The sequence below is a fragment of the Corynebacterium sp. H130 genome (assembly GCF_037572395.1).
GTDB lineage: Bacteria > Actinomycetota > Actinomycetes > Mycobacteriales > Mycobacteriaceae > Corynebacterium.
Genome location: NZ_JBBHLA010000003.1, coordinates 56085 through 113755 on the forward strand (window position 1 = coordinate 56085; position 57671 = coordinate 113755).

Consider the following 57671-nt stretch of genomic DNA (forward strand, 5'->3'; position numbering starts at 1 on the left):
CTGGTGCGCCCATCGTGTCAATAACCGGCTTGCCACCAACCTCACGAACCAGCCCATTGAGCAGCGTGCTCTTAGGCATAATGAGGTTCTTTCCGCCACGATGCATCAGCGTGAGCACCTTCGGCTCGCCGGTTGCCTGCTTCAGATTCGCCTTGCGCTGCTCTTCGATCTTCTTTCGTAGTTCAGCACCAGCCGCGTCGTCACCCGTCAGTTCTGCCACCTCATCGACGTGGGTGAGAATGTCATCGATCGTTCCCCAGTCATCAGTAGAAATAACGGCCATCGGCACCCCGTTGTTCTTCAGCATCGCGATGGCATCTTTCTCGGCGTCGTGACGCGCACTGGCGAGCACTAGATCTGGCTTCGACGCCAAAATCTGTTCTGGATCGATTGGTGCGCCCACCTTGAGCACCGTCGGAACAGCAGCAGCATCGCTTGCGACCTGACCGAGCTCAGGGTTTAGCTCCGTAGCAATCACCATCCGATCCTTGCCTGCGATTGGCAGAACCAACGAAGTCAGATCAGCGGTGAGCGCGGCGATCCGCTGCGGTTTCGCAGCGATTTTCACCTCGGAATCCCCAATCTTTACCGTGCGAGGAAACTGTCCTTCGGTGCTTGCAGATTGGCTCGATTCTGCCGGGGCGTTGTTAGTCGCGTCAGTCCCACAGGCCGTGAGCAGTGAAATGGCCAACAGGCCAGCAATTATCTTCTTCATCTATTTCTCCTGTTTGTTCATTGTCGGTTGTTAGGCGCAGTGAGCCACGCCATAGGGTCGCCTCTTCGCCGAGCTGTTCTGCCCAATCCAAGTGGCATGACATGCACATCACTGACCGTCTGAAGCTGGCAGAATGCCTGGCGCGCATCGGCGCGGGCTGGTTCCTTGCCCGTAGCTTTCAGGCCAACGTTGGCGGCTCCGTCGCTGAGAATGATCGTTCGAACCCGTTCGGGCGGAAAACGATGAGCGATCCGAGCAGCAAGCAATAAGCCAGAGGCCAAAGGGGTGCCACCGCCTGTCGGCAGTCCCTTGATGCAGTCGCGGGCACGACTCACGCTCTTGGTCGGTGGAAGCCCGACATAGGCTTGTCGGCCACGAGCAACAACGATTGCGACGCGATCTCGGTTGCGATAGCCCTGGTTGAGAATTCCCAAGGCGATGGCTTTTGCCGTTCGAATTGCACCTACGCCCATGGATCCGGAGGCGTCAACGACGATGATCGCTAACCCACCACCGCGGGAAACTCGATCGACTGTGCGCAGGTCATCCCTGGTCAACACAATCTTTTCGTGTTGAGAAGTCCGACGAATCGGCTGCCACGGAGCCGCAGCCGCGAGCGTTGGGATGAGGGCTAGGGGAGTCGCAGGTTTCCAGTTGAACACCCGGCGCATCCGCCCGCGTGTGAACGAGGATTCCGAGGCACCACCGCGCCCCGGCCACCGATTCTTCGAGGCGCGCCGAGAACGGGGGATAGGAGGAGGTGTCGCCTCCGATTCGTCCGGCTCCTGTGTCGGTTGATCAGGGGATTCCGGATCTTTGTCCTCGTCAGATTCCTCAGGTTCATTGTCAGAAGGCTGAGGCTCGTCCCGCGGAGGTGGGGGAGGCGGGTCGCTGAGCTCGGTACGCGGGGCAACCACCAGCTCAAACACTGCCTGGAGGATTACGTCCTCATCGGCACCAAGTTCTGCCAAGCTTTGTGCAAAGCGACATGCAGGGATGTCCAAGCGTGCACCAGCGAGCCCGCTCGCGGTCAGCATGTCGACGATGGCCGTCAAAGGTGCTTCCCCCGAGCAGGCTTCGGCCCTAGTTGGAACTGCAGCCGGAGACATCAAATCCCTGATCAAGGCCGGCGAGGAGTCGGCAGCAAGTTCCAGCACAAGCGGAGATTTGTCTTGGAGAGCCAAAGGCAATTGACCGAAGCTGTTTGCGCGGACCAGAACTCGCCGCGCTGTAATAGCTGCGGCCATTTCGGGGGCAAAAGCCTCAGCATTGGCCAAAATGGCTGTTTCCGAAGCTTCACTTAGTCGAGCAAGCTCCATGCTCGGAGACAAGCGAGTGTGCGGCCCGGCCTGAGCGAGGAGGCTGGGCCACAGGGCGTCGACAAGCGCAGGGTCGCCGGTGACCGCAAAGCCGACGTCCGGACAGCGCGCCCAAGCCTGGAGGTAGAGGTGGTTAACCAAGGACGCTCCCTAGGCGTTCTTCTACGTCAGCGGGCGTTTCGAAAGCTTCGGTGGCCATGCGGTGACGGAGCGCAAGGCGTGCAACTGCAAGGACATCTGCTTCGATGACGTCAGTGGATCCTCGCAATGCGGCATGGGCGGTTGCGGCGCGAGTGAGCACCAACTCACCCCGGTGGCCGACGGTTCCCGCAGTAGCGCACAGCGTAATGATGTGTTCCAGCAGTTCATCTGAAATCTGCAAAGTCGGCAGCAGGGTACGAGCATGGTCAATCTGCTGTTTGAGTTGCGCCTGGGCTTTCGACGCGGCCGCCGAGAACGAGGCAGGATCAGCATCAAAGGCAAGGCGCCTGCGGACGATGTCTAGGCGCACCGCAGGGTCGGTCATAGTGTGGACCCAGGTGGCCAGACCAAAGCGATCCTGCAGTTGTGGCCGAAGATCACCTTCCTCGGGGTTTCCCGAGCCAACCAGTACGAATCGGGCTGGGTGCGTGTGGGAAATTCCGTCGCGTTCGACGATGTTCACGCCACTAGCTGCAACGTCGAGCAACACATCCACGAGGTGATCATCAAGCAGGTTGATCTCATCGATGTAGAGGAATCCGCCGTGGGCGTCGGCAAGCAGCCCGGGCCGCAGGCGCGTTTCACCGGTGGCGAGGGCGTGATCGATGTCCATCGACCCGATCAAACGATCCTCCGTGACGCCGAGAGGGCAATCTACGACCGGATCCGAGAGCAATTCCCCGAGCGCACGCACGGTCGTCGTCTTGCCAGTGCCACGGTCGCCCAGCGCCAAGACACCGCCAATGAGCGGATCCACTGCGCACAGCAGGAGCGACAGCTTGAGTTCGTCCTGTCCAACAATCGAGGTAAACGGGTACATCTAGATTCCTTCCAAAACGTTGTCCAGGTGTTCAGCGAGCTCTTCCAACTGCTCCACGTGAGAATCGGACGCATCCCACAGACCACGGTCGTGAGCCTCAAGCAGGCGAGTGGTCATCGAATTCACCGCGGCCGGGTTTTCCTGCTCCATTTGCTGGCGCGTTTGTTCGTCAAAAAGCAGGAGCTCCGCAGCCTGATCGAACACCCAACCATCGACCACACCGGTGGTGGCCTGCATGCCAAAGGTGTTCTCCAGGCGAGTGCGCACCTGCGCCACACCGCAATACCCATGCTCCAACTGGGCCTGCACCCACTTCGGATTGAGTATCCGCGTCCGAGACTCCAGCCGCATCGCATCCTGAAGTGTCTCCACTCCGGGGTTCGCGTGCCAGGCATGCGAGACGTACGCCGCCGGTGCAGCGCCACGGAGCTTTTCGACGGCCTTGGTCACGCCTCCCAGGAACTCGAAATAGTGGTCCACCCCAGCCAGGGACGTTTCTGCGGAGTCTACGTTCTGGAAGGTGACGTCGACCTTTTCCAGTGTTCGTCGAAGCACCGCATGCGCTTTTGTTCCGTTGCTGGTGCCCCAGGCGTGTCCCATCCGGTGCAGGTACATGTCCGCCAATTCTTGTTCATCATCCCAGCTCGCGGCCTGAATGAGCTTGTTAACACCGGTGCCGTAGTTGCCCGGCGCGGCGGAAAAGATACGTACGGCGGCCTCCACGATTGGGATATCCAATTCCTCGGCTGATTCGGAGGCGTGCCGCTTGATCGGGTTGTAAGCTAGCGGTTCCTCCAGGGAGGCAATCTCCCGGATGGCCTCATCGAGCAGCGCAATGGGGTTCGGCATGACATCACGACACACCCCAGACAGGGTGCACACCACGTCCACTCGCGGGCGACCCAGCTCCTCTAGGGACAGGATTTCATAGGAATCGACACGGCCCCGCGGGCCGGTTACTGGTTTTGCGCCAATGAGAGCAAAAGCCTGTGCGATGCCCTCACCTTGGGTTTTGATGTTGTCGATACCCCACAGCACCATGGCGATCGACTCCGGGAATTCCCCAGTCTCTTCCTGATGCTTCGCGATGACCTGCTCCGCCGTCGCGCGACCTCGTTCCCACGCAGTAGGGGTTGGAACCGTGGCTGGATCCACGCCGTGGACATTGCGTCCGGTCGGCAGCGCGTCGGGTCGACGAGCTGGATCGCCACCAGGAACCGGGTGGGTATACCCGGTGAGCGCATGTTCCAGCGCCGCAATTTCCTCATTGACCTGCAGGTTTTGGTCCAGTTCCGCTAGCACTTCGGGGCTGTGGCCGTAGGTTTCGGCAAGTTCCAACGACCGCGCGGTTTGGTCAGCAGCCATCGGCCGGCCCAGAACGTGCAGGCCCATGGCAATCGGGGAGCGCCGAATTCGCTCGAGCTCTCGGCGCAATTCCTCTGGGGAAAGGTCCGGCTCGAAACCACATTTCTCGGCAAGCTCTGGCACATCTGCGGAGTTGGAGTTCAGGGCTTCTGACAGGGTTTCGAGATTGCCGTAGAGATCCGCGTCCGCAAGCGGTGGCGTGAGATAGGAAACCAAGCCCGCGGCAGCTCGGCGCTTGGCAATCGTTCCTTCACCGGGATTGGCCATCACATACAGGTAGCTGTGAGGAACCGAGCCCGTGAGGAGGAGTGGCCAGTCCGCAAGCGCGAGGCCGGTTTGGCGACCAGGCATGAATTCGAGAGCGCCGTGCGTGCCGAAATGGATCATGGCGTGATGGCCAAAAACATGCTCTAACCAGAGGTAATAGGCAGCAAAAGAATGCGATGGGGTGGCATCGTCGCGGTAGAGCAACTCGGCGGGATCCGAGACGTCACCGAACTGTGGCTGGATACCGACAATCACGTTGCCGAATTGGGCACCTCGAATGATCAGGTCGCGACCATCCGTGTCCACCTCTCCGGGAGTCTTCTTCCACGGGCGCTCAATGCGCTCGGTATGAGCGCCAAGAAGGCGCTTGTACTCAGGCGCAGACAGTCTGCCGAGTTCACTGCTTGCCGAACGCTGTCCGCCACCACCTGCGCCGACGATGGCGTCGATAAGCTCATCCTTGGAGCCCGGGACGGTGACGGTGTAGCCGCGCCGTGCGAGGTCGCGAAGGAACTGAAGCAGGGATTCAAAGACATCGAGGTGTGCGGCCGTTCCTACGGTTCCGTCCCCATCGTGGCCAAAAATCGTGAGGGAGATTTTGCGGTCCTTCACATCCGTGCGCCGTAGTTCCACGATCCGGCGGATGCGCTGTGCGAGCCGGTCGACATTCTCCGCGACGGGTTCTAGCAGTTCAGTGCTGGCATTTCGTCCGGTGAACACCCACGGCACCGTTGCACCCTCAAGCTCCGGGATCGCGATGTTCATGCTGACTGCCGTCGGCCACAACCCCGTCGTCGCTGGATCCTGCCACTCCGCCAACGTGCCTCGCTGCAACGGAACCGGGGTGAGCAGTTGCGTATCGTTCTTTGCGGCCAGCTGGGTGCCTTGCTCCAACTGCGGCGCCCCATGATTTCCGGTCAACGTGAACCCATTCAGGTTCAGCCACACGTCCACCGTTTCTGTGCACTCCGTAGGTGCCCCGAGCCACACGAGGGGACGGATATTCTGGCGCGTCAACGCTGCGGCAACCGCCTCAATGTACTGGTGGTCGCCGGCAGCAACGTGCAGCCCCGACGCCACCACGCCGACCGTGCCGATAGCTTCTGACGGTTCGGGCACATCGTAGCGACCTCGTGGAACGTCATCAGGGCACTCGTCGGGGTCTTCACCAGCGCACAACAGTGCTGCGTGCACGAGTCGTGCTGGTGTGCAGGTGCGAAGTGCGTCAGCAATGCGCTTTTCGACGCCTTCGGTGTACGCACACTTCTTCGTCAGAACTTGCGCATTGGGTGGGACCACGAAGAGTGGCGTTTCTCCGGCTTCTCGAATGACGGCCATCGCCTTGTCGGGGCGATGGCAGCCCTGGACCCAGACGGCATCGCAGTTGGTAAGTGGCTGGTCAAGCGGGATGTGCTTGATACCAATGCCGTGTCCTTCAAGCTCCTTCATCGCCTTTTGAATGGTGAGATTCGCCGGCCCGTGGAATCCCCAGGCAACTATGGTGAATGTCATGCTGATCCTTTCACGGGCTTAGGGGTGATGAGCCTGGAGTTGCTTGCCGGGTGATGCTCGATAGCTAGTGGCAGTTGGTAGGTTGGCTCCAGATATTCCTTGGTCAGAACGGATTCTGTGGAGCCCTCGGCTACTATTTGTCCGCGGTGCAGCAGCACGGCGCGATCGCACCAGCGGGATACCAAGTTGAGGTCATGCAGTACGACGACGATCGCTTTGCCTTCCTGGCTTAGGTCTTTCAGCAATTCCAGGACCGCGACTTGGTGTTTCAGATCGAGTGCGGAGACTGGCTCGTCGAGAAGCATCACCGGAGTGTCCTGTGCCACCGCACGCGCGATGTGGACGAGTTGACGCTGACCGCCGGAAAGCTCGTTAACTGCCTGGTCTGCAAGGTGCTGAGCACCCACTTTCTCCAGCGCTTCCTGCGCGATCGCGCGGTCGTGCGGGCGTTCTGCTTCCCAGCGTCCGCGATGCGGATACCGCCCTTGCTTCACGACGTCTACAGCACTGAAACCAATGCTCATTGCGGTATCTTGTGGCACGAAAGAAATAAGCTTGGCACGCTCTTTAGGTTTCAGGGTATCCAGATTGCGTTGCTCATGGACGACTGTGCCGGTGGCGGGGACGAGACCGGCTACAGCGCTCAGTAGCGTGGATTTTCCGGCACCATTGGGCCCCACGAGTGCAGTAACGCTCCCAAGTGGCGCATCGAAACTGACGTTGTCGAGCACTGGTTTGTCATAAGAAACGCTGAGGTTAGCGACTTTCATAGCCCCAAACCCTTCCTCGTTTTCCTCGTGCGAAGCAGCAGGTAGAGGAACACTGGCGAGCCGATAAAGGCCACTACCGTTCCCGTTTGCAGGGCGATCGGCTGAAACAGCAGGCGGGCCACGATGTCGGCCCCGATAACAAAGGTGGCGCCCAGCAATCCTGCAAGTGGCAGGAGGTAGCGGTGGTCGGGGCCCAGGGTGATGCGGATGAGGTGGGGGACCACCAAACCGACGAAGGAGATCGCACCACTGACGGCGACGGCGGTGGCGGTCATGACGGCAGCCAATGCGAGGCTAGCGATGCGCAGGCGTTTGATGTTGAGGCCACTTGTTTGTGCGGTGGCACCGCCCAAGAGCAGGAGATTGAGGTCTCGGGAGAGCAGCCAGGTGACAATGAGCCCAGCTACGATGGGCACCGTTGCCACGTTGACATGCGACCAGGTTCGGGCCACCAGATCGCCGTTGAGCCAAAAGATGACGCTACGCAGGTCGGAGTCCTGGGGCGAATTGGCAATGGTCGCGGAGATGATCGCCCCGATAAATGAGGTGATCGCCATGCCTACCAGGACCAACGTCGCAGGGTCTGCTGAATTTCTCGTGCTTGCGATGAGGTACACCACGAGGACGGTAGCCAGCGCTCCGATGAATGCGCCCGCGGGGAGCGTCCAAAGGCCGAGGAAACTGACACCACTGACGATTGTGAGCACTGCACCGAGCGCTGCGCCCGACGAAACACCGATGATCCCGGGATCGGCCAGGGGATTGTGGAAGATGGTCTGCATGAGAGCGCCCGATGTAGCTAAAGCTGCGCCCACCAGTCCCGCGATGAGAATTCGGGGCATCCGAATGTTTGTGACCACTGGGTTGCCTGCCAACTCGGACACCGGAATCGTGATCGGCCCCAAACTCAGTGCGAGGAGCCCGACACCAACGAGCAGCGCAACCGCCATGGGCAACGCGAAAAAGCGGGTTTTCACTAACACCACCTATTGAAAATGTATATCTTTTCAGATTGGTAGCAGTATAACCGATGACCTTTTGGGGTCGCGGTGCTTGATCCGCCCCTGGGTGTGACATCTTCCAAGCCTTTATGGTGGTGCGCGACCTGCGGATTGTTAGATTAGAGGGGGCCTAATCTAACAATGAATTGGAGTATTGGGGAAACTTTGGTGGATTAGCGGGGTGCTATTCCACCAAACGGTAGCGGCGGGATCGGCCGTTGCCGATGGGGATGACTACTCCGGCTTCGGCCATCACATCGATGCCGGCCTTGGCCGTGCCGCGGGATATTCCATTCAGGGCCATGAGGTCGCTGGTTGCGAGATCACCAACCTCGCGCAGCCACAGCATTGCCGAATTCTCGAGCTCAACCTGTTCCGTTGAAAGGTAACGAGCTGGGGAGAATGGCGTAGGTTCAGCTTTGCGCAAAATGTCCCGGCACGATTCGCCAAGCAACCACACCCCAGCGTGCGGAGTAATCAGAGGAACTCCAGCAACTGTCGTTTGTCGTGCTGCTTCGAGCGCGTTGTGCGCCGATTCGTGGCCCGCCTGGAGGCCGCGGGCCACCGTATCAACCGTCACAAATGGTCGCTGGAACAGCAAATACAGGACGATCGCAATGCGGTAGTCCTCCTGACGAGCCTCCGGGACTATCCCTGACATCAGCTCAAGCACGGGAAGCACTGGCCGACCGCCCACCAACGTGGTTTCCACGAAGGGACCAACAACTTCTTCAATTGTCGGTGGCCTGTGTCCCAAGGCGATCATGGATTGGTACATGCGATCTACACCAACGCCTTGCTTATCGACGAGCCCGATTGCCCGATAAAGGTCAGCCAGTGCCGGATACCTGGCGGCACGATTACTCAACACATTGTCCACTGTTATTGCCTTGGGAAAGCCGCCTGGACTGCGGACAATCAATGTGCTGTCCAGTTCGATCCAGCGCACATCGATAGCTTCGCTGCGGTTCCAATCTCGGTGGATCATGGCGTTGAGCATCGCTTCGCGCACTGCGCTGCGTGGAATTTCGGGAACCGGTTTGTGGACGAATCCTTCCACGACTGTGTTGTTTTTGTTCACCACACCGAGCGCTTGCCCGATGAGTTCAAGCTGTTCAAGACAGGTTTTCTCTGGTTCCGGCACTACTCGGTTCAGCACTTTTCCGCCATAGACGTCGAAGATGCTGAGCTCGATGACGGCACGTCCCGCTGAGGTGAACAGTAGCTTTCCTGCCATAGAAAGAAATCCCTGCGCGTCGAGAGCACCGATGCCACGCAGCAGTTCTTCGTCGGTAAGCTCGGCGAAAGCAGGGTCCCGATTCCGCGCCAATGCCACAGCACCGGGACGAACGTCCTTAATGGTGGCTGCGCTTACCTGCGCCATGGGATCAAATCCTGCTTGGGCGCGCTGATACTCCCACCACTGCGAGCGATCGACCGGCTTGCACGAGTCACCGACGCGCCAACGCAGTCTGTTTCCGGTGTCTTCAACGGGTTCCGCCGCGGCAGCCACGAAGATTGCCAACACTCGCTGCCCTTGCACGCGCTTTTCGACGATATCGGGCGCGACATCAATTCGGCTGTAAATGCCCTGTCGCAGCCAATCGATATCCAGCTCAGTGCCGATGATCCGCCCCGTTTTGTCTTCAATACCGACAATGAGCGCGCCACCGCCAGGTGTGTTGGCCATGCAGGCAACTTCATCGGCAATTGGGTCTAGCGCTGCTTGATTTTCACTTCTTCCAGGCTCCAGCAAGCCTTGAATCAGTCGACCAGGCTCCAAGATACAGAATTGATTCGATTGTGTATCTTTTCTGCGCAGGGAACGATCCTGGAGCCCGATCATTTCTATTCTCCCCTTTGAATTGGGACAATATATACTTTCCGCCCCCGACCCTGAAGCCTTTTGACGCAATCGTTCAATGTCACTTGAGTGAAAGAAAAGAGGTCATCTGCGGCTATCTGGCGATCCGTCCGAGCAATCGCAAGCACAACATTCTCGGGTTTTTCAGCAAGCATTTCGGGAGATACTCCCTGAGCAAGCAGCTTTTCTTTCAATTTGTTCCAGGCATTTTCGTCATCATAAATTGCTTCCTCGGAAACGAGTGCTTGCGCGATCAAGTGACTTGCAGGACTCGAGCTGTCGAATTGTTTCACGTGGATTAGCGTGTTGCCATCAAGCACTACGTCTGCTGGCTCAATTCCTCTTGGATGCGCATCCGTGCGAATGAGGTCTCTATCCAGACAAACTCCGCCAACTTGTTGCGCCAGCCTTAGGTTATAGTCCTTTTCTGGTTCTCCAATTTTCCAAATCGGAAAATCGATTTCAAATCTATTTTGAAACAAACGTTCCGTGCGGTGCTGAAGCTTTTCAGCATATCGACTGGACATTTCGAACCAATCGCCATTATGCAAACAATATCGCTTTCCCTTGTATTGATACTCGAAAGTCAGCCAACGCCGGATTGGAACCGCAGAGCTAATCGCATTGTCTCCATTTTCATTATCAAAGAGTTGAATCTTTGCGGTTTTCATTCGCTTAATTCTCTGATCTGGCGAGTAACCCTGAAGAATTTCAATGATATCTTCAAGCTCTGGGTCCCCCTCCCTCAATCCCGGTTTGTTTGCGCCCAAAACTTTCCATGCTGACGGCGAATCATTATTTTCGATCCGGTCATCGGGCCAAAAAAGACCGAATTTTCCGCCCCCATTTTCAATTTCGACAACCAATTCATTGTCGAGAATTTCGATTAGCTCTTTGTCTTTGATCTTTGCAAGCTGATCAATTTCCGCAAGTTCCGGAACCGGATCTCGCTCAAGAATGCTTTCAAGTACGTCCAAATCGGCGATCAACGCACTTTTATCAGTACCCAACCGAATGGATAACGAATCGGATCCCCTGACTTGTACTGTCTTTTGCCCTACAGTCAATTCAGGAATTTGAGCTGCTCCCTTGATGCGCGTTACCACTTCACCGTATCCACCTACATCAAAACCAAAGACGCTCTCCCCAGATGGAATTGAAGCGCGCTCGGTCTTTGCCCTTTGATCGATTGTAGTTTTTGACACCGATTTGAGCACTGCAGGATCGACAGTTCGGATAGCAATTCGTTGTCCAAAACCATAGTCGACATAGGTTTTATCCAAAAGCTGAAAACCCATTCCGAATGACAACGCCCAGTAGATACCTTCCCTACCAGAAGGAATAATTATCAAACCAACAGAAGTCACATTTCCTTGGGTAAATTCCACACCAGTCAACCTCTTGGCCGATTTTACCCATTTGGCTTCATCAGTCTTAATTGCCCCTTTGACGAAAAGTCCTGTCCTGCCTTCAATTACAAATATATGGGAGTCCATTGTCCCTTGTTTGAAGTACTTGTCTTGAATGAATGATCTGAGTTTTTGGTCTCCCACTAAGCGATAGAGCGTAAAAGACTTGGTTTCCGGTGCTTTTCCCATTATTTATCCTCCCCACTCGCAAACCTCGGAGCGAACTTCTCCATTTGTTCGTAAACCAACTGCGTGGCTTCCTTCTGCTGGTCAGGCGGGTATCCATATTTGCGCAGTAGCAACTTGATTGTGCGACGTAACTTCGCCTTCACGTCTTCTCGCACCGTCCAGTCTGTACGGGTGTCTCGGCGCATTGTCGCAACAAGTTCACGGGCAATGTCCGCAAGTACGTCATCTCCCAAAACATTCACCGCAGATTCATTTTTCGACACCACGTCAAAGAAGGTCAGCTCATCGTTCGACAATGCGGGTGTGAACTTCTCACCTCGGCGGGATTCTTCTACGACGTCCTTGGATAGGGCGATCAGCTCGGCGATTACCTGCGCAGAAGTCAACTGCTGGTTGGTGTATCTAGTCATGATGTCTCGGATTCGCTCCGAAAATAGGATGCTGCGCACTTCGTTGTTGCCAGTAGCGTCACGGATTCCTTGCTGCAGCTTGGCTCGCAAGGATTCGATGGCGATCTCAATATCGGACTTGATCGCCCCAGTATTCAATCCCTCCGCTGCAAGTTGCTGCAGGTTCGGAATATCCTGACCAATCTCGCCATAGATGTCGATGACCGACATGCTCTCTGCAGAATCAACGACCAGCTGCCCCAAGACACGCTTTGCATCCTCAGAGATAGTCTCACCGCGGCTAGCTCGATCCGCAGCCTCCATCTTGATCAACCACTGGCGGACTTCTAGATAGAACTTCACTTCAGGTCGAATTGCATCCGCGCCGTCAGCAGATACCGCCACTGCCCAAGAACGTGCCAATGCCGAGGTCAGCTCACGGAATCGTTTCGCCACTGGTCGCGCCAATGCATCTTCTGGATCGACGTTTCCCGGGGTGCGTGGCGACCGCAAGAATCCAACAACCTTTGAGATCGCCCCTCGGATGTCATCGGTGTCCACTAATGGACGCCAGTCCACCGAAACCAATGCGTTGATTTGTACCAAAAAGCCTCGAGCAATGTCGAGCGTTTCAGATGCGTGCTGTCCAATGACCTTTTGACCAGCGTCCTCTGAGGAAACAGTGAACTCCTCCAGGGCAGCCTGCAGGTTTTCAGTTAGAGGCGCATAGGCGATGAGCAGGCCATCTGGTTTGCCACGGAAAGTACGGTTTACTCGAGCCAAGGTCTGCATGAGCAGCGCACCGCGCAATGAGCGATCCAGGAATAGCGTGTGGAGCGGGGGAGCGTCGAAGCCGGTGAGCATCATGTCTTTGACGATGATGATCTCCAACTCATCGTCTGGATTCTTTACTCGCTCCTTGACTGCCTTGATAGCGCTTGGGCGGCGCATATGCTTCTTGATTTCGGGCGAATCAGATGGATTAGCTGTGTAAACCACCTTGATTTTGCCCTTGTCATCAGCATCGCTGTGCCAGTCGGGCCGACGTTCGATGATCTTTTCGTAAATGCGAGCCGCAATGTTTCTGGTCGAGGTTACGATCATCGCTTTGCCCGGGCACCCGATGAATTCCTGCATTACATCGCGGCGATCATCCCAACGAAGCAGTAGATCATCGACCAACGTATCTAGGCGATCCTCGGCACCGTAAAGCGCATCGAGCGCGGCCGTCGTGCGCTGAATCTGAATGCGTTCCGCTTCACTAAGGCCCTGCATCGCTTCTTCGGCCGCGTCATCAATGTACTCGTCAGTGATCCCTTGAACGCGAGCCAGAGGAACAAGACGTGGCTCAAAGTACACAGGAACCGTTGCACCATCATCGACTGCACGCTTCAAGTCATAAACGTCAATTTCATCACCGAATACCCGACGAGTATCGCGATCGTACTCGGCAATGGGCGTACCTGTGAATGCGATCATCGTGGCGTTAGGTAGCGCGCTGCGCAGGTGTGCAGCGTATCCATCACCATTGATGTCGCCAAATCCGTAATGGGAGCGATGAGCTTCATCAGCGATCACAATGATGTTCCGACGCTCAGAAAGCACAGGATGAGAATCACCCGCGTCCTTTTCATCTTTAGTCAGCCCAAACTTTTGCAAGGTAGTGAAGTAGATACCACCCGAAGTTCTAGCTGCTAGTGCGGAACGCAGTTCCGATCGGGACTCCACCTGCTGTGGCTTTTCCGGCAGCAAGGTCGAGGAAAGAAATGTTCCAAACAACTGACCATCGAGCTCCGTACGGTCGTTGATCACGATAATTGTCGGGCTTTCGAGCTCCGGTGCTCGCATGACCTTTGCGGTGTACATTTCCATTTCCATGGACTTGCCAGAACCCTGGGTATGCCAGACGACACCGGCACGGCCATCTTTGTCAACGGCCTGAATAGTACTTTCGACCGCCTTCCTCACGGCAAAATATTGGTGCGGCTTGGCCACTCGCATGAATAGGCCTGATTCGGTGTCATCGAACGCAGTGAATTCGCGCATGAGCTCGAGAAACGTGCTAGTCCTGCATACGCCCCAAATGAGATTTTCGAGCGCAAGCTGAGCATTCCCTTCCTCATCGACAACATCCGGTGGAATCGGCTTTCCGTTGTCATCGACATTCCATGGAGCCATGTGATTAAACGGCGTGAAAGGAGTGCCGTATCGAGCATCAATGCCGTCGCTAGCCACAATGATGTTGGCAAACCTGAATGCCATCGGGAACTCGTGGACGTAGGTCTGTAGTTGGTTGAAGGCTTCCTCAGCAGACGATCTCCCGGCAGGCTTCTTGAGCTCAATAATCGCTACCGGCAAACCGTTGATATAGCAGACCACGTCAAAGCGACGCTCGTACTGAACATTTCGGATAGTGACCTGGTTGACTGCGTGGTAGACGTTCTTTTCCGCATCCGCAGAAATGAAATAGATCGTGGGATTTTGAGGTTGTCCGTCCAAATCCAAATAGGTGATGCCCCGGTATCCCTCCACCAGGATCTCATGCACCCGGAGGTTTTCCGCCACCGAATCTTGAGACTTCGGGGTCAGCAATTCACCGATGGCTTGCTGCAGGAATTCCTCGGGAACCCCAGGATTGAGTTCGCGAACAGCTTTCTCGAGAGTGCCCCGTAGGACAATCTCTTTCCAACTCTGCCGTTCGCCCGAACCCGGCGCGACGTCCTTGCCTGACCGGTAGGCCCACTCTTCACCGAGCTTGTCCAGAGTCAACTGCTCCAGCATGTCTTCGTTAAACATCGCCTGCTCCCTCCGCGTGCTTATCGACGCCCAAAGCTTCAACCTCATCTTTCGCTTCCGCTACGGTGATCTTGCCATTCATCAGCAAAGGCAGAAGTTCATCCCGAGTGCGGGCGAGAGTTTGGTTCTCGGCAATTGCAGCTTGGGCTCGATGAAACACCGTCAAACTGCCTTCGCAGAAGATTTGGACTTTGGGTGCACTTGGATCAGGAACCACACAATCAGCAATGTCTGTCCACTTGGCACGAGGCATTCGTGTGCCGTTCGAATTCATCACTGCACGATCCACGACGGAATCCGAGTTTCCTGCCAAAGAAACAAGCATTTGATTCGATGGATCTTTTGCCCGAATAACAAGGACATCCGTTGAACAAATCCCATCGGTAACTGCAACAGACACTTTGTGAAAATAAGGTCGCAATTTCCCGAAGAGAAGGTCCCCTTTTTGGAATTGAGACTTCGTTGATTCGACATCTCTTGCAGTTCCCCAGCGCTCTAGCCAAATTGACTTAGACTCGAAGTGCTCGAGTGAAACCTGAACTGTCTGCTCATCAACTTGCTGAGGTTCTGCCTTTTCCCTAATTTCAACAGCGATATCAGAAAAATTGGTCAGAGGTCCTTCCATGAGGTCTAAGTAATTGACTCTCAAAAGTTCATTGGAAATTTGAAGGACTCTCTGGTTCGCCGCGATTTTGTCATCAAATGCACCCAGGACTTCGGCAATTCTTCCCTGCGTGTCAAGCCTTGGACATTCGATTTCCACAGCTTCTATTCTTTTTGGCGATGTATGTTTTACTGTGGTTCCGGTTGCCGTTGCAACCACCTGAGACCTAGTACTCTCCAAACACATGGAATAGTATAAAAACCTTGGGTTAATCTCTTCCTTGTTAATCAACAACTTTCCAATTCGTTGATTATGCAGAAACACTTCTCCGCACTTCGATTGCGGAACTAAAGCTGGGCCACCAAGTGCATCCGTATTCCTGCTCAAGTCCGTCATTGTGACGATTAAATCACCAGCTTGAAGCACATGTCCATCTACAAAAGGCCCTTCATAGTACTTACATTTCGTGGTGTTGAACCCCCCACCAAGAATGAAATTGCCCGGTGTTACAAGATGATATTTAGTCGGGCTGTCTGAAAAGAACTGACTCTTAAATGCAAAACCATGTTCGACTTTTGCAACATCCCCAATTCGCCTTGTTTCCCAGCTCACTTCAAACTCCCTAGATTTTCACGCACAACGGCATCCAAACGAGCAGATTCGTCCAAAGCTGCGGTGAGTTCAGCCGTGAGCCGCGCAATCTTCTCGTCAATCGGTTCACCGTCTTCTTCGACTTCCGGCATGCCAACGTAGCGGCCAGGGGTCAGGGCGTAGCCTGCCTCACGGATCTCCTCAATGGTTGCAGACTTACAGAAGCCAGCCACATCTTCATATTCGCCTTCAGCGGATGCGCGTCCGCGCCAGGTTCGGAACGTGTTGGCGATTCGATGGATATCCTCATCGCTGAACGCGCGTTCCGTCCGATCAATCATGTGGCCGAGCTGACGGGCGTCGATCAGCAGCACCTCACCGCGGCGGTCTACCTTGCCGCATTGACCTGCTGACTTATCCTTCGCGAAGAACCATACGCACACCGGGATGCCCGTACCGCGGAACAGCTGCGCCGGCAACGCAATCACGCAAGAAACTACATCGTCCTCGATCATGTTCTTGCGAATCTCGCCCTCACCACTGGCTTGCGAAGTCATAGTCCCATTCGCCATCACCACACCAGCTTCACCGTGTGGTTTTAGCTTGGACACGATGTGCTGCATCCAACCAAAGTTCGCGTTTTTAGCTGGGGGTACGCCGTACTTCCAGCGGGTATCTTCCTCGTTGCGGATCCAATCCTTGATGTTGAAAGGTGGGTTCGCAAGGATGTAATCCATTTGAGTGCCTGCATGAATATCGCGGGCGAAAGTGTCGCCCCAGCGCTCGCCAAGACCAGCAGCGCTAATAGCGTGAATTGCAAGGTTCATCTTGGCCATACGCCAGGTACGTTCGTTTAGCTCCTGGCCATATACCGCAATCGCACTGCGATCCCGCTTGGTGGCCTCCAAGAACTTCTCGGCTTGGACAAACATGCCACCTGATCCGCAACACGGGTCATAAACACGCCCTTCAGTTGGCTCTAGGATTTCCACCAAGGTCCGAACCACTGGCTGTGGGGTATAGAACTCGCCGCCCCGCTTGCCTTCCGCCTTGGCAAACTTATCCAAGAAATACTCGTACACCTCACCGAGCAGGTCACGAGCCTTCTTCTCTTTGGTGCTAGCGAAGTACGTAGAGCTGAATAGATCTACCAGCTCTCCGAGACGACGCTGGTCAATATTGTCACGGCCATAAATCTGGGGAAGCGTGCCCAACAACGACTCGTTATCAGCCATGAGCTGCTGCATCGCTTCATCGATCAATTTGCCGATGGACTTGTGTTTGCCCTCAATTTCCGCGCCCTTGGAATTCTTTTGGAGAAATTCCCAACGGGCTTCCGGCGCCACCCAGAAAACGTTTTCACTCGTGTAGGCGTCAACGTCTGCGAGATCTTCCTGGATCACATCCTCTGGGTAATTCTGTGCCTCGAGTTCAGCACGGATCTCCTTCTGGCGTTCCTCGAACGAGTCCGAGACATACTTCAAGAACACCAAGCCCAGCACTACATCCTTGTACTGGGACGCATCCATGGAACCGCGCAGTTTATCAGCCGACTTCCACAGCGTGTCCTTGATTTCCTTCATTGTGGAAGGGACCTTAACCTCTTCCTTCTTCGTTCTTGCCATGATTTTCTTTCCTTACGTTTTGTTAAATTGACCGAGTTTCGTATTTGTTTCTATCCCGGAGCTCCGCGGATAGTGCCAGCAAGCAGCGCCTCTCCCAAATTGGCCTGAAAGGTATCCAAGTCTTGTAGTTGTTTTTCCAATTTCGACTTCAACTCTGCAATCTCACGGGATGCCGCAGTGAAGGCCTGGGCTTCAGCTCTCGGTAGGACTGGCACCTGCCACAATTGTTTGTCCTTGTTAGCAACTCGATTGATTTCATCAGCCAACAACTCTGGTACCGCGACTTTTTGGAGCAAATTCTTGCTCCGACCTCGAGTTTGCTTGCACCTAATAACTTGCGCGGGAGCTACAACCACGGAACCGCCTTCTGAATCGACAATCGCCTTAACCCTCGGAGAGGTAAGAACCACTACATCCCCAGGTTCAGTGAGGTTGAAGTCCTTCAATTTCAAGGTGAGCTCAAAGAGCTCTACTCTGCGTTCACCCGGCTTTGCGAGGCCTAAAAGCTCATCGGGTCCGAGAACAGTGATAGTGCCGTCAGGATTCTGGGTATTCACTGCATCAAGCTTTGACCCCTTGAGCACCCGCACGAGTTTGTTGGCACCGGCACTCGCAATATCCCATGGAACTAGCTTGCGCTCATGTCGCTCATATAAGTTTCCATGTTGGATAAAGTTGAATTCCGCTATGCCGACATCTGCTGCTTGCTTACGAAGATCGACGATTGACGATACTCGAATATCCGTCTCTCCAGGAGTAAGGCGTGGCCGAAGAGTATCGCTTCGACGAACCAGCTTTTCCGGAACAACCTTGGCACGAAGGTAGGGATGCAGTTGCGTCGGTACCTCTGGAGTCAAAGCCGCCAACACATCACTGATGAGCTTTCTCGGCTCGTGAGAATCCAGGTTGAGACCTGTGTGATCAGCCAAGACGATTGCGCCCTGCGACTGGATTCCTGGCTGAGGGCGTCGCAAAGCCCACAGCGCCAACTGCCGCCTACCAAGCTGACGTGACCAACCATGCGGCAACAATGCGGCATACCGCAATTGGGTATTAAAGTTCTCGCCAGCACCAAAAAGCATGTTCTTGCGGAGCAGATTGACCTCAGCATCCTTCGATTGAATGAGCAGCTCAGCAGGTGCGACCACCAAAGCGACTCCAGTGTGATCTAGTCCAAGGAGCTGATCCTCAAGCTGCTCGAAGAATTCATGAGCATCGTGCTTGGTAGCAGAAATCCATTGAGCGTAAATGAACGCAGATGGAGAGAACTCGTCCGTTTCGCCTTCCACAACATGCCCGTGTGCAGCGGCGCAATAGGCAGCCTTGGCTGGTTCGGACAGGTAGAGCGTGTGGGAATCGCTGTGACGTGCTGTCGCGAGAGCAACCATGTTGTCCGCGCCTGGCCCCCACGAGACAACCTCACCTTGAGCGTTGGCATGGATTGCTTCGCTAAGGATGGCAACAATCACGTCTTCAGCTGGGCGGATGAAGGATTCCTTTGTGAGTTCAGCCTGCACCAATCGATCGAGAACATTAGTTGCCGAGTATGCCGCTTCTGCTAGTTGATTCGCTTTGTCAGTTGCTTTATCCAGATTTCCATTAAGAACATCCGATGGGACGAAAGCATCGAGGAAGAGCTGCTCCCTGGTTTGTCCAGCCGTAACGTCCTCACCAATTCGAGAGTGAGCGAGCAGTGCTGCCCATACTTTCGGATCCTCCGATGCCTCCCGGAACAGCTCGCTGAAATACGGTGCGTCTTCAACCGCCTCAGAGTTATTGCCATGGTCAGTTTCCGAAAGCCAATGAGCGACTTCCAGAGCATCGAAAAACGGCTGTCCACTTTTATCTAACGGAGCAGGGAAGGGGGTGCTAGAGGACTCAGGGTAGCGAGTGCGCCACTGCGAGACCGCGGGACGCTTCACCTGAGCTAGTTCGGCGATGCCTTGCATCGTGATCATCAATCGTGTCTGCTTTAACATCGCGCTCTCCTCTCTGATGATTCGCATGGTATTCGACAGGCTGCCGAAGTGATTACCTTTCGAATCTCAGAGTAGCGCGTTTGCTTTACCTCTAGTTGCTATCTGCTGTTAAGCCCCCTTAACAGCAGATAGCAAGAATCGCTGCCGGTTACTTTCCGCACGCCCACCAGAATAGGCTCGTACGGAATTGTGCCCGCCCTCTTGACCGAGATTGCCATTTCCCCAGGAATCTTCGCAGGCAATAGCGTATTCGTCTCGCCAGTGCCTACTCTCCTCAGTCCGCCTGAGCATCCGTTGCTGACGTCGCTCAAAACGACGAATCGCCTTTTAATGCTTGTCGCCGGCTTTTGCTGAACGATCTCGCTTGCGATTCACCTGAGTCACTAGCTCAAACTTCTCGTGGACAGCAGGACAAAGCCCAGCCCCCTTCAGCAGGTGAACCTCCAATCGCCCTAAAGTTTCTGAGACACCGGTGCTCGCCCCACATGTTGGGCATGTTGTCTTGCTATTGCGAACATGAAGCCTTTTCACGTTTCCATAATTAGCAGATTTGAAGTTCTCTCCCCATGGAACTCTCACCTCAAATTGAAAGATCTCCTCTTTCAGCCAAGAATTGAAGTCGTTCCCGAACATAGTCTGCAAAAAGAGGACATTGCGCAGCATCTAATTTCATGGCGATATTGAAAGGAGTTCCTCGCCGTAACCGATAACTAAACTGTATGCGAATTACCTCATCAACTGCTTCCGGAGCACTTTCAGTAGCCAGCATCAGAAATTCGTCAGCCGTGTAAACCTCATATGGACAGTCGTCTGGATCAGCATAAAGCTCACGGAATCCGGCTCTATCATTTGTGACGATGTATTGCACTTTTCCATGGACGGCAGCGCTGTGCACATGTGCATCAAACTGGTCAGGATATACAACAGAATCGTCAATACTATATCCGGAGATGCGAGTATTTGGAGAAACCTTTAGTAAGCGGTCTCTTATCGCCTCGATTTGATGACTTGAAGAATCCGGGTATTTCTTGCGTTTGTGATAAGTAGCTTCCGCAAGAATGTCTTCAGTCCAGTGAAATGTCCAACTACCCAATGTTTCGGCAGCGAGCAGCCCAAACCATGCGTGCAGCGTGGTGGAAAACCAGATGTTGGCATCTGGAAGCACTGAGTTTGTCACCGGCACATACGACACGGTGACATCTTACCCATTTTCCCCTGCATTACAGCTCAAGCCCTACGGATTCAAATACCGATCGCCGCAAATCTTCTTTGCGTTTCTCAAGAAATTCAACAACTTCGTTCGAATCGAGTCGATGATGCGATCCGACCATAGTTGAGGATAGCTTTCCCTGCTTGATGTACTTCATGATGGTTGGTCGTGAAACTCCAAGCATCGTGGCAGCTGTGGTCGTCGTAATTTGTTCGGGCATTCTAGATATGCTGATTGGTCGGCCAGCAGCCACTGCATCAAGCACTTTGCCAATGATGTGGGCAACAACATCCGGAGCTATTTGACCGTCGGAAGCAGTTACAGCCGGTTCAGAATCGCCCAATTGAGTTCGAAATTGCGACATCTGTTCAACTTCGAGAGCGGTTAAATTTACCTGCTCTTCCACTTGCAGCACCACAATGAATCCTCCTTCCGAGTTGCCAATCGCTACTTCCCGCTACGCCCAGTTACGCAGTGTTACATCTTGCAACACACAGTATGGGGTTTCAGATATAAATGCAACCCCTCAAAAAGGTAACCGGCAACACATCCCTAATTTGTAAAAAACCGCCATTTTTATAATTTAGCCCGCCCACAGAGACTTGTAATTTGTAAAAACCCGCGGTTTTTATGAATTAGCAGGCGTACCTTTGGTCGTCGGTAAGCTAGAGGCCATGAAAATGAACGTGGAGTCCTTCAACCTCGACCACACCAAAGTCCGCGCGCCATATGTGCGCGTTGCGGATCGCAAAGAGCTGCCGGGCGGCGACGTCCTCATCAAGTACGACGTGCGCTTCGCCCAGCCGAACACCGGCCACCTTGAGATGCCGGCGATCCACTCGCTCGAGCACCTCACCGCCGAGCTCATGCGCAACCACACCGACAAACTCATCGACTTCTCCCCAATGGGCTGCCAAACCGGTTTCTACGCCCTGACCTTGGGAATCGAGATGCCAGAATTCCTCGCCATCCTCGAAAAGACCCTGAACGACATCCTCGATGCGACCGAAGTGCCCGCCGCCAACGAGGTCCAGTGCGGGTGGGGCGCCAACCACTCGCTTGCCGACGCCCAAGCCGCGGCACGCGCGTTCTTGGCTAAGAAGGCTGAGTGGGAAGAGGTTATGGCGTGATCATCATCCAATGCGCAATGGAGATGGAGGCGACTCCGTTCCTGCAGTTGCTTCCTGAGGGCCACCGCGTTGAAAGTGTCGCCAACCAGAAGTTCCATTTCGGCCCGGATTTCATCCTTGCGATCACGGGTATTGGTCTGGCGAATGCTGCTGCGGGCACGGCTCGCGCGCTGACGTTTGCCGGTGACGCTGACCTGGTTATTGCTGCGGGCACCTGTGGTGGTCTGCACAAGGACATTGAGGTTGGCGATATCGCCGTCGCGACCGAAGCGATCTACTCGATGGCCGACGCAACCGCATTCGGCTACGCCCCAGGTCAGGTGCCAGGAATGCCTGTCTCGTACTTTGCGGCACGGGTAGGGGCGCTGTCTGTGGCGTCGAAAAGCGGGCGCGTGATTTCCGCTGACGCGTTCATCACCGCAGCCAACGTTGACGCAGCTCGGGAGCGTTTCCCGGAGGCAATCGCGACGGACATGGAGACCGCAGCGATGGCGCAGACCTGTTTCGCAGCGGGCGTGCCGTGGGTGTCACTGCGTGCGGTATCCGACCTGTGCGGACCGGCAGCCGGCCAAGATTTCCACATGGACGGGGCGCTCGCGGCACATCGCAGTTTTGATGCCGTCATGGAGTTCCTTGATAAGGGTCCTGTGGCACAAATGCGACCAAGTTGATATGTATAAAACTCCAGTTCAGCTCGAACCGCGGGTACACTCGTAGGCAGATCAACAACTACTACAAATCAAGGAGTGCACATGGCAAAGGACTGGATTGAGGACGTCAAGAAGTACGCCCCTAAGGCTGACGACGCCGTACTGGAGAGCATGCTCAAGACCTACCGTCTGACCCTTTCTAACGCTGACGCAGCTTACGTTTCTTTCTCCGACGAGGAAGAGCTTAAGACTGTGCGCGAAAACTTCCTGAAGAAGAAGCTGGGCCTGACCGAGTCCGACGAGAAGCTCGACGAAGCCATCAAGGCTGTTGGCGAAAAGATGAAGGACGGCTCCAAGAACGGCCGCCTCGCTGTGTACTACCTCCTCGCTGAGAAGTTCGGCAAGCTGGGCGTATTCAAGTAAGCCCTCAAGGAAAATCACCCTCGCAATGCGAGGGTGATTTTTTGTGCCCCGGTTACTCGCCCTTGCCTCGTTGAACGAATACCAGGGCCAACACCGGAGCAACCAAACCCCACACCAGGTGATCTGCGCTAACACTGGTAGCAAATACGCCGACCAACCCCACCGCAGCACCGACCCGCAGCGGGACCGTCACCAGCCGGCGTCGAGAAGCAGCCCCTTAGGAGCTCAGCGAAGAACCACCCGGTCGCGGCGCCGGAGCGACCTTCTCCACCACGGTGATCTGCACGCTCTGGATCTTGCCGGTGTACTGATTCTGGGTGTTACGCGGGTTGATCGTCAGGGTGGTGGTGCCCGTCTTGGCGCCGTAGATCTGGTTCGGTGGCGTCACAGTCACGATGCTTGGATCAGCGCTCTCGAAGGCGCCATAGAGGAACGCTGGGGTTTGGTTGTTGTCCCACATCTTTGGCACTTCGCCCTCAACGTTGATGGCGATGTGGCCGGTTTCCCCGAGCTGAAGCTGGGTGCGGGAAGGCTTGCCACGCTGCAACAATGCGTCATCGGCTGCGAACGGGATCAGGTACTCACCATCAGGCAGGTTCCACGTCTGATTGTTCGGAGCCTCAGTGCCCACGCGCAGCGCCACAAAGTTGCTGAATGCTGCCTGGCCAAAGGACCGGGCTGCTGGGTTCAACAAGTTCCACAGGTGGCCAGTGGAGGAGTTCCACGCGCCACCGGCAGCCACGAGGTCAGGATATTCGGACGCCCACGCATTAACCGCACCGAGCGCACCAGTGCTCGCGAGGTTCTCAATGCCGGCAACCATGCCATTCGCGGAAGCGGTTGCCGCGCCCGTGCCGTTGGTGCGATCGTGGGCAAAACGCATGCTGGCTTCCACTGCGCGCTGCAGGGCCACACGCTCAGCATTGGAGTCAAACTGCACTGCATCGAGGTACTGCTGCTTGGTGTAGATACCGTGCTTGGCGGCGACATCGCGGAGTCGAGAAGGAGCCTGCCCTGACTCGGTGAACACTACATTCTCGTCCCACATCTTCGCGCGGACGTCGCGAATCTGCTGGCGGACCTGCTCACGCACGCTGGACATCTGCACATTGCCCTTGCGTGCCATGAGCGTGCCCTCGCCAATGGCTACGCGGGTGACCAGCGCACCGTTGTAGAACTCAGCGCCGTCCTGGGCGTGCGCCACTGGTGCCGATGGCAGCTCCGGCGCGATCACACCGGAAGCAGAAATTGAAAGAGCCGCCATGACAGCAGCAACCGAACGAAAATTCATAGCACAAAACCCCTGCACGATTGGTAAGTATGACTTATCTGATCATAAGCGGAACTGACCAAAAGTGAAGGGGTTGACCTAAGAATTCAGTCCTTTGACCGACCCTAGTTAGTAGGAGACGGGGTAGCGGACGGCGTCGCAGAACCGGTCGCAGAAGGGGTAGCGGATGGGGAAGGGGTTGGGGCCTTCTTCTCCACGGACACCGCGGTATCGACCTTCTTGTCGGAATCCTTCTGGGTGTTTGCGCAACCACTAAGGCCCAAAACGGCAGTCAGGGCAAGTGCGGACGCGATCAGTGCGGAGCGGGACATGCTAAAACCTGCTTTCGTCAAGTGAACTTTTCGTCCCCAAACTTACCAGGATTTGCCTACTTAGCAGCCAGTTCGCTCTCCACGAACCACTTGTGGTTCTTCATCTGCATTGGTCCGCTGGTCACGTCAACCATGTACACGGTTTCGGTGGTTTCGGAATCGATGGTCGCGTCAGCGCCCTTCATGCCCGGCATGTGGTCGGCGTTGAGCTCAGCAGTCGCAGCGTCGGCGTGTGGCTTGAGTTCTTCAAACACGACCCACTTGTGGTTCTTAACCTCGGCGCCACCGGTGGTTGGGGTGTAGCTCACGGCATACGCGGTGGTGTCGTAGGCACCCACGATCTTCGCGGTCGCGCCCATCATGCCGTCCATGTGATCAGCCTTCAGCACAACCTCGGTGCCCACCGGGAACGCAGGGTTCGCAGCCACCTTCATGTTTGCCGGCGCAGCGCCACCGTCCATGGCGTGATTGTGCTCGTGGGACGCAGCCGGCGCCTTAACGACGGCCGAAGTCGCAGTATCCACCTTCAGATCACTGTCCTTTTGAGAGTTTGCGCAACCAGCCAGGGTGAGGGCAGCGATAGCAACAGTAGCGAGAGCACGACGAGTCATGAGGACCATCCTTTACAAAGTCAGCCTTGTGATTTTTCAAATGTAGCAAGCTGCTTTGTCGGCTTCACAAAGCGGGACCATAGGAAATCCGCTACCAGGAAGGCGACCACTGAGATACCGAAGAGCGGCGCCAAAATCGCATACCCAATCATGATGGCGATAAAAGGCCAGGACCATGCGCTGCGGGCCGGGATCCAGGACCTGCGGCGTCGAAAAGCCTGCCACCACATGGCATAACCCAAGGCCGTGACCAGCAGGATCCCCAGAGCCAGCGCTCCCAGAGCAAGCTCGGACCAGATGCCGAAGAGGAAACCCATGTGGAGATTGATCAGCCATTCGGTGAGCTTCGCGGGCAGGGGCCAAGCACTAAACGGCACCCGCTCCACCACCTTTTCGGACACAGGATTGACCACGACGGAATTCATGCTGAGTCGATAAGGCTGGCGGGACTCCTGCACGACCCACGGATCCGTGACATACGCGCCCGGCTTCGCCTCAATGCGGCCCGTCAGCCCCTCCTTCCGCGCAGCCTTCACCACGCCTGAAGCATTCATCGCCTGCGCCGCCGGCACCGCCTTCGCCTGGGTAGCCGGAGCCTTCCAATCCAGCTGAGTACGCACATCACCAATGTTCGCCCCAGCGACACCCGACCAGGTCAGACCGGTAATCGTGAGGAAAAGCATGCCCGGCAGCAGCCACAGCCCCAGCTGGCGGTGCCACTTTGCCGCCTTGCGTGACGACGCCCGGGAGCGAAGCACCATCACCAGGCCGGCAATCGCGATCGCACCCATCCAGGACGCAGCAAGCTCGGAATAGAATCGTCCCGGCGCGCCGAGCCACAGCTGCTTGTGGCCCTCAGACAACCACGCGCGAAACGGCGAGGCCGCGGAGCTGCCGTACTGCACCATGTCCCCCTTGACCTGCAGATCGACCGGATCCACGAACACAGCCCGGCGGTAAGAGGCTGAGGGTTGGGAAGGATCGTGGAAGAGAACGCGGGTGGTGTGGCCATCTTCCACCTGGACGCCCGACAGCCGCAGGTCGGGGTGTTCCTGCCAGGCCCGCTGGATCTGCTTGTCCACATCCTGGGGCTCGCCAGGGGATGCGGTGTAAACATCGTGGTAAATGACATTTTCGATGCTCGGTGCAAAAGCGTAGAGCAGTCCCGTAAGCGCTGCGACCGCGATGAACGGCCCGATCAGGACCCCGGCAACAACATGGAGACGACGAGCTCGTTGACGTTGATTCAATGCCGCGCGGCGCGCGGTTGGTTTGAGAAGAACAGTCATAGAAAAGTTGTCGGAAATAATTACCAACTAATTCCCGACTGTTTTTCGCGGGGTGGTCCTAAAGTTTGTTTCGAAGCAGCGCAGCAGCAGCTGCCGGGTCCTTCGCTTCCGTCAAAGCCCGCACCACCACAATGCGCTGAGCGCCAGCATCAATCACCTCAGGAGCGGTCTCAGCAGAGATGCCGCCGATGGCAAACCACGGCTTGTCTCCCGCCAGGTCAGCGCACTGTTTTACCACCTCAAGGCCCACTGCTGGGCGTCCCGGCTTCGTGGGAGTCGGCCACACCGGACCGATGACGGCGTAGTCGAGACCAGGGTCGGAGTAGGACTGCTGGAACTGTGCCACCGAGTTGTTGGAGCGTCCCATGAGGACGTTAGGCCCCAGCACCTTGCGGGCTTGCTGCGTGGTGAGGTCCCCTTGGCCGACATGGAACACGTCGGCGTCGACAAGCAGGGCGACATCGGCGCGGTCGTTGACAGCGAACATTTTGCCGTGCTGACGTGCGACGTCGGCGAGCGTTTCGAGGGCGGTGATTTCGGCGCGCGCCTCGAGTTTCTTGTCGCGGAGCTGGATGATGTCCGCGCCACCCTCGTAGCAGGCGTGGAGGAATTCCGTGAGATCACCCTGCGTGCTGCGGGCGTCAGTGCACAGGTACAGCTTCGTGTGAGCGAGAGCATTTTCACGTTCGGCGCGGTTCATGCGTTCTATAGTAGAAGCATCGTGGGAGTCCTCGTGCGCCAAGAGGACTGAGAGGGCAGCGCTTAATGCCGACCGCTTAACCTGATGCGGGTCATGCCGCCGGAGGGAGATTGTTGTGTTAGACGTTGCCATTGTCGGCGGCGGAATCGTAGGCCTCACCACAGCGTGGACACTCATACAACGAGGCTATGACGTGCAGGTTTTCGATCCAGAACCTGCGTCCGAAGCAAGTTTTGCGGCCGCGGGAATGCTCGCGCCGGTATCCGAAGTCGTGTGGGATCAGCCAGGCCTATACCCGCTCATGCGACGCTCCCGGGAGCTCTACCCGGAGCTAGCGGCCTCGGTGGCGGAAGCATCCGGGATGGATGTCGGCTACCTGCCGTCGGAGACCTTGGTGTGCGCAGGCGACAATGCCGACCGCGTTTACCTGCAGGAACTGATGGACTTGCAGTCGGAAATCGGTGAGGTCGAGCTGTTGTCCGCCCGCCAAGCCCGATCTATCGAGCCTGGCCTTGGCCCTGGTGTCGTGGGCGCGGTCCGTATTCCAGGCGATCACCAAATCGATCCGCGCAAGTTCTGCGCCGCCCTCATTCACCTGCTCGGCAGCCGCCTCGTGCGTGAAAAGGTCGTTGCAGTCGAGCCCGGCGCGATTACCCTGTCCTCCGGATTGCAGGTTGAAGCGGGCAAGGTTGTTGTCGCCAATGGCTTGGCTGCAAAAGACTTCGTTGACCTGCCTCTTCGCCCCGTTCATGGCGACGTCATGCGCCTGCGCGTCCCGGAGCACGTGCAGCCACTCGTCAGCCGCACGGTCCGCGCCGTCGTCCGCGGGCGCCCGGTCTATGTGGTGCCCCGCAGCGATGGCACGATCGTGCTCGGCGCCACCTCCCGCGAGGATGACATGTGGGGCGTGTCCGCGGAGGGTGTACACCAGCTGCTTCGCGACGCCCACCACATCATCCCTGGACTGTGGCACTGCGAGATCCTGGAAATGACAGCCAGGGCCCGTCCCGGGTCTCCCGACGATATCCCGTTCATTGGCGAAGTGGATCCAAGGCTGGTGGTGTCCACTGGCTACTTCAGGCACGGCATCCTGCTGGCCGCCATCGGTGCAGAATTCACCGCTGACGTAGTCTGTGAGAAACCGCTGCCGAATTGGGCAGCTGAAGCCGTTGATCCACGCCGGTTTAAGGAGCGAGCATGACTGTAGTAAATGGCACTCACTACGAGGCAGCAGCCGACGAAACTATCGCTGACCTGGTCATGGAGATGATCGGCCGAGTCGAAGGCGTGGCGGTAGCCGTCGATGGCGCCGTGGTCCCGCGCAGCACATGGGCCGACACGCCCGTGGCCGGAACCATCGAAATTGTCACCGCAGCGCAGGGAGGCTAACAGTGGAGTTCCTCAATGAGTCCCGTCTGATCATGGGCACCGGTGGCGCAACTTCGCTCGACACTCTGGAACGCGCGCTCATCGAATCCGGCACGCGCCTGACCACCGTGGCTATGCGCCGCTTCGACGCGCACACCGGCATGGGCATCTTCGACATGCTGCGTCGCAACAACATCCAGGCCCTGCCGAACACCGCGGGTTGTTTCTCCGCCCGCGACGCCGTCCTCACCGCCGAACTTGCCCGCGAAGCGCTCGAGACCAACCTGATCAAGCTGGAAGTCATCGCCGACGAGGACACCTTGCTTCCCGACGGCGTCGAGCTTCTCGACGCTGCAGACCAGCTGGTCACTAAGGGTTTCGAAGTGTTTGCCTACACTAATGACGATCCTGCACTAGCACGCCGCCTGGAGGAGATCGGCGTGGCAGCAGTGATGCCAGCGGGCGCTCCGATTGGCACCGGGCTCGGCATCTTGAACCCGCACAACATCGAACTGATCGTGGAACGCGCGCAGATTCCTGTCATTCTCGATGCCGGCATCGGCACGGCCTCCGACGCAGCATTGGCGATGGAGCTTGGCTGCGACGCCGTCCTCCTGGCCTCCGCTGTCACTCGCGCGCACGATGCCGTGAAGATGGCTTCCGCCATGAAGCATGCGGTCATTGCTGGCCGAGAGGCTTTCGAAGCCGGTCGCATCCCGAAGCGTAAGCTGGCGCAAGCAAGCTCGAGTATGGAAGGACGTGCTGAATTTGGGTGATCAAGCCCTGTCCCCGGAGGAGCGTCTCCGCTACGCCCGCCACCTCACGCTGCCTGGCGTGGGGGAGGAAGGCCAACTGAAGCTCAAGGCCGCGAAGGTGCTGGTCATCGGCGCGGGTGGCCTCGGTTCCCCAATCCTCAACTACCTGGGCGCAGCTGGCGTCGGCCACATCACGGTCCTCGATGGGGACGTGGTGGAGGAGTCCAACCTACAGCGCCAAACCATCCACCGCATGGAGGACATCGGACGCAACAAGGCTGAATCCGCCACCGATGCACTGCGACGCCTCAACCCATACATCGCAGTGGAAGGCGTGAAGACACACCTCACGCACCTCAACGCCATCGAACTATTCCAGGCCCACGACCTGGTCATTGACGGCACCGACAATTTCGCCACCCGCTATCTTTCCAACGACGCCGCCGAGCTCACCAGTACCCCACTCGTCTGGGGCACCATCAGCCAATTCCAGGGCCAGCTCAGCGTCTTCGACCCGAATCGCGGCCCCATGCTCCGCGACCTCTTCCCCGAAATGCCGCCAGCCGACGCCGTCCCGAGCTGCGCCGTCGGCGGCGTATTCGGCGCACTGCCTGGGCTTGTTGGGTCAATGATGGCCATCGAAGCGCTCAAGCACATCACGGGTGTGGGGGAGGTTGCCGTCGGCAAGCTCGTGCTCCTCGACGCCCTGACCACCTCCATGCGCACGCTCACCTTCACCCGCGACCCGGGCCGCGCGCCCGTCGAAAAGCTGCAGCCTGTCGACGAGCCGGTCACTACCACCGTCGAGCCACAGGGCACGCTCATCGACGTCCGCACCCCCGAGGAGACCGCTCTTGGTGTCATCCCGGGAGCACACCTGGTGCCGCTGGCTGAGATCGAGGAGCGAGGCTGGGAAGCAGTCGCACCATTCGTGCGGGACACGACCACGTTCTACTGCAAATCCGGCATGCGCTCCGAGCGTGCCATCAAGCTCATCCGCGAGCACACGGAGGCGGAATTGCTGAACCTCCAAGGCGGATACGTAGCGTGGAGTGCGCGGAATTAATTCACGTTTTAGTATGACTATGTGGAGACATTAAGCTCGCTTATCGCAGCGGCCGCCATAGGCACGACCGGCCTATACCCCGTTGCTGCAATCGGCCCCGACGGCACCCAACAAGTCGTAGCCGTCGGCTCCACCGACAGCGGGCTCACCGTCCACACCCTCACCGGCGAAGCCACCGACCTCTCCCTCGAGCTCTACCAAGACGGCACCCTCCGCCTCGTGCCCCGCACCGACGAGGGACGCGCCATCAAGCTTGCCGACGCCGATCCCACCGGCCCCACCTCCGCCGGAATCGTGCCCATCCCAGAGCACTACATCTACAACCCCAACGCCTGGCACACCGGCTACCACGACTACTGCACCTCATCGCCCGACTTCTACCTCACCCCAGACCTATCCGCCGACTTCCGCGGCGCATGTGCCAACCACGACATGTGCATGGAAGACTTCGACTACCTCGACCACGGCGTCGGATGGTGCAACGCAGCCCTACTCCTAGACATGCGGGCCGTATGCCACTCCGTTTACGTCGGTGAACTGGAGAATCATCAACAAGGATGCCGGGACACCGCAGAGCTCTACTACCGGGCGGTGACGCTCGCCAATTGGGAGCGGTTCTGAAATCTTTCCCGTATTTGGACCAGAATTTTGGCATTTCCGCAGGACAGCCCGTCTAAGGACGGGGAAATCTTTCCCCTAATTGGACACCCTGTCCAGGGCTTTTACAGAAATTCCGGTCCAAACAGGGGATGTTTTTCCGCCCCAGGGAAGTCTTTCCCGCCTTCAGGCAACCCGACCTGGGGTTTTCCGCAATTTCTGGTCCAAATACGGGAAAGATTTCGCCCCCACCCAGGCGCCGAGGCTGTTGAGTATGAGGTCATCGATGTCCGTGAATCCGAGGCTGAACACGAACTGTGTGATTTCGATGCCCAGGCTCACGCCCGCTGCGATTAGGACGGTGCGACGGATGGGGAAGGGTCGGTAGGCGCACAGCCGGGCTACGAGCAGCCCGAAGGGGATGAAGAGTCCGACGTTGAAGATGATGTTGGTGATTGATCCCCACCAGGGCGTGGAGGTGAAGAGGTCGCTGAAGGGGATTAGTTCGAGTTTGCGGATGTGGTGGGCCCGTGAGCTCCAGATGGGGCGGAGCTCGAAAAATGGTTTGCCGACGGTGACCAGGGCCAGGAATGCGCAGTATAGGCCGAGGACGATTTTGACTAGTCGCCGAGTTATAGGAACCTCCTGCCAACTTTCAGTGCTGTGCTCATGACCTGCGCAAACTTCTCCCCATGTCCGCTTACGGGGAGGACGCGCTGCTCTGCCACTGTACGCGTCTCGGTGAATTTCAGCAGCCCGTCGACGCCGTGTCGGCGCCCCAACCCGGAGTCTTTCCAGCCACCCATTGGCGCGGACACGGAGGCCCAGGCAGCCGCGTACCCTTCGTTGATGTTGACGGTGCCGGCGTGGAGTTGCCGGGCGATGCGCCACCCGACGCGCGGCTTTGCGACGACACTGGCATTGAGCCCGTATTCCGTGTCGTTTGCCCTGGCCACGGCTTCGTCGATACTGTCCACGACCTCGATGTAGACGACGGGGCCGAATACTTCTTCCGTCTTCAGGCGGGCGCCTTCTGGAACAGCCGCGAGGATTGTCGGCTGGTAGAGGCGGCCTTTCGGAGGGTTACCTCCGGTGAGTATCTGGGCTCCGTGGGCTACCGCGTCCTCGACAAACTCGTGGACTTTGCGCGCGTGGTCCTCGCTGATCAGCGAGCCCATGTCGTAGTCCCAGCCACCAATTCCGACGCGCAGGTTGCGGGTCTTTGCCACGAATCGCTCGGTGAATTCGGTGGCGATAGTGCGCGGGGCGTAAATGCGTTCGATGGAGATGCACAGCTGGCCCGAGTTGGCGAAGCAGGCGTTAACTGCAATCTCGGCGGCCTTCTCGATGTCCGCGGATTCGTCCACAAGCAGCGGATTCTTGCCACCGAGCTCTGCGGAATACCCGATCAGTCGTTCACCGGCGATCGCGCCGAGCTTGCGGCCGGTGGCGGTTGAACCGGTGAACATGAGGTAGTCGCAGTTGTGGGCGATCTCTTGCCCCACGGTTTCCCCGGAACCGGGAACCACCTGGAACAGCTCGCGTGGCATGCCGCATTCGTAGAGTATTTCTGCAGCTAGGAGGGCAGTGTTTGGGGTCTTGGAGTCCGGTTTGAGCACCACGGCGTTGCCCGCGAGCAGCGCCGGGATGGCGTCGGAAATTGCCAGGGAAAGCGGGTAATTCCATGGCGAGATAATGCCGACTACGCCCACAGGTTCCCGGTCGACAATCGTGCGGGTGAGCAGGGGCAACGCCCCTTTCACGCGACGGGATTTCAGGAGTTTCTGGGCGATGTGCGCGTAGTGACGCGAGGTGATCGCGACATCGAGGACTTCCTCAAACGCATGGCCACGGGCCTTCCCGGTTTCGGCCTGGATGGCGTCGAGAAGCTCGCTTTGGCGCGCGAGCACAAGGTCGTGGTAGCGCAGGAACACCTTCGCAAGCTCGTCGGTGCTGGGGCGGGTGGCCTGCGCGCGGCGGGCGAGTGCGAAGGTGCGTGACATCGGGCTACTTAACCACCAGGTTCACCATTCGGCCTGGCACGACGATCTGCTTGACCACCGTCTTGCCCTCGACGTGCGAAGCGACGGCCTCCATCGCCTTCGCGACGACCGCGTCCTGCGCAGCATCGGTCGCGACCATGATGCGGCCGCGGACCTTGCCGTTGACCTGGACAGGCAGCTCGATTTCGTCGTCTACCAGGTACTTCTCATCGAAGCCAGGGAAGTCGACGTAGGTGACCGTCTCGGTGTGGCCCAGGCGCTGCCACAGCTCCTCGGCCACATGCGGCGCAATCGGCGCGAGCATGATCACCAGTGGCTCGACGGCAGCGCGCGGCGCCCCACCGTTGTAGGCCTTGGTCAGGTGGTTGACGAACTCGATGAGCTTGGCGACGACCGTATTGAGGCGCAGCTCCTGGTAGTCCTCAGTGACGCCCGCGATGGTGCGGTGCAGAGCCTTCTTGTCGTCTTCGGTCAGCTCAGCATCGGTGACCACGAGCTCGCCAGAATCCTCATTGACAGCCAGGCGCCAGAGGCGCTGCAGGAAGCGGTGCGCACCGATGACGTCCTTGGTTGCCCATGGACGAGAGGTGTCCAGTGGGCCCATGGCCATCTCGTAGACGCGCAGGGTGTCGGCGCCGTAGTCGTCGCAGATCTCGTCAGGGGAGACGGAGTTCTTCAGGGACTTGCCCATCTTGCCGTATTCCTGGTGGACCTCCTTTTCCCCGTAGTAGAACGCGCCTTCGCGTTCTACTACCTCGGCGGCTGGGACGTACACACCACGATCATCGGTGTAGGCGAAGGCCTGGATGTAGCCCTGGTTGTAGAGGCGTCGGTATGGCTCGAAGGAGGAGACGTGGCCGAGGTCGAAGAGGACCTTGTGCCAGAAACGGGAGTACAGCAGGTGGAGAACGGCGTGCTCGACACCACCGACGTAGAGGTCGACGCCACCGCAGTCGTTTTCGGACTGTGGGCCGGTCCAGTAGCGCTCGTTTTCAATGTCGCAGAACTTGTCGTCGTTGACTGGATCGATGTAGCGCAGCTGGTACCAAGAAGAACCTGCCCACTGCGGCATCACATTAGTGTCGCGCTTGTACTTACGTGGGCCGTCGCCGAGATCCAGCTCGACCTCGACCCATTCCGTGGCCTTGGCCAGTGGTGGCTGAGGCTCGGAGTCGGCGTCCTCTGGGTCGAAGGAGACTGGCTTGTAGTCCTCGACTTCTGGCAGCTCGATTGGCAGCATGTTTTCAGGCAGGGCGTGAGCGATGCCGTCTTCGTCGTAGACAACTGGGAATGGCTCGCCCCAGTAGCGCTGGCGAGCAAACAGCCAGTCACGCAGCTTGTACTGAATCTTCTCCTCGCCGAGGCCCTTTTCGGTCAGCCACGCGATCGTCTTCTCGATTGCGGCAGCCTTGTCCAGGCCGTTGATATCGAGATCGCCGTTGGAGGAGTTCACGGCCTCGCCGGACTCGGTAAACGGCTCTACCTCGATGTTTCCACCCTTGACAACCTCAACGATTGGCAGCTCAAAAACTTTGGCGAACTCATAGTCGCGGGTGTCATGGGCTGGTACGGACATGATGGCACCGGTACCGTAGCCCATCAGAACGTAGTCCGCGATGAAGATCGGAACTTCCTTACCCGTCACTGGGTTGGTGGCGTAGGTACCAAGGAAGACACCAGTCTTTTCCTTATTTTCCTGGCGCTCAAGGTCGGACTTCGCCGCGATGCTTGCGCGGTAGGCCGCGACGGCCTCCTTCGGGGTGGTCTCGCCGAAGGTCCACTTCGAGTTGACGCCGTCAGCATAGGAATCTGCCGTCAGGGCGTCGACAAGCTCATGCTCAGGGGCGAGCACCATGTACGTCGCGCCGAAGAGGGTGTCTGGGCGGGTGGTGAATACGCGAAGGTTGCCGGCAGGGGAGGAGAAGTCGACCTCGGCGCCACGGGAACGGCCGATCCAGTTGCGCTGCATGGACTTGACCTTGTCTGGCCAGTCGAGGTATTCGAGGTCGTCGATGAGACGGTCGGAGTAGGCGGTGATGCGCATCATCCACTGCGACAGCTGCTTGCGGAAGACCGGGAAGTTGCCGCGCTCGGACTTGCCGTCAGCGGTGACCTCCTCGTTTGCGAGCACCGTGCCGAGGCCCGGGCACCAGTTCACCATGGAGCGAGAGCGGTAGACCAGGCGGAACTCGTCAACGACCTCAGCCTTTTCCACCTTAGTGAGTTCGTTGTAATTACGGCCATCCTTGGTCTGACGGGTGCCGTTTTCCAGCTCTTCGATCAGTTCCTGAATAGGGCGGGCCTTCTTCAAATCAGGATCAAACCAGGAGTTGAAGATCTGCAGGAAGATCCACTGCGTCCACTTGTAATACTCGGTATCGGTGGTCGCGACGCTGCGGCGCTTGTCGTGACCCAGGCCCAGGCGGCCGAGCTGACGCTCCATATTGTCGATGGATTCCTGCGTCTTAATACGCGGGTGCGTACCCGTCTGGATGGCGTATTGCTCGGCTGGCAGACCGAAGGCGTCGTAACCCAGCGTGTGCAGCACGTTCTTGCCCTGCATGCGGTTGAAACGTGCGAAAACATCCGTGGCGATGTAGCCCAGCGGGTGACCCACGTGCAGGCCTGCGCCCGATGGGAATGGGAACATGTCCTGCACGAACAGCTTGTCCTTAGGGAGCTCACCCTGTGCCGCGAGCGCGCCCACCGGGTTCGGCGCGTTAAACGTGCCGTTCTCGCGCCAAAAGCCCTGCCACTTGGTTTCAATGTCAGCTGCCAGCGCAGCGCCGTAACGATGCTGAGGAGTGTTTTCGCCTGGGTTTGTCATGCGTAATAGTGTACTGCTTTGCCTTTTCGACGGCGCGTTTGGGCTGGTCATTCCACATAGCGGGACGCGCTTGCCAGGGACACTCTTCCTTTTGCATTCGGCTGCAGGCATACTTCGCGCGACTGCACGCGTACTCGCGATGTAGTACTACTACGTTTCCAGCCTGATTTAGCGCACTTTTGAACCCTTCTTTGTAGTAGTACTACATCCTCAGTACCCCAAAGTTATCCACAGCATTGAAGCCAAGAGCAATTATCCACAGCTTTTCATGAAGCCCGCTTTCCCAAATTTGGCCATTGAGTTAGCTTTCCGGTCATGAAGCTCAAACTGATTGATTCAAGGACGATCCCATCGTCCGACGAGTCCTTTTGGACAAAGGTCCGCAATGGGGAATTAGTAAAAGTTCACGGAACGTTCTACGCCAATGCCTACAGATGGAAAAGACTGCGATTATGGGAGCGTGAAATGATGCATGCAACAGCCGTGGGACTTGGCGCCCGAACCGCAGTGCTAGTTGGACGGTCTGCTGCTGCGATCTGGCAGCTTCCCATCATTCACCGAAACGAACCCTTCGTTGCCGAGCTCATGTACCCAAAACACCGGCGACCAGGCGGAAAGCAGAAGCAGCAAAGAGATCTCTACTTTCGAATTGGGTATCTTGCAGAAGGGGAGATCGTCGAAAAGGCCGGCGTGAGAGTCACCAGCCTGCAAAGAACCGCCATTGATGTCGCTCGTTTTGAAAATTTTCCCCACGCACTGATGATCGTTGAAGGGTGTCTGCGTGAATATCCCAAGACATTTGCGAAGGCTAAGGACGCGATTCGCTCTGGACCGCCAGCAAAGGGTATGACCCAGGCACGAAAAGTCTTCAAAACGGCAAGTGCGAAATCAGAATCGCCAGCTGAATCTCTAACACTCGGACATCTGCACGTCAGCGGAATTTGCTCCGAACATGACACGCTTCAAAATCATTCGATCAACGTGGAAGGCAGAACCTACAGGCCCGACTTCTTGATTGATGGTTGGCTCATCATTGAAGTCGACGGCGAAGTGAAGTACAACGACCAGTTGCAACCATTTGACGAGGTTATCAAAGCAGAACGCGCCAGAGAGTCACGCTTGCAAAATGCCGGATACCGCGTCTTGCGGTTTCGATGGCCGGACTTAATTGACGGCGCATTCATCGCAGAGGTTCGGCGAGCCTTAAGTCAAGGAAACCGTGGAGTCGTACCGGAGAAGTAGTACTACTACAAACAAGCCCTCAAAACATGCCCAAAACCTTTCGTTTTGGTAGTAGTACTACTTCCTCAGTACACACAACCCACAAACCCTGGCCAAAATGTTCAACGACCGGATTTCCTAAGCCACACCTGCAACAATGCCGCGGCGCCAGTATCGCCCGCTCACCTCTACCTGCTGCAAACCTTGCCAACACAACCCAGTGATCGCGATCACATTTACTTCCCAAAAACCCTAGGCAAGCCCAATAGATCCAACTAACATCCGTCCAAACATGGTGAGCGCCGTCACATCTCACGGCGTTCGCCAACACAACGGCTCGCACCACAGGGCCCTGGCAATGTTAGGACTGGTGACACGATGACCACGGTTATTGAACCCCACAAGATGAGCCTCGAGGACCGATACACCCTCGAGGAAGGCACGGTACTTCTTGGAGGAATCCAGGCGCTCGCCCGCATGGTGCGCGACCGCGCGGCACTCGACCAGCGCCTCGGGCTAAAGACGGCCTCCTTCATCTCCGGCTACGAAGGCTCCCCGCTGGCCGGCTATGACCTCGAAATTGCAGGCAAGGCGAAGAAGTTCCTCGACCCGTTTCACGTGAAACATCAGCCGGCTTTGAATGAAGAAATCGGCGCCACCTCGGTCATGGGTTCTCAGATGGCGCAGACGAAGCAAGGCATCGACGGTGTCGTCGGCTACTGGTATGGCAAAGCCCCAGGTCTCGACCGCGCAACCGATGCGCTGCGACACGCGAACATGATCGGCACCAGCAGCACCGGTGGGGCAGTGGCCATCGTCGGCGATGATCCCGGCGCGAAATCGAGTACCGTCCCCTGCGCCTCCGAGATGGAGCTCGCGGACATGTACATGCCGATCCTGTACCCGGCGGATTCCCAAGACATTCTCGATCTCGGCATTCACGCAGCTCTCATGTCCCGCACGAGCGGACTCTGGACAAGCTTAAAGATTTCAGCCCACGTTGCCGACGGTTCCAGCACAGTGAACCTCAGCAACTGGACGCCAAACTTCGGCGACCTGGGAGAAAGCCCGCACGTCCCAAGCGGACACCTGCTGGGCAAGAACCTGCTCGATCTTGAACGCTCCCAACTCGAGATCCGCATGCCACGCGCTGTGGAGTACGCGCGAATCAACGGAATCAACCAGATCAAGGTCAAGACACATAGCGACCGCATCGGCATCGTCGCCGCTGGCAAGACCTACCTAGACGTGTGCTCGGCCCTGCAGCGTCTCGGCCTGACCGAAGAAGATCTCAACAGGCGTGGCATCCGACTGCTCAAGCTCGGCATGGTCTACCCGCTGGAGCAGACGATCCTCCACGATTTCATCGACGGACTCGACGAGGTCATCGTGGTGGAAGAAAAGCGCGACTTCATCGAGACCCAAATCCGCGAAATCCTGTACAACACCCGCCACATGCCAAATGTTCGTGGCAAGACGAACGAGGACGGCAGCCCTCTGTTCTCTCGCTTCGGCGAGCTGGACATTGACTCCGTCACCAAGGGGCTCGTGCACCGCCTGGGTACTATCCACGGGATTGAGCTCAAGACTATTGAACAGCCACGCACAAAGATCCAGCTTCCGCTCGCGCAACGCACCCCGTACTTCTGCTCGGGCTGCCCTCACAACTCTTCCACCAAGGTGGCGGAGAATTCCCTGGTCGGCGCTGGTATCGGCTGCCATGCAATGGTGTTGCTCCAGCCGGAGAGCCAGGTGGGCAACGTGGTTGGCGTGACCCAAATGGGTGGCGAAGGCGCGCAGTGGATCGGCATGGCGCCCTTCGTTGCGGAAACCCACTTCGTGCAAAACCTCGGCGACGGCACCTTCGATCACTCCGGCTCCCTTGCCGTCCGTGCTGCCGTCGCTGCCGGCGTGAACATCACCTACAAGTTGCTGTTTAACGGTACGGTCGCGATGACGGGCGGCCAGGACCCGGTCGGCGGCAAGAACCTTCGCGAAACCCTGGAGATCCTCAAGGCGGAGAAAGTCGCGCGCATCGTGGTGACCACTGATGACGTCCGCGCGACTCGTCGACAAGTGCCCCGCGGCATCGAGGTCCGTCACCGGGGCGACATGATCGACGTCCAGCGCGAATTGGCGCAGGTCCCGGGCGTGACCGTCCTCGTGCACGACCAGCACTGCGCCGCGGAAAAACGCCGAAAGCGCAAGCGTGGTCAGTTCGAAACCCCGGACCAGCGCATCATGATCAACGAGCGCATATGCGAGGGCTGCGGCGACTGCGGCGACAAGTCGAACTGCCTGTCGGTCCACCCGGTCGACACGGAATTCGGGCGCAAAACGCGCATCGACCAGTCCACCTGCAACCTCGATTTCTCCTGCGTGGAGGGCGACTGCCCGTCGTTCATGGCGATCTCCGGCATCTCCAAGGTCAAGCCGCTCACCGCTCCGGCGCTGTCCGCCAACATCCCCGCGCCCGAGTTCGCGCAGGTCACCGACTCCTACGGCATCCGCATCACCGGCATCGGCGGCACGGGCGTGGTCACCGTCTCCGCCGTGCTCGCCACCGCCGCGCTTATCGACGGCCTACAGGCCCGCACCGTCGACATGACCGGACTCGCACAAAAGGGTGGAGCAGTGGTCTCGGATGTGAAGCTTTCTTCTGGAAATATCCAGCAAGCTGCAAAGATCGCAGCAGGTGAGGCCGACCTGTACCTCTGCGCCGATGGTTTGGTGGGCGCATCCAGCGACTATCTCAAGGTCGCGTCTTCTGGTCGCACGACCGCCGTGCTCTCCACGGCGAAGGTCCCGACGGGCGAAATGGTGAAGGACATTGCCGTCGGCTACCCGGCGCTGGACGACATCTCCTCCCGCATCGCCGAGTCCTCCAAGCGTCTCGTCGCGCTGAACCCGGTGCAGCTCACCGAAGAGCTCTTCGGTAACTCCGCAACCGCCAACATTTTCCTGGTCGGCGCTGCTTTCCAGACCGGCTCCCTCCCAATCTCAGCCGCCGCAATCGAGGAAGCGATTCAGCTGAACGGCGTTGCGGTCGAGTCGAACCTGCAAGCTTTCCGACGTGGCCGCCAGGCCATCTTCGACCCTGACGCGCTGCAGCGCACCCTGGATGCGATGCGTCCGGAGGAGACCCCACAGGCGGTACACAATCTGGATGACATCATCCGCCTCCGCGTCCTCGAGCTCACCGAATACCAAAATTCTTCCTACGCGCAGGCATACGTTGAGCTGGTCGACGAGGTCCGCCTAGCCGAGGAAGCCGCAGGTCACGGCACCACAATCCTCTCTGAGGCCGTGGCCCGAAACCTGTACAAGCTCATGGCATACAAGGACGAATACGAAGTCGCGCGCCTTGCCACCGATCCAGTGGTCTACGGAGACGTTGCATCCGCATTCGGACCTGACGCGCGCGTTGCGGTGAAGCTGCACCCACCAGTGCTGCGCGCTCTTGGTTTGAACAGGAAGATCTCCCTCGGACCGTGGGCTCAACCAGTACTGCGAGGCCTGGCCCACGGCAAGCGCCTGCGCGGTACCCCGCTGGACTTCTTCGGCATGACCGCAGAGCGGCGCATGGAACGCGCCTTGGTCGCTGAGTACCGCTCATTTGTGGAACAGCTCGTGGTCAATATGTACGGCTCCGTGACCCTCGAGTGGCTGACCGAAGCGGCCCGAGTTGCCGGCCTGCCAGACATGGTCCGCGGCTTCGGCGAAGTGAAGGAACACAACGTTATCGCTTACCGACGTGAATTTGAGGCAGGTAAGCAGGGGCTGTTCTAAATCGTTCCCGTGATATTGCTGATTCAGGCGTTGTTTTCGGCAATTTCACGGGAACGATTCTGCCTTAGAGGGGAGCGAACTTAACACCCTACTTCCCACGAAATTCTGCACACCACTATTGACCTGCAGAAACAACTTAACACTCAACATAACACCTACTTCCCACATGTGTTATGTAGGGTGTTAAGTTCAATTGAAAGTACCGTCGATGGATGCTTCTCTGCTGCTTAGTTGTGAAAGAAAAATCCATCTACCTCTTCGTGCAATTCTTCTCCAACTGTTCCTTCGAGGTACCAGTCGGTGGCGCTTCCCACTGATTCCGGACCATCTCATCAGCTGGCCAGGCCTGTAGCTCCTTCACCTGCAATGTCACTGGCCGGATGAGCTTGCCCTGATCGAAGAAGCTTGGCTTCGGAAATGCCGATGCGATCAAGTACTTTTCTGGATCCGTGGGAATGTTGGTTGGTTTTTCTTTCTGCCAGCCCTCCGGGTTACTCAGGTTGACCGTGAAGTAGCCGGTCATTGGGTCTTCGCGTTTGAGATGGACCCAGTAGGGATTATTGGAACCACCAGGGCCGTCATACATGCCACCACACACTTCAATTTCGCGCACCTCCTCGCCAGGACAGGCGTAGACATGCAACGTGATGGCGCCATCGGAGTCATGGGAAAGGGCAGTATCGCCGACGTGCGGATAGCTGGGCAGCCATTTCAGAAATACCGCGAATGCGATTACCAGCACCACTAGCACTGCGCCACATCCGACAAGTGTTTTCTTTTTCATAAGTGAAATCCTACCTGCGCTGCACTATTTACCGTAAGCCTCCATAATAGAAATATGACCTGCTCACGACGCATTTTTCTGTTGGGAACGGCAACAACTCTCTCCGGCGCGATTCTGGCAGCCTGTACGAAGCTGGAACACGAGCCGGAGCACATCGCTAAGTTCGAGACCACCGAAATTCCCGTTGGGGGAGCGGTAACCTTCGGCAATTTCTTCGTTGCGCAGCCAAAGGAGGGTCTGTTCAAGGCCTACAGAGCCGAATGCACCCACCAGGGCGGGAGCGTTGAGATCTTTGAAAACGGCAAGGGCCGCTGCAGGGAACACAACTCTACCTTCGATCTGGAGACCGGGGAAGTGACCTGGGGCCCGGCGCGCGATCCGCTCAAGCCGGCAAAGATAACTAACAAGGGCAAGACCTTGTACCTGCAGGGATAGAAATCTTTCCCCCATTTGAACCGACTGTCCTGGGAAAACGCCAGGAAATGAGTCCAATTGGGGGAAAGATTTCAGTCGTTCCGACGCCCACCTGAGGCGAGCACTCGCGAGCGCAGCGGCTCCACTGCCAGCAAAGCCAACAGAGTGAGTGTCCAACCCGCCACTAGGAAGATGACCGCGTTCAGCGCTCGTGCGGGCACATCCATGTCTCCGGCTGCGCCGAACATGGTGAACATCATGCCACTGCCCAGCAAAAAGCCCACGAGGCTGACCAGCACGATTGGTCCCAGGATCTGGAATACGGCGACCCCGAAGTGGAAGTGACGGGGCACGCCCAGGGATGACAGTGCCCGGGTCAATGCAGCCTTCTCAAAGACCTCCGAGGCTTGGCCAAGCAGAGTCGCCACTGCCGCGATGATGAAGCCGATGACCAGGGTGATCATTACGCCCATGTTGAGGTCACGGAACATCATTCCGATTTCAGCGTCGTCGCGGAAGATGGTGGAAAATTCATCGTTGCCGCGTGGGGAGATCACCAACACGCCAACCAATACGCCATAGAAGGCTGTGGCGGAGGAGCGTCGCCAAGCGCTGCGGGCGTCGGTGAAGATTCGGCGAGTTGCCACAAAATGCTGCGTACCTGGCAGCAGACCCATGAGGCGGAACCAGAGCTGCAGTGCAAACGGCATGCCAAGATTCAGCATGGACACCATAATGAAGACCGCAATGCCGACCCCAACGAGGAATGCAGTATCTGTGGACGGCGTTTGCGCACGCAGCCATAGAAGTCCGCCCACGATGACCAAGGCGGTCAACACCAGCCGCCACCACTTGAGCGCCCGCGGAATCTCGCGGCGAGCGACACCGAGCGGGGACACCATCACGCGCTGCATGCCGATCACGGATGACAGTATGGCAAGGAAGAACAGGATCAAGAAGACAAGGACATAACCCCACCAGGGTAAATAGAGATCGGTCGCTGTCAGCTGCGTCCCTTGAAAACTAAATCGTGCGCCCAGGGGAGCGGTGAATAGAGCCAACAAGAACCCGAGTCCAATTCCAAAGACAGCTTGCATACCGGTTTCAAAGGCCGTAATTCGGGTGATGTCGCCGGACGTCAGTCCCAGAAGTCGCAGAGCTGCCAGGCGCTGCTCTCGGCCCGAGGCACCGAGCACCGCTGCCTGCGAGGTCAGCGCAAATATTGCAGGAACGAGGAATGCACAGGCAATGAACGCGAGTGCAACGTAAGAAGTCAACACCTCCTCAGAGGAACGGCTTTCATGAACCGAAACCGGCAACGGCATGTTATTTACGCGCCGCTCCCAAAACATCCAGGTTCCTCCGGCGACGATGAAGGCGATCCAGGAGCAGATGGTGAGGGAGAAGATCGCGAGACCGGAGACTACACCAGTGCCGGTTCGCGCAGCTAGGGATGCCTTTTGCAGGTCCCAGGACAATTGCATGGTCTTCATCGGGCCACGCCTCCAACCAGGCGATCGTCGTGGATGATGCCGTCGCGGATCTCAATGCGGCGCTCCATCCAATTGGCAACCTTCACATCGTGCGTGACCATGATCAAGGTGGTGCCTCGCCCGGTGACCAGGGTGGTGAGCAGCTGCATCATCTCGTGTCCCGTCGCCTGATCCAGCGCGCCGGTTGGCTCATCGGCAAAGATCACTGCAGGATCGGTGACGAGGGCACGGGCCACAGCGATGCGCTGCGCCTGGCCGCCCGACATGTTGCCGGGGCGACGGTGAGCCAGCGCGGAGAGACCCAGCTGTTCCAGCAGTCCGAGTGCGCGCTTGCGGGCGGTTCCACGTGGCACTCCAGTCAACATGGCGGGTAGTGCGATGTTTTCCGCTGCCGTGAGTTCCGGGAGGAGTTGGCCATCCTGGAAGACGAAGCCGAAGGACTTGAGGCGCAGGCGAGATCGCATCGCGTCCGACTGGGCTGCGATGTCTGTGCCGTCGAAAAGCACGGCGCCGGAGGTGGGGGAGAGGACGCCGGACATGCAGTGGAGCAGCGTGGACTTGCCGGAGCCCGACGGCCCCATGATGGCGACCTTTTCGCCACTTGAAACTGAGAGGTTGATGCCGGATAGCACGGCGGCTCCGCCGTAGGACTTGGTGACTTCTTGCAATCTGAATTGTTCCATGGCTTCCATTCCAGCCGCCGCGAGCGACGAAAAACATGGTGTGGACAATGATTTCCAAGGTAGTGCTGGCACTACTGTGAGCGCCCACTTTCACCACTACAGTAGAAAATCATGTGGTTTAGGCGCGAGCAGGCGGGCACGGAAGCCCAGGCAGCGGCGCGGATCGCCGAGTTGACGGCGTCCCGACGCGCCATCGCCGACGCCTACGAAATCGAGCGGCGCCGCATCGAACGCGACCTTCACGACGGCGCGCAGCAGCACCTCGTGGCAGCCCTGATGAAATTGGGTGAGGCGACCCTCGACCTGGAGGGCCCGGCATTGGAATTAGTGCTGGCTGCAAAGCAAGACGTGGCTGACGGACTCGATTCCCTTCGTCAGACCGTCCACGGCATCCACCCGCAGGTCCTCGCCGATCATGGGCTTGCTGCGGCGCTCGAAGAACACCCCACCCGCCCTGCTGTGGTCGTGCCACATCCACTGCCGGAGCTCTCGCCGAGCGTGCTCGCAGCCGGCTATTTCTTCGCCGCCGAAGCCCTCACCAACGCCGCCAAGCACGCCCCCGGCGCCACCGTATCCGTGCTGCTCACTGCCGATGCATCGCTGCGAGTGTCGGTGGTCGATGACGGCCCCGGCGGCGCACGCCTTATCGACGGCCACGGGCTGGCAGGCATGCGCGAGCGCCTCGCGGCTTTCGATGGCAGCCTGGAACTATCCTCGCCGCTTGGTGGCCCGACCCGTGTCGTTGCCACCATTCCGTTGCTACTTGACCGTGGCCAACCTGGAGTGTCCTCATGAAGATTGTGCTCGCCGACGATTCCGCACTCATCCGTGAGGGCCTGGCGGGACTACTTGAACGACGTGGCCACTCGATCATCGGGCAAGCTGGGAATGCGGATGAGATTCCGGATCTGTGTGCCCTGGGCCCCGACATCCTGATTACCGATGTTCGGATGCCACCGAACATGGCCGACGATGGCCTCAAGGCAGCTGTGACGGTGCGCGCTGCTTACCCAGGCTTGGCCATCATGGTGCTGTCCCAATACGTTGCCCCAGCGTATGCGGTGGATCTCTTTGCCGGGCAGACTTCGGCTGGCACCGGATACTTGCTCAAGGATCGCGTCGCCGATGTCGCCTCCTTCCTACAATCACTAGAGGTTGTATCTGGTGGTGGCACAGTCATTGATCCGACCGTCGCGTCTGCTCTCATGTCCGCAGGCAGGTCTGGGCTGAGCGAGCTGACGCCCCGTGAAAAGGAAGTGCTGGAATTGATGTCGCGGGGGCTATCCAATTCGGAGATTGCAGCAACCTTAGTGGTGTCGGGCGCAGCCGTTGCGAAGCATGTCGCCAACATTTTTATGAAGCTGCGCCTACCTCCGGAAGAGGAAAACCGCAGGGTGAAGGCAATTTTGGAGTATCTGACCGCCTTTTGATGTTTCACGTGAAACCTACATTAGCCAACGAACAGGGCTCTTCTGCATGATGCCGTCAATGAGCTTATCGGCAAGATCGAGCCGTCCAATTTCCAAAGCCACTCGTTCAATTGCGGATGGGATCTTTGTCAAGACCTCAATTGCCATGTCCTCTGCCTCGGCTATTCCTAGCTTTTTGCCTTCAGCAGCAAGCCCATCGATGGTGACCTGATCGATCGCATATGTCTTTCCAATCTTCATCGGAAAATATGCAGCTTGATCGCTATGCACGTGAGCTGCGGCAGAAATGATGTCGTAAAGTGGCGCCAATTCAACCGTGTCGCTCAGCAACAACGAGTAGTTCTTCGCGTGTGCGTCTGTTCCGATAATTCCCACGTTGAACACCAACGCCTTGAAGAAGTCTTCCGCAGTTTGGCCGCGTTCAGAACGAGGTAAAGCCGTCCGAATCAAGCTGGAAATTGCTCCGACACCTGGACCGCCGAACTGATGTTGGTATTTCTTGTTAGGCATAATCGACAGAGCTTGACACAAATCCTCTTGGTGAATCCTGCGGATAACACCGTCTGCGTCGATTGATCGATCATAACGAGTTGAGACTATTGCCTTCAGATTCCCACTTGGCGATTCCCACAGGTCAACCTTGGCAGTACGCAATCCCGCGAGTTCTGCAGCCCGCAAACTAATGAGTTCGACGGCCTCAACCTCTGAGATGAAATAGTCCGACCCAATCAAGTTCGGCTTGATGATATGCGTAGTGGGAAAGTTTTTAGAAGGGGCGAGAAACTTGCCGTCTCGATTTGCCGTCAGTGCAATTTTTGGCTGGGCCCCGGCAACACTAAATTTGAATGCCTCCCCACGAGTAGCTGACCTCGTTGAATAACGATTCAGGGTCTCGCGAAGCAGCGACTCCAAATCATCATCACCCAGCAAACCATCATGGGAATCAATGCTATGACGCATCGAATCGCTTGATTCTTCGCCAGGAGGGAGCAATTGCAATGCGCCAGCCACATCGCGGCCGTGCACCGCTAGAATCCCAAAGACCGAAGATGCGGAAGTTCCGGCCTCACGTGCCATGTTTTCAATCGCAGCCTGGTTGTCCGGCAACAGTCCCCATAGATATGCAGAGGCCTGTTTGTTGCCATAGGACTGCCTTTCGGCAGGCATCGAAAGGGAGATTGGAAACGCTCCATGGGAGTCGACATAACGGAATCCGAGCTGACCATTATTCGACGTAAATTCTCCGATCAGCTCTCCGTCAACGAAAGCATTGAGCTTAGACATCGGCACTAACCTCGACTTTCAGACCCAATGCATCTAAAAGATCGAGGATCAAGTACAGCTGAGCTGCCGGTTTGCCCCGCTCAACTTCATTAATCCATTGCCGACCAACGCCAGTTCGTTCTGCAAGTTCCTGCTGGGTCAGGCCCAGCTGCTTGCGTCGCTCCGAGATCGCCACCGAAAGCTGCTGGACAGTGGTAACTCTCATTTCAACCTCCCACATGTCGCCGTTCGACGACATTGTAACATGTCGCCGTTCGGCGACAAATAGGGATGTCGCCGTTCGACGACATCCCTAACAAGCGGGCCCAGCACTACACTAGAAACTATGGACGACCTGCTGCAGCTGGGCGATGACTGGGCCCCACTATTCAAAGTTCTCGGCGACCCGACTCGCCTGAAGCTGCTCCTCGCGATGCACTACCGCGGGCCGGCCGAAGCAACGGTATCCGAGCTGGCAGAACTCACAGGCCTGAAGACCGCCACGGCCTCCGCAGCGCTAAAGAACATGGAGGCCTCCGGCGTGATTAGCCCGGTGAAGGATGGCAGGGAAGTGCGTCACCGCCTCGTCGACGACCGGGTCCACGAGCTGCTGCACCACCTCGGCGGCGGCCACGCCCATTAAAGCGTCCATTAAAGCGCCCGCTAAATCATTACTTAGCTAAGACTTATCAGCGCTCGCTAGACTCTCGGATGTGCTGGATCAAAAACCCGCTGTGAGCTGGCGAGTCGCCGCCGTTGGCGCTTTCGCCATCCTGTTGTCTTATCTGGTCTCTGACTTTCAAGAGCCAACCCATGCATTGCTGGCAGCTAGTTGCGCGGTGCTGCTTCTTTCCTTGGCCCCACGATTCCCGATTGCTTCCGGCGCGCTGTATACGGCGCTGGCGCTCTTGGTTTCGGCTAATGAGAATTTGCGCAGCACGATCTTTATTTTGTCGGCTGTTGTGTTGGTGGCTTTGATCGCTCGAGCGGGGCGGTGGCGCTATGCGCTTGGGGTCGGCACGGTGGTCTGCTATTTGGCCACAACCAGCATCTTTACAGGAACGTATCTGCCCTATGATCCTGCCGGCTCACTGATGATGGTCGCGTTTCTCCTCGGTGGCTTGTGGGCGGGGACTGTATTGCGCTCGATTAGTTTGCGGCACGCGGCAGAGCGTAAGCGGCTTGCCGAGGAGGTCGAGAACCACCGGGAACAGCTCATGTTCACGCTGCATGATTCGGTGGCCACCACGTTGACCTCCGTGGTGATGCGCGCGGAGACCTTGGGGTTGGAATTGGACGGGAAAGAGGGTGATGATGCTCGGCTGATAGCGGAGGAAACTCGTCAGGCTATGCAGGAAGTTCGGCACCTGCTGCAGGTGATGCGCGATGGGGAAAATGCAGGTGAACACTCAATCGTGCGCTCGGTGGGGGAACAACTGGACGTCACGAAGAGGCTGTTACAAAGCCACGGGTTTGACGTCGATACGCAACTTGCTCCGGAGCTACAGAATAGGTCCTTCCCAGCCGGCATTGAGCGGGTGTTCACCGAGATGGCCACGAATGCGGTGAAGTATGCGCTCCCGTCTTCGCAGGTAGAGCTCACAATCCAAACCATAGGTGATTCATGCAGGGTGGCCCTGGTAAATGCCATCCGCCCCCTCAAACGCGCGAGCCACCTGTCATCTGGCATCGGGCTTCGGGAATCCCGCAAGATCCTTAAGACATTCGGTTCGCGACTCGAAACCAAACGCATCGGCAATCAGTGGCAGGCCGAATTCGCACTTCCGCTCACCAAACTCCACCAATAAGGGTGGGTACTAAAGTATCCAGTTATGGTTTTCAACTTCAATTCCCGCTCGTACGGAGCGATACTAGCCCCATGAAACTAAATCGATTCACAGTCCCTCTCGTTGCTGTGGCGTTTGCTTTCGGCCTGGCCCCGGCAGCCCATGCATCCACTTTTGAGGAGGTTGAGTCGACCACCTATGGTTTCTACTCGGCGATGACGGACATTTTCTCCTGCCGTTACTACCCAACTCGCCCGTGGTGCCCTAACCCGACGGCACACATTCACTAATGAACGAGCGAATTAACATCCTGCTCGTTGATGATTCCCCGCTGGTCCTCGCCTCATTCCAGCGTTATTTTGCTACCACCTCGGACCTGAATGTCGTGGCCACCGCCTCCAATGGGGCGGAGGCCCTGTCGGAGTTGGAAAAGCACCATATCGACATCGTGCTTGCCGACATCCACATGCCGACCATGGACGGCCCCACCCTCCTCGATCAGATCAACCAGCTCCCCCGCAAACCCATCTTCCTGGCCATCACCGCCTTCGATTCTGACCGCACCATGCTGCGGATTTTGAAGGCGGGAGGTGCGGGCTACGTGCTCAAGAGCGAGCGGCCCCACACGCTTATCGACGCCGTCCGCGCCGCCATGGATGGCGGCATGGTGGTCTCTCCCCAGGCTATGACCCGCCTGGTGAAGTACCTCAATGACGATCGTCCCCCTCAGCCAACCAACCCGGTGGCCGAAGCGCTCAAACTACAGACGCTGACTGAGATGGAGGGGCGCATTCTTGTGCTGCTGTGCGATGGTCTTTCCAACGCCGAAATCGCTCAAACGCTGGGTTATGCGGAATCCACGGTCAAGAAGCGCGTGTCCAGCATCATGGATCAGTTCGGCGCAACATCGCGTTTGAACCTCGTCGTGAAGATTCTCGGCGGTATGTAAAAGCAAAAGGCTCCCCGAGGGGAGCCTTTTCTCATGGATCTTTATCCCCAGACTGGGGCGTCATCTTCTCGCAGTTCGGAGTAGCGAGACTCGGTGACAGTGGCCGTGTATGGCGCACCAACCTTCTCCCACACCTGGTCCTGCGAGCAGCGCACGTTCTGCGCATCGGTGTCGAGCATCATGAAGCCCCACACCAGCTTGCCCTGCTTGCCTGGCCCTAACTGGTACGGGCCAACGGTCTGTCCAACGGACCAGTGATCGACGCGAACATAGTTCACACCGTAGGCCGTGGCCAGGTACTTGGTGATGTCACCCTGTGGCGTCACCGTCGCCGACACCTCGAACTTCGACGTCCGAGATTCCTTGACCTTCTGCTTCACCGGAACGGCTTCTGCGTTGCGGTTAGCCACAGAAGCCGCATCGGTCTGGTCGAACCAGCGGCGGGAGGCCGTGACATAGACGCCGTTTTCACCTGGGGTAGCGCAGTGGCTGCCCGGCGCGTAGTCATCGTTCCAGCGCTGCGGGAGGATGTACTCGGGAGCTGCCGCGGAGGCGGCTGGCAGGGCCGTCGAAAAGCATGCTGCGGCGGCGAGCGCCGTCACTACCGCGCGGCGCATTAGCTGAACTTGATGTTGTCGCGGGTGCTGATCTCCACGTGGCGCTCTGCTGGGAGCGTTGCGGTGAAGGTCTCGCCGGTGCCCTGCCAGGTCTTGTCAGCGCCACAGACGGTCTTCTCGCCGGAGAAGTCAGAGACGACCCAGCCTGCGCGCATGACGGCGGTCTTTCCTGGCTCGATGTCGTATGGGCCCACAACCTCGCCGACCTCGTACGAGGAGGACTGGGAGTAGCCGGCGTTGAAGGAGACCTTGATCAGCTCGAGGATTGGGAAGTCAACGCTGCCGCCAACCTTCCACTCGTTGGACTTCTTCTCCGTGATGGAACGGGTCAGTGGCAGGGGAGTGGAGTTGTAGTTGGAGACGGTCCAGGTACCTGCGGACGCATCGAAGTAAGTGCGGTCGATCTTGATGGTCTGGCCGGTGTCGCCTGGGTTGGAGCAGGCAGCGCCGATGGTGGTTGGGTTTGCGGTGCCGTGGTTGCGTGCCGGGAGGGCGTGCGCTGGGGTGGCCAGCATGCTGAGGGCGATAGCGGCAACTGCAGCCTTTGCGACGATCTTCATTGAACTTTTCTCCTAGTAGTTAGTTTGGGTTGGGACAGGCAGGTTTGCCCATTCATCTGGGGTGACATCAACAGTGCGGACGGAGCCGTCCTTGCTGGTGATCTTTGCTTCCGCCCAGAATCCGGCTGGTGCGGTAGCAACTGGCTTCTCCGCTACTCGGCTGTAGGTCTTGTCCTTCCCACAGGAGTATTCGGAGAACTGCACGCGCATCATCGTGGTGCCGTACTCGACGCGCACGCGATCGCCCGGCTGCAGCTCCAGCGGCTTCAGCGGGGTGCCCACTGGCAGGTAGGCACGCTGCGCCGCGCCGACGGATTCCAGCCAGCCCTCAGGCAGACGGCCGCCGTTGCCGCGGTAGTTCATTTCGCTGTTGAACTGGGCGCCCACCACGTGATCAACCATTGGGGTGTAGGTGTGTGGGCCGGAGGACCAGTTCAAAAAGTCCTGGGAGTAGCCCGGCTTCCGGAAAGTCGGGGTGATCGCGTGGATCTCGTGCGGGTACCAGCCCGGGTACGGGGTGTCGCACTTCGAGCCGAACTCTGGCCAGCTTGGATCCTTCTGCGGAGTTGTCTCCGGAACGACCACCTGATCGTTCTTTGGGTCGGCGACCTTCTCCAGGCTTGGACCGGTCACGGCGTTGTAGGTGCCGCCAACCGGCTTGCTGTTAGCGTGCTCGGCGCGGGCTGGGATGTCGAGGGCCTGATGGTCGACGTTGCCGTCGGCACGGACGATCGTCGCGAAGGCGTAGCGCTCTGCCGGACCAGTACCGCGAACGACGTCGGCGCCGGCCATGTTCTGGAAGAAGCCGTCCTTGCAGCCGACGTACATAGAGATGAAGTCCTTCTCCAGCACGCCGAATTCGACGCGGAAGGACTCGCCAGGGGCAAGCTCGATTGGGCCGAAAGTTTCGCCGGCGATCCAGCCGTTATCCGTGGTCAAACCGATGTCTGCCTTAGCGGTGGTGTTCCACCCGGATGGCAGATGGGCACGCGAGTTCGCTGAGATCTCGTGGTTGGTGCCGCTTTCCACTTCAGCCTTGTACTTCACCGTCTGGCTGGTGGTGTTCTTAAATTCCAGGACGCCGTCGCTTAAGTATCGGCGGGCGGTTTCGCCATAGCGCCACTGTGACTGCTCCGAGCCAGTGCAGGAGCGATACAGATTTTCGATCGGGTATCCCTGTGGCATCGGCGGGATATCCGCCTGAGCCACAGGGGATCCCGCGAGCGCAATGGCGGCTGCCGCCAGCGCTGCATGCAGTTTCTTCATTTTTCCCCTTTTCACCAACAAGTGCGGAGTTAGCTTAGGCAGAGCTCAGGGGTGGCTTGAAGGGACTTTTGCGGATTGGATACTTTCGTCTCCCCCTTGTCTTATCCGCAAATTGCACCCTTACCGGCACAAATATTCAATAGTGCTATTTAAAGTGGATACTTTGGTACCCACCCGAGGCGGACAGAAAAATATCCCCTCTTTAGACAGGCTGTCCAGGCATTTTGCCTCAGATCCGGTCCAAAGAGGGGATGTTTTTCCGAAGTGCTTAGGCTTCCTTGCGCAGGTTCCCGCGCGCGAACTTGTTCACGATCATCGCAATCGCGCCGTCACCGGTGACGTTGCAGGCGGTGCCGAAGGAGTCGATGGCGATGTAGGCGGCGATCATGAGTGCGATCTGGCCTTCGTCAAAGCCGAGGTTGGACTGCAGGAGGCCGACGGCTGCCATAATGGCGCCTCCTGGTACGCCTGGCGCTGCAATCATCATGATGCCCAACAGCAGGATGAAGCCGATCATGGTAGCGGTGGACATATCCATCCCGTTCATCCACATGATGGAAAAGGCAAAAAGGCCGATCTTCATCATGGAACCGGAGAGATGAATGGTGGCGCACAGTGGGATCACAAAGCCGGCGACGGCTTCGGAAACGCCATTTTTCAGGGTGGCGGCGTAAGTGACTGGGATGGTCGCTGCAGAGGACGAGGTACCCAGCGCGGTGCCATAGGCCGGCAGCATGTTCTTCAGGGAGGTAAATGGGTTACGGCCTGCCACGGCGCCCGCGAGAAGGAACTGTAGGATCAGCACGATCCAGGTCATGATGGTGGCCAGCAGCAGAACCTTGCCAAAGGCGGTGAGGGTAAGGAGCAGGTTGCCGTTCATGCCCATGGACAGGAACATGCCGAAGATAAACACCGGCAGCAGCGGGATGATGAACTTCTCGATCACCTTCATGATCACGTGCTGCAGCTCTTCCGCTGCCTCGTAGAGGGTATTGGACTTCACGGCCGTCATGCCGAGGCCCACGGTGAAGGCCAGCAGCAGCGCCGCCATTACCTCCATTGGCGCAGGCATCTCGACCTCAAAGTAAGGCGATAGGGCAGTGGCATCGATATCGGCCGCTTCCACCATCGCTTGCCCCTTGAGCAGCCACGGGTACATAGACTTTGCAACGAACAACGCGAGAGCTCCGGAGAGGATCGTGGAGGTGTAGGCGATGCCCGTCGTGATGCCCAGCCACTTGCCCGCGCCCTTGCCCAGCGAGGCGATCGCCGGCGTGATGAGCGCGAAGATCAAGATCGGCACGAAGAAGCCGAGGAAGTTTCCGAAGAGGCCGTTGAACGTGACAAACACACGCGCCAACCATTCCGGAAAAAATAGACTGCATACGATTCCGAGAATGATGGCGATGATCACTCGAAATAGCAGCGAATTGGTAATTTTCTGCATGTGAGGCCTTTCCTTGGGTATTGATATATTATGCACCACCTCGAAAACTATTAGTAGTCCGCTGGGAACTATGATGAACAGCATGATTATCGCTTCGATCGTGCTCCTCATCCTCGCCGCCTTCGCGCTTATTGTCGGAGGTCTGGCGTGGACGCGCCGCCTGCCGGGTAACGGCTTCATCGGGCTTCGGGTCCCAGAGGTGCGCAAGTCCAAAGAGATTTGGGACGTCTCTCACGCCGTTGCGGGCCCGATGTGGATCGCGGCGGGTGTCTCGCTGCTGTTCGGTGGCCTCGTGGGCCTGCGCTTAACGACGATCCCAGGCATGATTTTCGCAGCCGTGACCATCTTCGTAGCGGCAGTTTTCCTGGGCGTTGGCGCGAATCTCGGCGCGAAAGCAGCGCACCTGATGGACATGAAGCACAAGGAAGAGCAGGGCTGCGGTGAGGACTGCAATTGCGGTTCCGAAGAGCCAAAGCCAGAGGTAGACGTGGCGGCGCTGCGCGAGGCGATGAACAAGCAATGACCCCGGAATTCATCCTGAAGCTGCGCGAGAAGGTCGGCCACGCAGAGCTGTGGCTGCCGGGAGTCACCGCGATCATCTTGAAGGCCGATGAGGTGCTCCTGGTGCGTCGCTCCGACAATGGCCAGTGGACTCCCGTGACGGGAATTGTTGACCCGCGGGAGGAGCCACACCTTGCTGCCATTCGCGAGGCCAAGGAGGAGGCGGGCGTGGAGATATCCGTCGAAAAGCTGCTGTGGGTACAGGCGGTTGGCCCGGTCGAATACCCCAACGGCGACGTGACGTCTTACGTCGATACGGCGTTTGTGTGTCGCTACGAGTCGGGGGAGGCTCATCCGGCTGACGACGAATCCACCGAAGTGGGATGGTTCCCGGTAGCGGAGTTACCCCCGATGAAACCCCGATTTGTGCACCTCATTGAGGCTGCGCAGAAAAATATTTCGGGATTTGGTTCCCAAAACTAATTTGAAGTGTTAGCCTTGCCCCATGACTTTTTCTCGCGTTAACTTCTGGTGGTGGCCCGACTTGCGGGCCCACTAATTGACGCACGAAAAATTCGGCCCGCACCGCACAGGTAGCGGGCCTTTTTGTTGTCTGACTACCTGTATCCCCCAACAAAAACACAGGAGAGACAACAATGCGCAAGACCCTTCTTCCCGCTTACTTCGGTCAGTTCGGCGGACAGTACGTTCCTGAGGAGCTCCTTCCAGTTCTTGATCAGCTGGAGCAGGCGTACGTGGATGCCATGCAGGATCCGACGTTCCACGAGGAACTCAATGATCTGTACAAGAATTACCTCGGCCGCCCGACCCCGATCACCGAAACTCGCAATCTGCGTTTCGAGAACGCACGCATTTTCCTCAAGCGCGAGGACCTCGTGCACGGTGGCGCACACAAGGGCAACCAGGTCGTTGCCCAGGCTTTGCTCGCGCAGCGCCTCGGTAAGACTCGCCTGATCGCTGAGACGGGTGCCGGTCAGCACGGCACCGCGACGGCCATGGTGGCAGCATTGTTCGGCATGGAGTGCACCATCTACATGGGTGCCAAGGATGTCGCTCGCCAGCAGCCGAACGTGTACCGCATGCGCCTTATGGGTGCCGAGGTCGTGCCGGTAGAGGACGGTTCCAACGGCTTGGGTAGCGCCATCGACGTCGCGCTGCAGGACTGGGTTGATAACTACGAGAATACCCACTACCTGCTCGGCACTGCGGCCGGCCCGCACCCATTCCCGACCATCGTGAAGGAATTCCAGGCCGTCATTTCCCGCGAATCCAAGCCACAGATGCAGGAGCGGATCGGTAAGCTCCCTGACGTTGTGGTCGCAGCCGTCGGCGGTGGCTCCAACGCGATCGGCGCCTTCGCCGACTACATCGACGAAGAAGGCGTCAAGCTCGTCGGCGTCGAGCCAGCGGGCGAAGGCCTGGACACCCCGCGTCACGGCGCCCCACTGTGCCGCGGCACCATCGGCATCCTGCACGGCTCCAAGTCCTACGCGATGCTTCACGACGACGGCACCGTCGGCGTCTCCCACTCCATCTCTGCCGGCCTCGACTACCCAGGTGTCGGCCCTGAGCATGCTCACCTGATGGAGACGGGTCGCGCACAGTACGTGGGCATCACTGACGATGAGGCATTGGAAGCTTTGCAGCTGCTGGCCCGCAAGGAAGGCATCATCCCAGCCCTCGAATCTTCCCACGCTCTTGCATACGCTCTCAAGGTGGCCGCCGACGCCACCGAGCCAATCGACATCCTGGTGAACATCTCCGGCCGTGGCGACAAGGACGTCGACTATGTGCGCACGATCCTTGAGGGCAACACGGTGGATGAGGCGATTGCGAAGCTCTCATGATTGACGCCGCCGCCATCTACGCCAAGTACCGTGGGCCGAATACTGCGCTACTCGAGTCGGCGGAGGATAAGCAGTCCCTCGCCATCCTCAAGGCCAAAGGAAAGCTCACCTGCCACGGCCACACTGTCACCGCCACCGGGGATATCGTTCCGGAACTCGATGCGCTGCTCAGCGACTATGGCGCAGACGGCGTCTACACGTTTCCGCAGGTTGATGCCGTCGATGAGCGGGAGCGGCTGCTGGCTCCGAGCACGCTCCTGCCGCTCAAGCTCCTACATGATGAGCTGTTGATTGGCGGCTTCGCCTTCGACTATCTCGGCACCTTCGAGCAACTTCCGGACGTTCCGAGCGGCTTTAATACCTTTCCCGATTACGAATTCCTCGTGGCCAAGACCTCGCTCCGCATCGATCACGAGGCGGGCACCGTCGAGATTCGTGGCGATGTTTCACGTGAAACCACCGCCCACAGTCCGCCCGCAGGCGCAGCTCCAGCCGAACTCAGCGATGCCGAATTTGAGGGCATCGTGCGCGAACTCCAGCAGCACATCCACGCCGGCGACATCTACCAGGCCGTGCCCTCCCGCGCGTTTTACCGCCCGTGCTCCGACGCCTTCGCCGCTTATCGACGCCTCAAGGCTTCCAACCCCAGCCCCTATCTTTTCTATCTTCACTGCGACGACTACGAGCTGTTCGGGGCCAGCCCCGAGTCCTGCCTCAAGTTTGATCCCACGACGCGCAAGACAAAGCTCTATCCCATTGCCGGCACCCAACCTCGGGGAGCAACCGCCGATGAAGACACCCGGCTCGAGTTGCTGCTGAGAACGGACGCCAAGGAGATCGCGGAGCACACGATGCTCGTTGATCTCGCCCGCAACGACTTAGCCAGGGTGTGCACTGATCGGGAGGTCACTCGATTGATGGGGGTCGATCGCTATTCCAGGGTCATGCACCTGGTGTCCGAGGTCGAGGGAACGCTAGCATCCGATCTTGATGCCCTGGATGCTTATCGGGCGTGCATGAACATGGGCACGCTCACGGGGGCGCCGAAGGTCAAGGCGACTGAACTCATTAGGGGCGTCGAGAAGCAACGGCGCGGTTCCTACGGGGGAGCGGTCGGCTACCTCAGCGGGGGCGCGATGGACACCTGCATTATTATCCGTTCTGCGTTCGTGCGAGATGGGGTGGCGATGGTCCAGGCCGGTGCCGGGGTGGTCCGCGATTCCGATCCCGCCTCCGAGTCCGCGGAGACTAGACACAAGGCGCGAGCCGTGTTGGAGGCGCTATGCGAGTCTTGATCGACAATTTTGATTCCTTCACCTACAACCTCAGCGCAGCGATAGGCGACGTGACCGTCGTGCGCAATACTGTTTCTCCAGCTAAGGTGCGGGAACTGGCCCCGAGCGCGCTCATTTTGTCGCCGGGCCCCGGCAGGCCGGACCTCGAGCGCTTCATCACCGAGTTCAAGGGCGAAATACCAATCATTGGCATTTGTCTTGGCTTTCAGGCCATTGTTGAGCATTTCGGTGGGGTAGTGGAGCCCGTGGGCCCGGTGCACGGCATGCGCGACACGCTCATTTCCAAGCATCCGGTCTTCGCAGGTCAGTCCGTTGCTCGCTACCACTCGCTTGGCTGCAGGACGCTTCCCGACGGCCTGGAGCTGCTTGCCTCCTGTGACGGCATCGCCATGGCTGCGCAGTCCACCGAACACAAGATGATCGGCGTCCAGTTCCATCCAGAATCAATTCTCACGCCCCAAGGGCAGGACATCCTCGACTACCTTTTGGAGTGTTTCACGTGAAACTTCTCGAATTCCTCGACAATCCCACGCCCACAGTCGACGAAGCGCGAGCTGTATTTGAACCGCTCACCATCGGCGACTACGACGACATCCACATCTCCGCCCTTCTCGCAACCATCCGAACGAGGGGCGAAACCTTCGCAGACATCACCGG

General features: G+C 57.9%; 54 protein-coding genes and 1 riboswitch (2 of these 55 cut by a window edge). Of the genes, 23 read left to right on the forward strand and 31 right to left on the reverse strand.

The window, feature by feature from the left end; genetic code table 11:
- The 14 genes from WG939_RS06495 to WG939_RS06560 all read right to left on the reverse strand — a co-directional run.
- A protein-coding gene (locus WG939_RS06495) for an ABC transporter substrate-binding protein (protein ID WP_339983895.1) crosses the window boundary here: on the reverse strand, positions 1-715 show its 5' portion. It extends 239 nt beyond the left edge of the window; the window shows 715 of its 954 coding nt (coding positions 1-715); its start codon is at positions 713-715; its stop codon lies beyond the left edge, outside the window.
- 17 nt (positions 716-732) lie between these two features.
- Positions 733-2175 (reverse strand): VWA domain-containing protein, encoded by a 1443-nt coding sequence (locus WG939_RS06500; protein ID WP_339983897.1) that lies wholly within the window; start codon positions 2173-2175, stop codon positions 733-735.
- On the reverse strand, positions 2168-3055 hold the full coding sequence (locus WG939_RS06505; protein ID WP_339983899.1) for an ATP-binding protein: 888 nt from the start codon (positions 3053-3055) through the stop codon (positions 2168-2170). The genes WG939_RS06500 and WG939_RS06505 overlap by 8 nt, the downstream gene beginning before the upstream one ends.
- The gene (locus WG939_RS06510) at positions 3056-6199 is read right to left on the reverse strand and encodes a cobaltochelatase subunit CobN (RefSeq protein WP_339983901.1); all 3144 of its coding nucleotides are present in this window, start codon (positions 6197-6199) and stop codon (positions 3056-3058) included.
- Entirely contained in the window at positions 6196-6969 is a 774-nt protein-coding gene (locus WG939_RS06515) for an ABC transporter ATP-binding protein (protein ID WP_339983903.1), read from the reverse strand. The genes WG939_RS06510 and WG939_RS06515 overlap by 4 nt, the downstream gene beginning before the upstream one ends.
- The gene (locus WG939_RS06520; protein ID WP_445227888.1) at positions 6966-7919 is read right to left on the reverse strand and encodes a FecCD family ABC transporter permease; all 954 of its coding nucleotides are present in this window, start codon (positions 7917-7919) and stop codon (positions 6966-6968) included. The genes WG939_RS06515 and WG939_RS06520 overlap by 4 nt, the downstream gene beginning before the upstream one ends.
- A gap of 235 nt (positions 7920-8154) precedes the next feature.
- Positions 8155-9816 carry a DUF5635 domain-containing protein gene (locus WG939_RS06525; RefSeq protein ID WP_339983907.1) on the reverse strand — a complete coding sequence of 554 codons (1662 nt, stop codon included), beginning with the start codon at positions 9814-9816 and terminating at the stop codon, positions 8155-8157.
- A gap of 2 nt (positions 9817-9818) precedes the next feature.
- On the reverse strand, positions 9819-11432 hold the full coding sequence (locus WG939_RS06530; protein WP_339983909.1) for a DUF6119 family protein: 1614 nt from the start codon (positions 11430-11432) through the stop codon (positions 9819-9821).
- Positions 11432-14617 carry a type I restriction endonuclease subunit R gene (locus WG939_RS06535; protein ID WP_339983912.1) on the reverse strand — a complete coding sequence of 1062 codons (3186 nt, stop codon included), beginning with the start codon at positions 14615-14617 and terminating at the stop codon, positions 11432-11434. Before WG939_RS06535 ends, WG939_RS06530 begins: the two co-directional genes overlap by 1 nt.
- Positions 14610-15833, reverse strand: coding sequence for a restriction endonuclease subunit S (locus WG939_RS06540; RefSeq protein ID WP_339983914.1), 1224 nt, complete (start codon positions 15831-15833; stop codon positions 14610-14612). The genes WG939_RS06535 and WG939_RS06540 overlap by 8 nt, the downstream gene beginning before the upstream one ends.
- The gene (locus tag WG939_RS06545; protein ID WP_339983916.1) at positions 15830-17437 is read right to left on the reverse strand and encodes a class I SAM-dependent DNA methyltransferase; all 1608 of its coding nucleotides are present in this window, start codon (positions 17435-17437) and stop codon (positions 15830-15832) included. The genes WG939_RS06540 and WG939_RS06545 overlap by 4 nt, the downstream gene beginning before the upstream one ends.
- A 50-nt stretch (positions 17438-17487) precedes the next feature.
- Positions 17488-19416 (reverse strand): DNA-binding protein, encoded by a 1929-nt coding sequence (locus tag WG939_RS06550; RefSeq protein ID WP_339983918.1) that lies wholly within the window; start codon positions 19414-19416, stop codon positions 17488-17490.
- A 580-nt stretch (positions 19417-19996) separates the two neighbouring features.
- Complete coding sequence (locus tag WG939_RS06555) at positions 19997-20608, reverse strand: PIN domain-containing protein (protein ID WP_339983920.1); 612 nt, start codon at positions 20606-20608, stop codon at positions 19997-19999.
- Positions 20609-20636: 28 nt separating this feature from the next.
- Positions 20637-21044 carry a helix-turn-helix domain-containing protein gene (locus tag WG939_RS06560; RefSeq protein ID WP_339983923.1) on the reverse strand — a complete coding sequence of 136 codons (408 nt, stop codon included), beginning with the start codon at positions 21042-21044 and terminating at the stop codon, positions 20637-20639.
- A gap of 256 nt (positions 21045-21300) precedes the next feature.
- On the opposite strand from WG939_RS06560, the gene WG939_RS06565 reads away from it, so the two are divergent.
- The 3 genes from WG939_RS06565 to WG939_RS06575 all read left to right on the forward strand — a co-directional run bounded on the left by WG939_RS06565 (position 21301) and on the right by WG939_RS06575 (position 22829).
- Entirely contained in the window at positions 21301-21756 is a 456-nt protein-coding gene (locus WG939_RS06565) for an S-ribosylhomocysteine lyase (RefSeq protein ID WP_339983926.1), read from the forward strand.
- Positions 21753-22427: a 5'-methylthioadenosine/S-adenosylhomocysteine nucleosidase gene (gene mtnN, locus WG939_RS06570; RefSeq protein ID WP_339983928.1), complete on the forward strand. Its 675-nt coding sequence runs from the start codon at positions 21753-21755 to the stop codon at positions 22425-22427. Before WG939_RS06565 ends, mtnN begins: the two co-directional genes overlap by 4 nt.
- A gap of 81 nt (positions 22428-22508) precedes the next feature.
- A complete protein-coding gene (locus WG939_RS06575; RefSeq protein WP_339983929.1) occupies positions 22509-22829 on the forward strand; it encodes a DUF2853 family protein in 321 nt (106 codons plus the stop codon).
- A 217-nt stretch (positions 22830-23046) separates the two neighbouring features.
- Here the strand turns inward: WG939_RS06575 and WG939_RS06580 are convergent, their stop codons facing one another.
- From WG939_RS06580 to thiE, 5 genes are all read right to left on the reverse strand, one after another.
- On the reverse strand, positions 23047-24120 hold the full coding sequence (locus tag WG939_RS06580; RefSeq protein WP_339983931.1) for a hypothetical protein: 1074 nt from the start codon (positions 24118-24120) through the stop codon (positions 23047-23049).
- A 104-nt stretch (positions 24121-24224) separates the two neighbouring features.
- The gene (locus WG939_RS06585; RefSeq protein ID WP_339983932.1) at positions 24225-24431 is read right to left on the reverse strand and encodes a hypothetical protein; all 207 of its coding nucleotides are present in this window, start codon (positions 24429-24431) and stop codon (positions 24225-24227) included.
- A 56-nt stretch (positions 24432-24487) separates the two neighbouring features.
- Positions 24488-25042, reverse strand: a complete 555-nt coding sequence (locus tag WG939_RS06590) for a YdhK family protein (protein ID WP_339983934.1) — start codon at positions 25040-25042, stop codon at positions 24488-24490.
- 20 nt (positions 25043-25062) lie between these two features.
- Positions 25063-26331 carry a PepSY-associated TM helix domain-containing protein gene (locus WG939_RS06595; protein ID WP_339983936.1) on the reverse strand — a complete coding sequence of 423 codons (1269 nt, stop codon included), beginning with the start codon at positions 26329-26331 and terminating at the stop codon, positions 25063-25065.
- 58 nt (positions 26332-26389) lie between these two features.
- A complete protein-coding gene (gene thiE / locus WG939_RS06600) occupies positions 26390-27031 on the reverse strand; it encodes a thiamine phosphate synthase (protein WP_339983938.1) in 642 nt (213 codons plus the stop codon).
- A gap of 11 nt (positions 27032-27042) precedes the next feature.
- A riboswitch (TPP riboswitch) is annotated at positions 27043-27156 on the forward strand.
- Between thiE and thiO the strand changes: the two genes are divergently transcribed.
- The 5 genes from thiO (at position 27147) to WG939_RS06625 (ending at position 30841) form a co-directional block, all read left to right on the forward strand.
- On the forward strand, positions 27147-28232 hold the full coding sequence (gene thiO / locus WG939_RS06605) for a glycine oxidase ThiO (protein ID WP_339983940.1): 1086 nt from the start codon (positions 27147-27149) through the stop codon (positions 28230-28232). (Overlaps the previous riboswitch by 10 nt.)
- A complete protein-coding gene (gene thiS / locus WG939_RS06610; protein ID WP_339983942.1) occupies positions 28229-28420 on the forward strand; it encodes a sulfur carrier protein ThiS in 192 nt (63 codons plus the stop codon). Before thiO ends, thiS begins: the two co-directional genes overlap by 4 nt.
- Before the next feature lie 2 nt (positions 28421-28422).
- Complete coding sequence (locus WG939_RS06615) at positions 28423-29175, forward strand: thiazole synthase (RefSeq protein ID WP_445227883.1); 753 nt, start codon at positions 28423-28425, stop codon at positions 29173-29175.
- Positions 29159-30220, forward strand: coding sequence for a molybdopterin-synthase adenylyltransferase MoeB (gene moeB / locus WG939_RS06620; RefSeq protein ID WP_339983944.1), 1062 nt, complete (start codon positions 29159-29161; stop codon positions 30218-30220). The genes WG939_RS06615 and moeB overlap by 17 nt, the downstream gene beginning before the upstream one ends.
- A gap of 21 nt (positions 30221-30241) precedes the next feature.
- On the forward strand, positions 30242-30841 hold the full coding sequence (locus tag WG939_RS06625; RefSeq protein ID WP_339983946.1) for a hypothetical protein: 600 nt from the start codon (positions 30242-30244) through the stop codon (positions 30839-30841).
- Positions 30842-31003: 162 nt separating this feature from the next.
- On the opposite strand, the gene WG939_RS06630 is transcribed toward WG939_RS06625, so the two are convergent.
- The 3 genes from WG939_RS06630 to leuS are packed head-to-tail and all read right to left on the reverse strand — an operon-like array spanning position 31004 to position 35647.
- Entirely contained in the window at positions 31004-31564 is a 561-nt protein-coding gene (locus WG939_RS06630; RefSeq protein ID WP_339984544.1) for a VanZ family protein, read from the reverse strand.
- On the reverse strand, positions 31450-32820 hold the full coding sequence (locus tag WG939_RS06635; protein WP_339983948.1) for a succinic semialdehyde dehydrogenase: 1371 nt from the start codon (positions 32818-32820) through the stop codon (positions 31450-31452). Before WG939_RS06635 ends, WG939_RS06630 begins: the two co-directional genes overlap by 115 nt.
- 4 nt (positions 32821-32824) lie before the next feature.
- Positions 32825-35647 (reverse strand): leucine--tRNA ligase, encoded by a 2823-nt coding sequence (gene leuS, locus WG939_RS06640; protein WP_339983950.1) that lies wholly within the window; start codon positions 35645-35647, stop codon positions 32825-32827.
- Between the two features lie 315 nt (positions 35648-35962).
- On the opposite strand from leuS, the gene WG939_RS06645 reads away from it, so the two are divergent.
- Together WG939_RS06645 and WG939_RS06650 are read left to right on the forward strand one after the other, a co-directional pair.
- Positions 35963-36889 (forward strand): hypothetical protein, encoded by a 927-nt coding sequence (locus WG939_RS06645; RefSeq protein ID WP_339983952.1) that lies wholly within the window; start codon positions 35963-35965, stop codon positions 36887-36889.
- 357 nt (positions 36890-37246) lie between these two features.
- Positions 37247-40657, forward strand: coding sequence for an indolepyruvate ferredoxin oxidoreductase family protein (locus WG939_RS06650; protein WP_339983954.1), 3411 nt, complete (start codon positions 37247-37249; stop codon positions 40655-40657).
- A gap of 250 nt (positions 40658-40907) precedes the next feature.
- Here WG939_RS06650 and WG939_RS06655 read toward each other — a convergent pair whose 3' ends face one another.
- Positions 40908-41441, reverse strand: a complete 534-nt coding sequence (locus WG939_RS06655; protein ID WP_339983956.1) for a hypothetical protein — start codon at positions 41439-41441, stop codon at positions 40908-40910.
- Between the two features lie 54 nt (positions 41442-41495).
- Between WG939_RS06655 and WG939_RS06660 the strand changes: the two genes are divergently transcribed.
- Positions 41496-41876: a Rieske (2Fe-2S) protein gene (locus WG939_RS06660; protein WP_339983958.1), complete on the forward strand. Its 381-nt coding sequence runs from the start codon at positions 41496-41498 to the stop codon at positions 41874-41876.
- 71 nt (positions 41877-41947) lie between these two features.
- Here the strand turns inward: WG939_RS06660 and WG939_RS06665 are convergent, their stop codons facing one another.
- Together WG939_RS06665 and WG939_RS06670 are read right to left on the reverse strand one after the other, a co-directional pair.
- On the reverse strand, positions 41948-43348 hold the full coding sequence (locus tag WG939_RS06665; RefSeq protein ID WP_339983960.1) for an FtsX-like permease family protein: 1401 nt from the start codon (positions 43346-43348) through the stop codon (positions 41948-41950).
- The gene (locus WG939_RS06670) at positions 43345-44040 is read right to left on the reverse strand and encodes an ABC transporter ATP-binding protein (protein WP_339984546.1); all 696 of its coding nucleotides are present in this window, start codon (positions 44038-44040) and stop codon (positions 43345-43347) included. The genes WG939_RS06665 and WG939_RS06670 overlap by 4 nt, the downstream gene beginning before the upstream one ends.
- A gap of 102 nt (positions 44041-44142) precedes the next feature.
- Between WG939_RS06670 and WG939_RS06675 the strand changes: the two genes are divergently transcribed.
- Both WG939_RS06675 and WG939_RS06680 read left to right on the forward strand, forming a co-directional pair.
- Positions 44143-44826, forward strand: coding sequence for a sensor histidine kinase (locus WG939_RS06675; protein ID WP_339983962.1), 684 nt, complete (start codon positions 44143-44145; stop codon positions 44824-44826).
- Positions 44823-45461, forward strand: a complete 639-nt coding sequence (locus WG939_RS06680) for a response regulator transcription factor (RefSeq protein WP_339983964.1) — start codon at positions 44823-44825, stop codon at positions 45459-45461. The genes WG939_RS06675 and WG939_RS06680 overlap by 4 nt, the downstream gene beginning before the upstream one ends.
- A 15-nt stretch (positions 45462-45476) precedes the next feature.
- On the opposite strand, the gene WG939_RS06685 is transcribed toward WG939_RS06680, so the two are convergent.
- Together WG939_RS06685 and WG939_RS06690 are read right to left on the reverse strand one after the other, a co-directional pair.
- Positions 45477-46745, reverse strand: coding sequence for a HipA domain-containing protein (locus tag WG939_RS06685; RefSeq protein ID WP_339983966.1), 1269 nt, complete (start codon positions 46743-46745; stop codon positions 45477-45479).
- Positions 46738-46950 (reverse strand): type II toxin-antitoxin system Y4mF family antitoxin, encoded by a 213-nt coding sequence (locus WG939_RS06690; protein ID WP_339983968.1) that lies wholly within the window; start codon positions 46948-46950, stop codon positions 46738-46740. Before WG939_RS06690 ends, WG939_RS06685 begins: the two co-directional genes overlap by 8 nt.
- A gap of 120 nt (positions 46951-47070) precedes the next feature.
- Here WG939_RS06690 and WG939_RS06695 point away from each other — a divergent pair, with 120 nt between their 5' ends.
- The 4 genes from WG939_RS06695 (at position 47071) to WG939_RS06710 (ending at position 49460) form a co-directional block, all read left to right on the forward strand.
- Positions 47071-47367, forward strand: coding sequence for an ArsR/SmtB family transcription factor (locus WG939_RS06695; protein ID WP_339983970.1), 297 nt, complete (start codon positions 47071-47073; stop codon positions 47365-47367).
- A gap of 70 nt (positions 47368-47437) precedes the next feature.
- Positions 47438-48532, forward strand: coding sequence for a sensor histidine kinase (locus tag WG939_RS06700; RefSeq protein WP_339983972.1), 1095 nt, complete (start codon positions 47438-47440; stop codon positions 48530-48532).
- A gap of 71 nt (positions 48533-48603) precedes the next feature.
- The gene (locus WG939_RS06705) at positions 48604-48801 is read left to right on the forward strand and encodes a hypothetical protein (RefSeq protein WP_339983974.1); all 198 of its coding nucleotides are present in this window, start codon (positions 48604-48606) and stop codon (positions 48799-48801) included.
- Entirely contained in the window at positions 48801-49460 is a 660-nt protein-coding gene (locus WG939_RS06710; RefSeq protein ID WP_339983976.1) for a response regulator transcription factor, read from the forward strand. The genes WG939_RS06705 and WG939_RS06710 overlap by 1 nt, the downstream gene beginning before the upstream one ends.
- Positions 49461-49501: 41 nt before the next feature.
- Here WG939_RS06710 and WG939_RS06715 read toward each other — a convergent pair whose 3' ends face one another.
- From WG939_RS06715 to WG939_RS06730, 4 genes are all read right to left on the reverse strand, one after another.
- Positions 49502-50077 (reverse strand): hypothetical protein, encoded by a 576-nt coding sequence (locus WG939_RS06715; RefSeq protein WP_339983978.1) that lies wholly within the window; start codon positions 50075-50077, stop codon positions 49502-49504.
- Positions 50077-50637: a hypothetical protein gene (locus tag WG939_RS06720; RefSeq protein ID WP_339983980.1), complete on the reverse strand. Its 561-nt coding sequence runs from the start codon at positions 50635-50637 to the stop codon at positions 50077-50079. Before WG939_RS06720 ends, WG939_RS06715 begins: the two co-directional genes overlap by 1 nt.
- Before the next feature lie 12 nt (positions 50638-50649).
- Positions 50650-51903, reverse strand: a complete 1254-nt coding sequence (locus tag WG939_RS06725; RefSeq protein ID WP_339983982.1) for a hypothetical protein — start codon at positions 51901-51903, stop codon at positions 50650-50652.
- 268 nt (positions 51904-52171) lie between these two features.
- Positions 52172-53350, reverse strand: a complete 1179-nt coding sequence (locus WG939_RS06730) for a dicarboxylate/amino acid:cation symporter (RefSeq protein WP_339983984.1) — start codon at positions 53348-53350, stop codon at positions 52172-52174.
- Between the two features lie 82 nt (positions 53351-53432).
- Between WG939_RS06730 and WG939_RS06735 the strand changes: the two genes are divergently transcribed.
- The 6 genes from WG939_RS06735 to trpD all read left to right on the forward strand — a co-directional run.
- On the forward strand, positions 53433-53873 hold the full coding sequence (locus WG939_RS06735) for an SdpI family protein (RefSeq protein ID WP_339983986.1): 441 nt from the start codon (positions 53433-53435) through the stop codon (positions 53871-53873).
- Positions 53870-54334: an NUDIX hydrolase gene (locus WG939_RS06740; protein ID WP_339983988.1), complete on the forward strand. Its 465-nt coding sequence runs from the start codon at positions 53870-53872 to the stop codon at positions 54332-54334. The genes WG939_RS06735 and WG939_RS06740 overlap by 4 nt, the downstream gene beginning before the upstream one ends.
- A 173-nt stretch (positions 54335-54507) precedes the next feature.
- Positions 54508-55719, forward strand: coding sequence for a tryptophan synthase subunit beta (gene trpB / locus WG939_RS06745; RefSeq protein WP_339983990.1), 1212 nt, complete (start codon positions 54508-54510; stop codon positions 55717-55719).
- Positions 55716-57014 (forward strand): chorismate-binding protein, encoded by a 1299-nt coding sequence (locus WG939_RS06750; RefSeq protein ID WP_339983992.1) that lies wholly within the window; start codon positions 55716-55718, stop codon positions 57012-57014. Before trpB ends, WG939_RS06750 begins: the two co-directional genes overlap by 4 nt.
- Entirely contained in the window at positions 57002-57517 is a 516-nt protein-coding gene (locus WG939_RS06755) for an anthranilate synthase component II (RefSeq protein ID WP_339983994.1), read from the forward strand. Before WG939_RS06750 ends, WG939_RS06755 begins: the two co-directional genes overlap by 13 nt.
- Positions 57505-57671, forward strand: the 5' end (the start) of a protein-coding gene (trpD, locus tag WG939_RS06760) for an anthranilate phosphoribosyltransferase (RefSeq protein ID WP_445227884.1). It continues 847 nt past the right edge of the window; the window shows 167 of its 1014 coding nt (coding positions 1-167); the start codon lies at positions 57505-57507; its stop codon lies beyond the right edge, outside the window. Before WG939_RS06755 ends, trpD begins: the two co-directional genes overlap by 13 nt.

What these genes read in the sequence shown, in the direction of transcription:
- WG939_RS06505 (WP_339983899.1), bottom strand. Translation starts at nt 3,055, where the DNA reads ATGTACCCGTTTACCTCGATTGTTGGACAGGACGAACTCAAGCTGTCG.
- WG939_RS06510 (WP_339983901.1), bottom strand. Translation starts at nt 6,199, where the DNA reads ATGACATTCACCATAGTTGCCTGGGGATTCCACGGGCCGGCGAATCTC.
- WG939_RS06515 (WP_339983903.1), bottom strand. Translation starts at nt 6,969, where the DNA reads ATGAAAGTCGCTAACCTCAGCGTTTCTTATGACAAACCAGTGCTCGAC.
- WG939_RS06520 (WP_445227888.1), bottom strand. Translation starts at nt 7,919, where the DNA reads ATGGCGGTTGCGCTGCTCGTTGGTGTCGGGCTCCTCGCACTGAGTTTG.
- WG939_RS06525 (WP_339983907.1), bottom strand. Translation starts at nt 9,816, where the DNA reads ATGATCGGGCTCCAGGATCGTTCCCTGCGCAGAAAAGATACACAATCG.
- WG939_RS06530 (WP_339983909.1), bottom strand. Translation starts at nt 11,432, where the DNA reads ATGGGAAAAGCACCGGAAACCAAGTCTTTTACGCTCTATCGCTTAGTG.
- WG939_RS06535 (WP_339983912.1), bottom strand. Translation starts at nt 14,617, where the DNA reads ATGTTTAACGAAGACATGCTGGAGCAGTTGACTCTGGACAAGCTCGGT.
- WG939_RS06545 (WP_339983916.1), bottom strand. Translation starts at nt 17,437, where the DNA reads ATGGCAAGAACGAAGAAGGAAGAGGTTAAGGTCCCTTCCACAATGAAG.
- WG939_RS06550 (WP_339983918.1), bottom strand. Translation starts at nt 19,416, where the DNA reads ATGTTAAAGCAGACACGATTGATGATCACGATGCAAGGCATCGCCGAA.
- WG939_RS06565 (WP_339983926.1), top strand. Translation starts at nt 21,301, where the DNA reads ATGAAAATGAACGTGGAGTCCTTCAACCTCGACCACACCAAAGTCCGC.
- WG939_RS06575 (WP_339983929.1), top strand. Translation starts at nt 22,509, where the DNA reads ATGGCAAAGGACTGGATTGAGGACGTCAAGAAGTACGCCCCTAAGGCT.
- WG939_RS06580 (WP_339983931.1), bottom strand. Translation starts at nt 24,120, where the DNA reads ATGAATTTTCGTTCGGTTGCTGCTGTCATGGCGGCTCTTTCAATTTCT.
- WG939_RS06585 (WP_339983932.1), bottom strand. Translation starts at nt 24,431, where the DNA reads ATGTCCCGCTCCGCACTGATCGCGTCCGCACTTGCCCTGACTGCCGTT.
- WG939_RS06590 (WP_339983934.1), bottom strand. Translation starts at nt 25,042, where the DNA reads ATGACTCGTCGTGCTCTCGCTACTGTTGCTATCGCTGCCCTCACCCTG.
- WG939_RS06595 (WP_339983936.1), bottom strand. Translation starts at nt 26,331, where the DNA reads ATGACTGTTCTTCTCAAACCAACCGCGCGCCGCGCGGCATTGAATCAA.
- thiE (WP_339983938.1), bottom strand. Translation starts at nt 27,031, where the DNA reads ATGAACCGCGCCGAACGTGAAAATGCTCTCGCTCACACGAAGCTGTAC.
- thiS (WP_339983942.1), top strand. Translation starts at nt 28,229, where the DNA reads ATGACTGTAGTAAATGGCACTCACTACGAGGCAGCAGCCGACGAAACT.
- WG939_RS06635 (WP_339983948.1), bottom strand. Translation starts at nt 32,820, where the DNA reads ATGTCACGCACCTTCGCACTCGCCCGCCGCGCGCAGGCCACCCGCCCC.
- leuS (WP_339983950.1), bottom strand. Translation starts at nt 35,647, where the DNA reads ATGACAAACCCAGGCGAAAACACTCCTCAGCATCGTTACGGCGCTGCG.
- WG939_RS06645 (WP_339983952.1), top strand. Translation starts at nt 35,963, where the DNA reads ATGAAGCTCAAACTGATTGATTCAAGGACGATCCCATCGTCCGACGAG.
- WG939_RS06650 (WP_339983954.1), top strand. Translation starts at nt 37,247, where the DNA reads ATGACCACGGTTATTGAACCCCACAAGATGAGCCTCGAGGACCGATAC.
- WG939_RS06655 (WP_339983956.1), bottom strand. Translation starts at nt 41,441, where the DNA reads ATGAAAAAGAAAACACTTGTCGGATGTGGCGCAGTGCTAGTGGTGCTG.
- WG939_RS06660 (WP_339983958.1), top strand. Translation starts at nt 41,496, where the DNA reads ATGACCTGCTCACGACGCATTTTTCTGTTGGGAACGGCAACAACTCTC.
- WG939_RS06665 (WP_339983960.1), bottom strand. Translation starts at nt 43,348, where the DNA reads ATGAAGACCATGCAATTGTCCTGGGACCTGCAAAAGGCATCCCTAGCT.
- WG939_RS06670 (WP_339984546.1), bottom strand. Translation starts at nt 44,040, where the DNA reads ATGGAAGCCATGGAACAATTCAGATTGCAAGAAGTCACCAAGTCCTAC.
- WG939_RS06675 (WP_339983962.1), top strand. Translation starts at nt 44,143, where the DNA reads ATGTGGTTTAGGCGCGAGCAGGCGGGCACGGAAGCCCAGGCAGCGGCG.
- WG939_RS06680 (WP_339983964.1), top strand. Translation starts at nt 44,823, where the DNA reads ATGAAGATTGTGCTCGCCGACGATTCCGCACTCATCCGTGAGGGCCTG.
- WG939_RS06685 (WP_339983966.1), bottom strand. Translation starts at nt 46,745, where the DNA reads ATGTCTAAGCTCAATGCTTTCGTTGACGGAGAGCTGATCGGAGAATTT.
- WG939_RS06690 (WP_339983968.1), bottom strand. Translation starts at nt 46,950, where the DNA reads ATGAGAGTTACCACTGTCCAGCAGCTTTCGGTGGCGATCTCGGAGCGA.
- WG939_RS06695 (WP_339983970.1), top strand. Translation starts at nt 47,071, where the DNA reads ATGGACGACCTGCTGCAGCTGGGCGATGACTGGGCCCCACTATTCAAA.
- WG939_RS06705 (WP_339983974.1), top strand. Translation starts at nt 48,604, where the DNA reads ATGAAACTAAATCGATTCACAGTCCCTCTCGTTGCTGTGGCGTTTGCT.
- WG939_RS06710 (WP_339983976.1), top strand. Translation starts at nt 48,801, where the DNA reads ATGAACGAGCGAATTAACATCCTGCTCGTTGATGATTCCCCGCTGGTC.
- WG939_RS06715 (WP_339983978.1), bottom strand. Translation starts at nt 50,077, where the DNA reads ATGCGCCGCGCGGTAGTGACGGCGCTCGCCGCCGCAGCATGCTTTTCG.
- WG939_RS06720 (WP_339983980.1), bottom strand. Translation starts at nt 50,637, where the DNA reads ATGAAGATCGTCGCAAAGGCTGCAGTTGCCGCTATCGCCCTCAGCATG.
- WG939_RS06725 (WP_339983982.1), bottom strand. Translation starts at nt 51,903, where the DNA reads ATGAAGAAACTGCATGCAGCGCTGGCGGCAGCCGCCATTGCGCTCGCG.
- WG939_RS06730 (WP_339983984.1), bottom strand. Translation starts at nt 53,350, where the DNA reads ATGCAGAAAATTACCAATTCGCTGCTATTTCGAGTGATCATCGCCATC.
- WG939_RS06735 (WP_339983986.1), top strand. Translation starts at nt 53,433, where the DNA reads ATGATTATCGCTTCGATCGTGCTCCTCATCCTCGCCGCCTTCGCGCTT.
- WG939_RS06740 (WP_339983988.1), top strand. Translation starts at nt 53,870, where the DNA reads ATGACCCCGGAATTCATCCTGAAGCTGCGCGAGAAGGTCGGCCACGCA.
- trpB (WP_339983990.1), top strand. Translation starts at nt 54,508, where the DNA reads ATGCGCAAGACCCTTCTTCCCGCTTACTTCGGTCAGTTCGGCGGACAG.
- WG939_RS06750 (WP_339983992.1), top strand. Translation starts at nt 55,716, where the DNA reads ATGATTGACGCCGCCGCCATCTACGCCAAGTACCGTGGGCCGAATACT.
- WG939_RS06755 (WP_339983994.1), top strand. Translation starts at nt 57,002, where the DNA reads ATGCGAGTCTTGATCGACAATTTTGATTCCTTCACCTACAACCTCAGC.